Below are 57,501 nucleotides of genomic sequence, written 5' to 3'. Positions count from 1 at the left end.
CGGCCCCGCACTCCTGGACCAGCATCCCGTCCTGCCGGGGAATGCCGCCGGCTTCAAGCCAGGCATGCGCCGAGCCGAGGGTGGGGTGCCCGGCGAAGGGAAACTCTTCGCTGCCGGTGAAGATCCGCACCCGGTAGTCCGCCCCGGGATCGCCGGGAGGCAGCAGGAAGGTGGTCTCCGAGAGGTTGGTCCAGTTGGCGAACCGCTGCATCACGTCCTTTGAGAGTCCGCCGGCGTCGACGACAACAGCCAGCGGGTTGCCCCGGTATGGCTCGGCCGAGAAGACATCCACCTGGCGAAGGGACGGAGGCGGGGCGCGGGTGCAGTAGTCGAGGTCACCGCCGCAGGCTATCACCGGCAACGGTGCGGCTGACAAGACTGCCGCGGTCTGCGAGACTTCCCGCATGTCTGTGAACAAGACCCACAACGAATCCCAAAACAAGACCACGGCAACCGGTGCGTCCGTCGAGGAGTTCCTCGCCGCCGTCGAGCATCCCGTCCGGCACCGGGACGGGCTCCGGCTGCTGGAGCTGATGGCCGAGATCACCGGGCAGCCGGCGGAGATGTGGGGCCCGACGATTGTCGGCTTCGGCCGCTACCACTACAAGTACGCGACCGGCCGGGAGGGAGACGCACCCGCCGTCGGCTTCTCGCCACGGAAGGCCAGCCTGTCCCTTTACGGGCTGAGCTACGGCCCGGAGTCAGCAGCAGCTCTGCTGGCGCGGCTGGGGAAGCACAAGACCGGCGCCGGGTGCCTCTACGTCAACAAGCTCGACGACGTCGACGAGGCGGTGCTGACCGAGCTGATCCGCAACGGCTCCCGGCACGTGACCACGGTCCTGCACCACGACTAGGCCCGTTGAAGTTAAAGCAGAAGGCCCCCGCGTCCGGTTCCGAAGAGGAATCCGAAGGCGGGGGCCTTCCAGCAGTTCAGGACTGCAGAGCCGGTGAGGGCTACTTGCCTGCGACTACGTCGAGTTCGATCACAGCGGCAACGTCGTTGTGCAGACGAACGTTGGCCTGGTAGGAACCAACCGACTTGATGTGAGCCGGCAGTTCAACCTTGCGCTTGTCGATGCGGCCAAGGCCAGCGGCCTCAACAGCGTCGGCAACGTCGCCCTGCTTGACGGTGCCGAACAGTCGTCCGGTCTCGCCTGCCTTGACAACGAGCTTGACCGGCTTGGCGGAGAGTGCAGCTGCCTGCCTCTGAGCGTCTTCCAGGGAAGCGTGCTCGCGGGCGGCACGGGCAGTCTTGATGGACTCAACCTGCTTCTCGCCACCCTTGGACCAGGTCAGAGCGAAGTTGCGGGGCAGCAGGTAGTTACGTGCGTAACCATCCTTGACCTCGACAACATCGCCTGCAGCACCGAGACCGGTTACTTCGTGGGTCAGAATGAGCTTTGCCATGTTAGTTAATCCCTTCCTTAGCCGCGGCCAGCGCCGGAGTAAGGCAGCAGAGCAACTTCGCGGGCGTTCTTAATTGCCTGGGCGATCTTGCGCTGTTCCTGCACCGTGACGCCAGTGACGCGACGGGCGCGGATCTTTCCGCGGTCGGAGATGAACTTGCGCAGCAATGCTACGTCCTTGTAGTCGATGACAGTGATGTCAGCGGCCTTCAAGGGGTTGGACTTTGGTTTGGGCTTACGGAGTTCAGCCTTAGCCATCGTGGAGCTCCTATTCGATGGAGCCCGTGGATATTGATCCACGGGATGGTGGTGATCCGACGCCGGTCAGCACCCGTCCGCCTTGCGGCGTTCCGGCGGGTTCCGTCGTCGAACCTTAGATGTTGTTTAGAAGGGAGGTTCGGAATCCGGGCCGTTGCCCCAGCCGCCGCCTGCATTGCTGACACCGGGCGTGGCCCAGGGGTCATCCTGCTGTGCGGGCTGGTTGCCGCCCCAGGTTCCGCCCGAGTTGCCGCCCTGGTTTCCACCAGAGCCGCCGCCGAAGCCGCCACCGCTATTGCCGCCGCCGCCGCCGAAGCCGCCCTGGGCACCGTTACCGGTACCCCCACCGCCGGAGCGCTGGGTGCGGTTGACCTTGGCGTTGGCGTAGCGCAGGCTGGGGCCGATTTCGTCGACCTCCAGCTCGATAACGGTGCGCTTCTCGCCTTCTTTGGTTTCGTAGGAACGGCTCTTCAGCCGGCCGGAAACGATCACGCGCATGCCCTTGGTCAGGGACTCGGCGACGTTTTCGGCAGCTTCGCGCCATACCGATGCGCGGAGGAACAGGGTTTCCCCGTCCTTCCACTCATTGGACTGGCGGTCGAAGGTACGAGGAGTAGAAGCGATGGTGAAATTCGCTACTGCCGAGCCTGACGGTGTGAACCTCAGTTCGGGGTCACTGGTGAGATTACCGATGACCGTAATAGTGGTTTCGCCTGCCATCTACTGCCTCCTTGTTCGTTCCTGCGGGGTGAAGCGTGAAAATCGGGAGCTGATATTACTCAGCAACAACCTTCTGTACTTCGGGGCGGGTGATCTTGGTGCGCATGATGGTCTCATTGAGGCTCAGCTGGCGATCAAGTTCCTTGGCGGTAGCCGGCTCAGCGGTGAAGTTCACCACGGCGTAGATACCTTCAGACTTCTTCTGGATTTCGTAAGCCAGGCGACGACGGCCCCAGATGTCAACCTTTTCGATGGTTCCACCATCGGTCGTGATGACGTTCAGGAACTTCTGAAGCGTTGGCTCAACGGTACGCTCTTCGACCTCGGGGTCGATGATTACCATCAATTCGTAAGGACGCATATGTGAACCCACCTCCTTTGGGCTAAGCGGTTACGGCATTTCCGTAACAGGAGGTTCATTTGCGGTGCCATGTGCCCGCATCACCCCCAGGAACGGGGGCAGGGCGCAGCACAGACTTCAATAGCTTAGTGCATCAGGGCCGGATTCCGCGATTCCATGCCTGCCCAGTGTAGGCGCGCCCGGCATAGTCCGGGAAGCAACGCCTGACTCCATGTGGACAACCCTGGGCCACGTGCCCGGGATGGCGGGCAGCGCCTCGTTGTTCGAAGAGACGTACGACGGCACGGCCGGCGGCCGGAAGGCTATTCGCATCGAAAGCAAGTACTGGGCCCGATAATTACTCGACTTCCGTCGATGATCTACTCGACTCTCCATGCGGCCTAGGCCCGCCGCAGACCCGCGACTATATTTGCAACAGCACCGCCAATGAGTGGGGGTAACGCTTCAACTCCGGCACTGACCGGGCACTTTTCCATGGCAGTACCCATTGGCGTGCGGCAATGAATACGTCGGTTCGGGATCCACACATTCCCTGAAAGGCTGTGGAAACTGGCTGAGTGGTCTCTTGGGTATGAATGGTGGCGCCCGTGGTTGTTTTCGATCGAAAATTAGCGTCAGCACTGGGACAGCAATGAAACCGCCCCTCCGGAGTCGTCCAAACGGCGCCTCGAATGCATTTGCATGGGGCCTGCTGAATACGGTCATCTCCCGCCTCGGGACGCTCGGCATAGGAATAGTCCTCGCACGCGTGTTAGGCCCCGAATCCTTCGGCACTTTTGCCGTCGCCATGGTCGCCCTCATGGCAGTACTGAGCTTCAACGAACTTGGTGTCTCCCTCGCAATTGTCCGATGGCCCGAAGACCCGGCAAAGATTGTTCCCACGGTCAACACAATTTCCGTCGTCGGGAGCACACTTTTCTGCACCGCCGCAATTTTCGCCGCGCCGGCCTTCACCGCAGCAATGGGAGATCCGGACGCCACTGATGTGGTGAGGATCCTGATTCTAAGTGTCTTCGTCAATGGGATTGTTGCCTCGCCCGCGGCCCTGCTGCAGCGCAATTTCAGGGAGAAGGAACGGCTTGGAATCGACCAGGCCAACGTCTGGATCGGCGCCGTCCTGTCCGTGGTCCTGGCCCTCACGGGCATGGGTGCCATGGCGCTGGCGGTCGGCAGGCTGGTTGGCAGTTTGGTTTCCGGTGTGATGTTTCTGGTGGCCTCGCCATTGCCGTACCGCTTTGGACTGGACCGCTCGCAACTGGGGCCCCTGCTGAGATTCGGGCTGCCATTGGCGGGTACCAGCGTCATATTCTTCGCGGTCGGATATGCGGACCAGCTCACGGCCGGCACGGTCCTGGGTTCAACGGTCCTGGCGTTCTACGTGTTGGCCTTCAACCTCTCGAACTGGCCGGTGAGTATTTTGGCCCAACCGCTCCGCAGGGTTGCGCCTGCTGCGTTCTCGTCATTGCAGGGTAATCGAGGCGCCATGAATTCAGCCATGGAATCGATAGTCGTGGTGTTGGCGGCGGCAACATTCCCGATCATTCTCTTCCTGGCCGGCAGCGCGGTGCCCTTCGTGGAATTTGTCTATGGTGAGGCCTGGGTGGCGGCCGCGGCGGCCCTTTCCTGGCTGGTTATTGCCGCGATGTGCAAGGTATTTTGTGATCTTTCCTATGACTACCTCGTGGTTCTTGGCAGGTCCGGGACGGTCTTCACAGTCCAGGCGGGGAGTTTGCTGGTGTTGGTTCCTGCTCTGGTGGCCGGGGCATCCTGGGGAGGGCTGGCCGGACTCGCGGCCGCACAGGCGGCCGTGACGGGATGCGTGGTTCTTCCGCTTTACCTGTGGAAGCTGAGAAAACATGGGCTGGCCCTCAGTGGGATAGGGAGAAAGCTGCGTCTACCCGTCGCAGCGGGACTGGCAACCGGTGCGGCAGCACGCATCCTGGCTCTCACCGTGTCCGATCACTTCGTGGCACTTTGCGCTGCCGGGTCACTTGCGGTGCTGGTGACAGCAGGATTGTTGTACCTGCAGCGGGACCACATTCGGGAACTTCGGTCCATCGGAAAGCCAGACACAGTGGAGGCTCCAGTATGAGGATTCTTGTCTACCCGCACGATCTGGGGATCGGCGGCAGCCAGCTGAACGCCATTGAGCTTGCATCTGCCGTGCAGCGGTTGGGTCACGACGTCGTCGTCTACGGACGGCCGGGGCCGCTAAACCGGCGCATCGAGGAGTTGGGACTCGACTTCATTCCGTCCCCGGAACCGCACCGCAGGCCTACGCCGTCGGTAGTGAAGGCTCTGGTCCAACTGGGCCGGGAACGCAAGATCGACATCATGCACGGCTATGAATGGCCGCCGGCGCTGGAAAGCCTCCTTGCGTCCCGGCGGTCGCCGGGCACTGCCGCCGTGGCAACGGTGATGTCAATGTCGGTGGCTCCTTTCATTCCAAAGTCAATGCCGCTTCTGGTCGGCACCCAGGAGATCCTGAAGACGGAGCAGGAGTTTGGTCGGACATTGGCTGCGCTCCTGGAGCCGCCAGTGGACCTTGAAGCAAACAATCCGTCGTGGGACTTCGCCGAGCAGACCTTCTCTAGATCGTGGGGCCTCGATCCGGCCGCCTATACCGTGGTTCTCGTGTCCCGGCTGGCAACGGAGCTAAAACTTGAGGGCATCCTGGCCGCGATCGACGGTGTGGGGCTGCTGTCGAAAGAATTCCGCGTCCAACTTGTCGTCGCCGGCGACGGCCCGGCACGGCACCTCGTGGAAGGCCACGCCCGGACGGTCAACGCCGCAAGGGGTCGGCAGGTTATCGTGCTCACCGGGGAGCTTGGGGACCCTAGGGCGGCCTATGCAGCTGCTGATGTCGCCCTAGGAATGGGCGGGTCGGCGCTGCGGGCACTGGCGTTTGCGAAGCCACTGATCGTTCAGGGCGAAAGAGGGTTTTGGGAACTTTTAACTCCGGATAGCCTTCCACTTTTCCTTGAGCAGGGCTGGTACGGAGTCGGACCCGGAACCCAGGGCGGGGCAGAGCGGCTGGCGCAACTGCTGCGCGGCCTGCTTGTCGACGAGTCCCGCCGCAAGACGCTTGGCAGTTTCGGGCTATCCACAGTTCGGGAAAGGTTCTCTTTGACGCGGGCGGCCGGCGTCCTGGAGGACTTCTACTCACAGGCCATCGAATCGTCCGGGGAAGTCAGCATCGGGCGGGACGTGGGTGCACTCGCCAGGTTTGTCGAATACCAGCTCACGACGCGGCTCCGCCGGGTCCTGGGGCCGACTCCTGCTGATGATTTCAATTCCCGTCCCGTGGCGGGGCGCGGACAGGCAGGTCGCGCAGTGGATGCACCCGCATCACGGCAGGCATCCCCCTGAAGATGAAGCTCAGTCCGGTGACGATCACCGAATCCCCAATCGTGTGACGGCACCGTCACGGTCCGCACCGCCGACCGCGGCAGGCCATCTCCTGACTCCTTGACCGGCCGTAGGATCGCGAGGACCATAACAAGGAAGTAAGGGTCTCACCCTCTGCGAAGTTACGGGATGACTATGAGGCAAAGCGCGTCGCGGGTAGAAATCACGTCCAGAGCAAAGGGCATTGGCGTTCTCGGTGCGTCAGTCCTTCTTGCGCTCGGAACCGCGATCACCTGGGTGCAATTTGGCTCCAGTGATCCTCAGACTTCAGTGGAAGTCACTGAGTCACCAACCATCCGGAATGTTGATGGCGGTTCCGATTACTTCAACAAGTTTCCCAACACATTGCCAATTGATCCCACTTATTTTCCGATCGGCGTCTGGAAAGAAAGCCTGACTGACCCCGCCGATGCTCCAAAAGACAGGGCAGTCCTCATAAACACTTATGTCGAGTTGACCGGCAACTCAGACATAGGGTTTGCGACCAATGTGGGGTCGTTTGCCTTGACCGAGGAACCCCTCCAAGGAGCAATGGGCAGGGTGCTTTCCGACGAGGTCGACATGTGGGCCCGCGGAGGCAGTGGGGAGTGGACAGGATTGTGGCCCGGCCAAGGCGAAATCTGCAGGCCGGCGAACCTAGGCTGCGGCTTCACCGTCCAGCGCGAATTGCTCAAGGCGCTTCCCCAACAGACCCTGCTTTACAGCAACTACGGAAAGGGCGTTACTTTCTGGGAAGGGGCCGCAAACGCCGCGACATTCCTGAACGACTTTCAGGATGTCGTCTCTGCCGACAATTACTGGTTTACGGACCCCTACATCTGCGGACCGAGCGAGGGCGGCGCTGTTTTCGCAGACGGACAGGAGTTGGAACCCGGAAAGTGCAGACTCGCAGCCAACTATGGCTGGACGGTCAGCAAGCTGCGTTCCCTAATTACGCCGGCGTTGAGTAAACCCGTGTGGGCGTTTGTGGAAGTCGGACACCCGTTCACCCAGGACCAAGCTCCCACGATTACCGGTCCGGAGATCCGCGCTGCTGTGTGGAGCAGTTTGATCCACGGGGCACGCGGGATTATCTACTTCAATCACAGCTTCGGGGGCGACTGCCAGACGCAGCACATCCTGCGGGACGCCTGCGGTGAGGAGATCAGGCCCTGGGTGACCGCCGTCAACAGGCAAATTACCGATCTCGCCCCGGTCCTCAACGCGCCGTTCCTCGACGGAGCGCTGGCCCACGGCGCGGGCGTTGACGCGGCGGTGAAAATACACGGGGGCGATCTCTACGTTTTCGCCGGCTCGGCGCAGGCGGACCCGCAGACAGCCGAATTCACTCTGGGGTGCCTTCGGGGCGCGGCCGCGACCGCAACGGTCCTGGATGAGGACCGTACGGTGGCGATCAGCAACGGCAACTTCAGGGACACGTTCGAGGACGGCAATGCGGTCCATCTCTACAGGATCAACGGGGCCGCCGCGGCCTGCACGCCCTAGCCCGCGCGGCGCCGACCTTTGAGCGCCTAAGCCGCCGTGCGGAAGAACAGCTCCGTCACCTTCGCAAGCCGGTAGGGGTCCTCGACGCCGCAGAGTTCACGGGCCGAGTGCATCGAAAGCAGGGGCACGCCGACGTCGACCGTCCGGATGCCAAGGCGGGTGGCGGTCAGGGGACCGATGGTGGAGCCGCAGGGCATAACGTTGTTCGAGACGAACTCCTGGTACGGGATGCGGGCGTCCGAGCACAGCCGCGCCCAGAGGGCGGCGCCGGCGGCGTCTGTGGCGTAGCGCTGGTTGGCGTTGATCTTCAGCAGCGGCCCGCCGTTCAGGGCCGGCCGGTTGGCCGGATCGTGGCGTTCGGCGTAGTTGGGGTGGACAGCATGACCGGCGTCGGCGGACACACAGAAGGACGCCGCGAGGGCCTGCCGCCGCTGGCTCGCCGAGGCCCCCAGGCCGTCGGAAATGCGCACCAGCACGTCCTCGAGGATGGGCCCGCTCGCGCCGGAACGGGAGGCCGAGCCGATCTCCTCATGGTCGAACGCGGCCAGCACCGCAATCGGCGCCCCGGCCGGCAGCGGCGAGGCGGCGTGCCCGATCAGCGCCGTGAGTCCGGCATGGGTTGCCGACAGGTTATCCAGCCGGCCGGACGCGAAGAACTCACCCTTTGCGCCGAACACGGCCGGGGCCTGGGTGTCGGCGATGACCACGTCGTAGCCGCCGATCAGGGCAGCGTCCACGTCCGCGCCGGCAACCCGGCCCGCCAGCAGGCCCAGCAGGTCCTCGCCCGCCGGGTCGCCAAGCCCGTAGACCGGGTTCATGTGCTGCTGCTTGTCCAGGGCCAGCCCCTCGTTCACGGCGCGGTCCAGGTGGATGGCCAGCTGCGGGAACCGCAGCAGCGGGCCGGTGGCGGTGAGGTGCTGGGTCCCGTCCCGCATCACCAGGCGCCCAGCAAGCTGCAGTTCCCGATCCAGCCAGGAGTTGAGCAGCGGGCCGCCATAAACCTCGACGCCGGCCTGCAACCAGCCGAACTTGCCCGTGGTGGGCCTGGGCTTGAGCTTGAACGACGGCGAATCGGTGTGTGCGCCCAGGATGTTGAAGCCCGTGGTGGGACCGGCCGTCTCCGGCGTCACCCAGGCGATGATCGCACCGTCGCGGAGCACGTAGAACTTTCCGGTCGCGGCGGCTCCGTCCCAAGGCTTCAGCTCGTCGAGGGCGGTGAATCCCGCCCCGTTCAACCGGCGGGCGGCTTCGTGGACGGCATGGAAGCTCGACGGCGACGCGGTGACGTACGCGCCGAGGTCCTGGATGTGGGCTGCGGCGTTGGACTCTGAAGGCATGGCTCCGAGTCTAGCGCCGTGCCGTTGGCCCAACGGCCCTACACGGTGACGTTGAGTCCGGCCGTGTACCCACCCGACACCGACCCGGACATGGTGGCCAGCTGGTAGATGCCGCCGTCGTCGCCGAAGACATTGTCCGATGTCAGCGTGGTCCGGGGGAAATTGCGGGCACTGGATTCGTAGCCGGCGGAGGCGAAGACCTCCTTGCAGGCGGCGTCCGTCAGTGCGATCTGGGACACCGCGAGAACCTGCCCGGCCGCCGTCGCATTGTCCATGGACTCGAAGACTTCGAAGTGAATGTGCGGCCAGCGGCCGCTGTAGGCGCCGGGGAAGATGGTCTGGAAGGTGACCTGACCGTTGGCGTCGGCCTGCTGGACGCCGCGGAGATAGTTCTCGTTCTTGAGCCCGGCGTCGTACATGGAGTACTTGCCGTCCTGGTCACAGTGCCAGGCGTAGACGGCGGCCCCGGCCAGGGGCGTGCAGCCGTTGGCGTTGTCCAGCAGGGTGAGCGTGACGGCGAGCGGCACCCCGTCGGCCCTGGTGGAGGAGGTGCCGAAGCTGGAGGTGATGTCCTGCCGGACCACGCCCGAGGAGGCCAGGACGTTGGGGCCGTTGGAGCCGTCGCCGGGATAGGGGCCCGCGGTTTCCGCCGGGATTTCGACGCCGCATTCAGCGATCGCCCGGGTCAGCGTGGGCGAGGCGGAGGCCGACGGCGTGCCGGTGGCCGCGGCGGTTCCGGAGGATGCCGGCGTCGACCCGGCCGAGGCGGACGCGGCCCCCGGGGCGGAGCCGCCCGGCGTGCAGGCTGCCAGGGCGGCAGCCGTGCCGGCACCGAGGAACATGCCCAGTGACCGGCGGCTCAAGAGGGTGGAGAGGTCGAATTCCAGGCCGCGGTCGTGGTTGGGGTGCGGTTCGTGCGGTGGCTGCGGAGACGTGGTCATGCGTCCATGGAACCCCGGGGCACTATGCCCTGGCTAGGACCCTTCTGTGAACCCGCTGTGGCCTGCGCAGGCTCATCGGGCGGGCTGGGCCGCGGGACATGCCCTCCCCTGGCACCCACGACTGGGCATGTCCCGAACCTGACCCGCGGGACATGCCCTCCCCGTCGGCGCAGGACTGGGCATGCCCCACCCGGGCCGCGGGACATGCCCTTCCCTGGCCGCGCCGGGTGGACATAATGCCACTATGTCCACTGCAGCGCGGCAAGGCTGGGCATGTCCCGTGGTGCTGGGGGCCCCGAGGGCGGAGCTGGTGCGGGGGCGGGGCGGGAGCTAGGACGCCTGGCCGGCTCCCACGATGGCGTCTTCGGCAGGTGCCCCGGTCTCGGCCTTGCCGGCGCCGGTCTCGCCGTTGCCCGGCTCCGGGGTCTTCCCGCCGTTCTTGCGGTAGCGCCAGAGGCCGATACCGACCACGACGGCGGCGAGGGCCAGGGAGAGCAGCAGCGATTCGCGGGTGGTGTCCAGGACCACCATGCCGATGAGCAGTGCAACGATGCTGATGATGGCGACCCAGGTCAGGTAGGGGAACAGCCACATCTTCAACTGGAGGTCCTTGGCCGCGGCGCCCATCCGGCGGCGCAGAATCAGCTGCGAGCCGGCGATCACGAGCCAGACGAACAGGGCGATGGCTCCCGAGGTGTTGACCAGGAACAGGAACACGGTGTCGGGAGCGATGTAGTTCAGGCCGACGGTGATGAACCCGACCACGGTGGAAGCCAGGACGGCGGCGGCAGGGACGCCGCGCTTGGAGATCCGCATCCAGGACCGCGGCGCATCGCCGCGGCGGGAGAGTGAGAACAGCATCCGGCTGGCCGTGTACAGGCCGGAGTTAAGGCAGGAGAGCACGGAGGTGAGTACCACGATGTCCATGATGGTGCCGGCGCCGGGGATGCCGTAGAGCTCGATCACGGCTACGTACGGGCTCTTGGCCACAGAGGCGGAGTTCCAGGGCAGGAGGGTGACGACGATCGCAATGGAGCCGATGTAGAAGACGAGGATGCGCCAGACGGTGGACTTCACGGCCTTCTTGACCGCATCGACGGGGTTTTCGGATTCACCGGCGGCGATGGTGGCGATTTCAGCGCCGAAGAAGGAGAAGACGACCACGAGGATACCGGCCAGCACGGCGCCTGGTCCGTTGGGCATAAAGCCGCCGTTTTCCAGCAGGTTGCTCACTCCGGGGGCCGGGACGCCCGGGATGAGGCCCAGAATCGCCACGACGCCGAAGAGCAGGAACAGCACGATCGCCGCGACCTTGATGGAGGCGAACCAGAACTCGAACTCGCCGAAGGACTTCACCGACCCCAGGTTGGTCAGGGTCAGGACCACCATCAGCAGCAGCGCCCAGATCCACTGGTCGATCCCGGGCACCCAACGGTGCATGATCGCCGCACCCGCCGTGGCCTCGATACCCAGCACAATGATCCAGAACCAGGCGTACAGCCAGCCGATGCTGAATCCTGCCCACCGGCCAAGGGCCTTGTCCGCATAGGTCGAGAACGAACCGGTTTCCGGATTGGCCGCCGCCATTTCACCGAGCATCCGCATGACCAGGATGACAACGAGGCCTGCCGCCGTGTAGGCGACCAGGATGCCGGGACCCGCCTGCTGAATCGCGGCGCCGGAGCCGACAAAGAGCCCGGCACCGATCACCCCAGCGATCGCGATCATGGACAGATGCCTGGGTTTCAGGGATTTGGAGAGTTGCTGGTCAGCCTGCATGAAGCGCCGTCCTTCGTGGATTATTCGGTCCGCGGGTGGATCGTGAAAACTTGTGTGGCGGACCACATTGACGTTTCACCCTAGACCGGGCACGGAAGCGTCTGGTCTGTGCAATCCCACAAATGACGGAGGGCTGAGCCGGGCACAACTCCAGCAATAAGGCCCATGAAGCAAGGGAAGTTGCCTCCCGGGCAATTTTGAAATGTGCCTGAAACCACTGCTTCGGACTCCCTGGGCCGTGCAGCCCGTCTCCGGTGCTCAGTAGTCCGGGTTGCTGGGCACCACCAGACCGGTCTCGTAGGCGTACACCACGGCCTGCACGCGGTCGCGCAGATGAAGCTTGTTGAGGATCCGGCGCACGTGTGTCTTGACCGTGGCTTCGGAGAGGAAGTACCGGTGCGCAATCTCGGCATTGGAGAGCCCCTCGGCCATGGCCCCGAGCATCTCGGTTTCGCGCGGGGTGAGGTCCTCCAGCAGCGGATCCCTGGCCGGCCTGACCCCGGCGGGGACTCCGCCGGTGGCCGGATCGGCCCCGTTGCCCCGGACGTACGTTTCCAGCAGCCGCCGGGTAATGCGCGGGGCCACGACCGCGTCACCGCTCGCCACCACCCGGACGGCAATGACCAGTTCGGCGGGCGCCACGTCCTTGAGCAGGAAGGCCGAGGCCCCGGCCTGGAGCCCGGCGAACGCGTATTCGTCGAGGTCGAAGGTGGTGAGGATGATGATCCTCGCGTGGGCCCCGGAAGCGGTGATGGCCCGCGTGGCCCCGATCCCGTCCAGCACCGGCATCCGCACGTCCATCAGCACAACGTCGGGCGCGAGCTCGCGGACCTGGCGGATCGCGTCGGCGCCGTCGGAGGCTTCGCCCACAATCGCCAGATCATCCTCGCCCTCCAAAATCAGGCGGAATCCCATCCTCAGGAGCGGCTGGTCATCCACCAGCAGGATGCGGATCGGTCCGGTTTCGCTCATCGGTTCCCCTTGACTCATGTGTTCTTGCTTCCGTTGTCGCCGTTCCGGTGCAGGACGGCGTGCACTCGCCAGCCGTGATCAGGGCTCGGGCCTGCCTCCACGGTCCCCGCATAGATTCGTGCCCGTTCCCCCATTCCGGCCAGACCCTGCCCGGTCCCCACGGATCCGGGGGATTTCCGCGCCGCCGCCGCAACCAGGCCACCGGCTTCGATGGTGCCCTTGCCGTCGTCGACGACGTCGATGGTGACCGTGGGGCCGTTCCGGGCAATGGCCACGTCCACCCGGCCCAGCGAGCGGCCGTAGCGCAGCACGTTCGTGAGCGACTCCTGCACGATCCGGTAGACCGTCAGCTGGAACGCGGCGTCGTCAGGCAGCGAGGGGCCGGTGTGAGTGTAGTGGAGCGGGAGCCCCGCGGTGCGGAAGCCCTCGAGGAGCTTGCGCAGATTGTCCCCGGCCACGAGCGGTTCGCGGGGAGCCTCCCCGGGGGCCGAATCGTCGCGCAGCACACCGAGGACGCGCCGCATGTCCGCCAGTGCGGTCCGGCCGGTGCGGGAGAGTTCCCCGAGGACCTCCGCTGCCCTGGCCGGGTCCTTTTTGACGACGACGGCGGCCCCGTCCGCCAGGCTGACCATCACCGTGAGCGAGTGTGCCACGACGTCGTGCATTTCGCGGGCAATGCGGTTGCGTTCGGTGACCGACCCGAGTTGTGCGGCCCTCGCGGCCCAGGCCGCAATCTCGTGCTCGTGCTCGCGCCGCTGCCGGACCGAGACCCCGAGCCCGGTGGCAATGACGTTGGAGAGGGTGATGCTGATGGCGGAGGCGATGCTGGTGATGAGCTGGAAGTTTTCCGGTGTGTTCACTCCCATGTCCGGCAGCCGGCCATCCAGCGGACCAACTGCCAGCAGGAAGTACACAATCACCAGCGGCACAGTGGCCGACGCCAGGCACACCAGCGCGAACCGGCGGCTGCGCGTCGCCGCGACGGAGTAGAGCGCAAACCACAGGCCGGCGGAGACGTTGGAACCCCACGGGTGGAGCAGGGTCACGCCCAATTCCAGCAGCGCCACGACGGCCACCACTCGCACCGGATGGCTCCGCCGGAACCACAGCGCCGCCGCGGTCGCTGCGAGCAGCGCGGCGACCGGCCAAACGCCGTCGCGCACCGCTTCCGCCGCGGCGGGGGTCACCAGCAGCAGGTAGCAGGCCACGACCACGGCGTCCATCGCCCGCGGATGCTGGAACAGGTAGCGCCGGATCCGCCCCCGGCGCCGGGCGGTGATTTCAGCGAAGGACGCGTCAGCCTGGCCGGCTGGCGCGTCCTTTACGGGAACTGCATCGATCATGCTCTGAGCCTAGACGGTGAGTCCGGGGCCTAGACGTCCCGCTTTTTCAGCAACACCGCGGCCAGGACCACCGGCACGACGACCCAGGCGCCCAGCACCATCGCGGCCTGCCAGGCCTCCAGAGTGTCCGGGACATGCTGCACGGCTGTCATGGTTTCGACCGTGTTGCCGGGCAGGTACTTGCGGGCCTCGACGAAGAAGTCGCCCGGGATCAGCTGGAAGGCGATCGGTGCCACGAAGAACAATCCGACCAGGCTCATGATGCCGCCGGCGGAATTACGGATCAGCGAGCCCAGGGCCATGCCGATGGCGGCGACGGCGGCGACGTAGAGGCTATTGACGAGCAGCAGCTTCATCGACTGCGAGCTGGCGAGGTCCAGTTTGAGGTTGTAGTTGTCCAGAATCGGCAGCGACACCAGGCTGGCCAGGAACACGGAGGCCGCGGTGAGGACGAACGCCGTCACCATGACCACGAGGAGCTTGGCGGCGTACGCCGGGATTCGTTTCGGGACGGCCGCAAAGGTGGAGCGGGCCATGCCCGTGGTGAACTCGGAACTCATCAGCAGCACCCCGAGTGAGCCCAGGATCAACTGGGCGAACGCGATGCCGGACGTGGGGACGCCGACGGCGAGGTCCCCGCCCTGGGAGGCGAAGGCGGCGGCGGCATCCGGGTCCGTGGCTGCGGCCTCGGCGAACTGCCCCGTGCCCCAGGCGGAGAGGGCACCGAAGCCCACCATGACCAGAACGGTGCAGCCCAGCAGGATCAGCGTGGACAGGAGCGTACGGAACTTGATGAATTCGGAGTTCAGCACCCGGAAGAAGCTGGGGCCCGGGCCGGTGCTGGTGCCGAAGATCCCGCCGGCCGGGGCGTCGCCGGCGGGCGCGCCGCGGCGGGAGGGGTCGAGGGTGGTTGAGCTCATGGCTTAGTTGCCTCCGGTCGGGACGGGGGCGGCAGCGCCCGTGGTGATCAGTGAGTGGTATTCGACCTCATCCTTGGTCAGTTCCATGTAGGCCTCCTCGAGGCTGGCCTGAAGCGGGGTGAGTTCGTAGATCATGACGCGGCTGTCGAGGGCCGCGCGGGCGATCTGGCGCGGATCCAGGCCCGTGACTTCAAGCAGTTCGTTCTCCTGCAGTTCCACGGAAATTCCGTCGCCGGCGAGCAGGTGCATCAGCAGGTCCGGCTGGTCGGTGCGGACGCGTGTGCGGATCTGCCCCTTTCCGGTGATGATGTCCTGAATCGGCGCATCGGCGATGATCCGGCCGCGGCCGATCACGATCAGATGGTCGGCGGTGACGGCCATCTCGCTCATCAGGTGGCTGGAGAGGAAGACTGTGCGTCCCTCGGAGGCGAGGTACTTGACCAGATTGCGGACCCAGATGACGCCCTCCGGGTCCAGTCCGTTGACCGGCTCATCCAGGATGACGGTCTGCGGGTCGCCGAGCAGTGCCGCGGCGATCCCGAGCCGCTGCCCCATGCCGAGCGAGAATCCGCCGACCTTTTTCTTGGCCACATCGGCCAGCCCCGTCATCTCGATGACGTCGTGCACGCGTTTTTTGGGGATGCTGTGCGTGGCGGCCATCGCGAGCAGGTGGTTGTAGGCGGAGCGGCTGGTGTGGACGGCCTTGGCGTCGAGCAGCGCTCCGACGTCGCGCAGCGGCGCGGCGTGCCGGGCGAACGGCGTGCCGTTGACGGTGACGGTGCCCGACGTCGGCCGGTCCAGGCCCATGATCATGCGCATGGTCGTGGATTTGCCGGCTCCGTTCGGGCCCAGGAAGCCGGTGACCCGGCCAGCTTCGACGGTGAAGTTGACTCCGGCGACGGCGGTTTTTTCGCCGTAAACCTTGGTCAGGCCTCGTGCTTCGATCATGGAAGCGTTCCTTTGGCTAGCAGTGGGGTGGTGTACACACCACGCTACCGAGACGGAGGGCCGGATTCGCCGGTCTCAGGGATGATTCAGGGTCGAATCAGGGTAGTCCGGGAGGATGACAGTGCGGCCGTCAGGATGCCGGCGAGTAGTACGTCAGGGCGCCGGGCGTCACCGAGAATTCGACCCCGCGCACCCCGGGCATTACTTCCCCGTCTACCGCCAGGACCATGGTGGTGTCCCCGGGTTCCACCCGGATCCTGCTGGATTCGCTGAGGTGGGTGATCCGGGAGGTGGCGACGGTTCCGGTCAGCACTGACCACAGCAGCCGGAGCCGGGCAAAGGATTCGTCTGCGGTGATCATTCGGAGGTCGAAGACGCCGTCGTCGAGGACCGGGCGAATCAGCGGGGCGTGGTCGCGGGGGTAATACCGTCCGCGGCCGATGTAAAGGATCCACAGTTTGTGCCGCACCCCGTCGACGATCAGCGTGGTGGGCGACCCGGCGGCAAACGTCCGCAGCATCGCGACGACGCCGGCCAGGGGTTTCCCAAGGGCTGGCTGGAGCAGTTCGCGCCGGCGGACGAGGTTCGGGTAGAGGCCGATGCTCGCGGTGTTGAGCATCGTCAGGTGCAGCCGTTCGGGGCTGGCGGGTAGTCCGCGCTCCACGGACACCAGGCCGACGTCCGCCCGGGCCGCTTCACCGCGGGACGCGGCCTCGACTGCGGCCGTGAGGTTGGGGGTGCCGGCGTCCCGGGCGAAGTGGTTGAGGGTTCCGCCCGGCAGGACCAGGAGCGGGAGGGAATGCTCGACGGCGGTCGCGGCCGCAGTGCCGACCGTGCCGTCACCGCCCCAGACGCCCAGGGCCACCACCCCGGGCTGGCTGGCTACCCGGGCGATCTCCGCCGTGAGGTCCTCGTCCTGGGCAACCTCCTTTATATACGCTTTGGGGAATACCTTTTTCAGCGCCGCAACTGTCTCCTCCGCGTACGAGCCGCCCAGCGTATTCACCGCGATGCCCAGACCCTCACCGTCCGGAAGCCCCGCGGCTTTCACGGCAGTCCGCCGGAGCTCGGGGATGGGCGGCCGAACCGGCCACCATTTCCGCGTGACGAGGGCAGCCCCCGCACCGATCGCCGATCCGAAAAACACATCCGAGGGCCAGTGGGCCCCGGTGTGCACCCGGGAGTAAGCGACGCCCGCCGCGAGGGGGGCCAGCGCGGTGCCGAGAGCCGGCCGCACAAGACCGGCGCCAAGGGCAAACGCCACGGCCGAGGCGGAGTGGCCCGAGGGCATGGAGGAACTTGTGGGTTGGGGATGGACAAACCTGAAGGCCGGAAGGTGCTCCGGCAGCGGGCGGGCCCGCGGCAGCAGGGTCTTGAACCCGAGATTTGTGACCGCGGAAGCGACGGCCTGCGCCAGCACGCCGTGGAGCGCGGCCCGTCGCGTCCTGCCGGGGAAGAATGCCATCACGGCGGCGATGCCGAACCAGAGCTTGCCCTTGTTCGCCGCGGCGGACAGCCGCCGGAAGAAGTCGTCATGATTGCCCCCGGGGAGGCCGGACACAGCGCGTACGAGCTTCCGGTCGAGTTTCCCCAGCCGGCTCGGCGCTCTCCTCAGCATGCTGCGCATTCGACCACCATACTGCCGGTTACGGGCCGCACGCCGTCAGAAGGGAAGGGACGGCCGAATGTCCTGCGGCAGCAGCGCCAGCCCGCCCGGGCGGTCGGTTGGCTAGGATGAGGCGATGATCCGAGTGCTGGACCCTCAGCGGCTGCCCCCCGGCCGCGTGCTGGCCGCGAGTACCGCCCTGCTGACGCTGGGCGGAGTCCTCGCTGGTCCCCTGATGGCGGACGTGAGGCTGCCCCCGTTCCAGGGTCTGGACGAAAGCTGGGCCGGCTGAATCACGTCGCTGCACAGTCCGTTCTGGGACGGCCTTAATGTTTTCCTGAATCTGGCCGGCTACCGGGGCGTGCTGGTGCTCCACGGGTTGCTCGTCGCGGCCCTGCTGCTGAAGAGACGCCCGCAGGCGGCCCTCTTCGCCGCTGCGGCCGGCATCGCCGTCCTGATCTTCACGCAGATCCTCAAGGCGGGCATTTTCCGTGACCGGCCGGAGAACACCGTTGTCCTGACCGACACGGGCTCCTTCCCGTCTGGTCACGTGGCGAGCACTGCGGCGTTCCTGATGGTGCTGGCCCTGCTGGTGGGCCGCGCCTGGGCGGGGGTGCTCGCGGGGTTCGGGGTGCTGGCAATGATGGTCAGCCGCACGTATCTGTCCGCCCACTGGCTCGTGGACACCGTAGGCAGCGTGTGTTTGACCGTACCGGTGGTGCTCCTGCTTTGGTTGTTCTTCCAGGACATATGCATTCAGGAGAATGGAGACGCCCGCCGCCTTCTTAGCTGGCGCGCAAGGGCTTCGCGGCGCCGGCGAGCAGAAGCGCACCCAGGATCGGGATCATGATGGCCAGCAGGGCCAGCCGGATTCCGATCAGGTCACCGAGGTAGCCCAGCAGCGGCGGGCCGGCCAGGAACGCGACGTACCCGATCGTGGAGACCACTGACACGCGGGCGGCCGCGTGTTTCGGATCGTCGGCCGCGGCCGACATCCCCATCGGGAACGCGAGGGCAGCCCCCGCCCCCCAGAGCACCGCGCCGGCCGTAGCCATCCAGATGTCACCGGCCAGGACGAAGAGCCCGAGCCCTGCGGCGGCGGCAGCCATGCTGGCACGGAGCACCGGCACCCGGCCGTAGGCGTCGATCGCCCGGCCGCCGAAGAAGCGCACCGCGGTCATGGCAAGGACAAACGCCGCGAACAGCAGTGCCCCGGTCGATTCCGTGGCGTCCAGGCCGTCCACGGCGGCTTTTGCGATCCAGTCGTTGCCGGCGCCTTCGGTGAGCGTCGCGCCCAGCACCACGACGCCGATCAGCAGCGTCCGTCCGTCCCGCCAGGCCGAGCTGCCCTTGGGTTCCCCGGTTTCCCCGGCCACCGGCACGGGGGCCGGGATGTGCGGCAGGAAGTAGCGCGGCGCGGCCAGGGTCACGACGGCCACGATGGCGGCGATCACCAGCAGGTGCGCCGGGAGCCCGATGCCGAGGCCCGCCAGGCCGGCGCCGATCAGGGCGCCCAGGAACGCACCCCCGCTGAAGGCGGCGTGGAACTGCGGCATGATGGTGCGCCCGAGCTGGTGTTCGACGTCGGCGCCCTCGATGTTCTGGGACACGTCCCAGAGTCCGATGCCCATGCCGAAGAAGAACAGCGCGACGGCGGTCCCGGGGATGGACTCGGCCAGCAATGCCAGGGCCACACCGACGCCGGCCCCGGCAGCGACAAGCCCGGCGGCCCGCACCGCATTGGCCGTCCCGATCCGGCCCACGACGTGGCCGGCCGTGGGCAGCGCGATCATGGAGCCCGCCGCCACGCACAGCAGCAGGGTTCCCATCTGCCCCGAGGAGATGTCCAGGATGTCCGTCACCGCGGGGATGCGGGCGGCCCAGCTGGCGAACACGAGTCCGTTGATGCCGAAAATCAGGAAGGTCGCCGCGGCTGCGGCGTTGAGCTGCGGGCGGGTTGCCGTCTTGGTCATACGATCACTACTTCCACCGAGTGTTGGGTGAGCTGGGCAAGTTCTTCGGTACTGAGCTGTTTGTCCGTGACCAGGACATCCACGGCATCCAGGGGCGCGACGAGAGCGACTGCGCTGGCGTTCCATTTGCTGCCGGAGCAGGCGACGATCACCCTGCCCGCGGATTCCAGCCCGGCGCGTTTCACCGCCGCATCCTCCAGGTCATGGGCCAGGAGCCCGTCCCCGAGGTTCAGCGCGCAGGGCGTGAGTACGGCCGTGTCAAAGCGCAGCGAACGGATGTTGGATTCCGTCATGGGTCCGCGGAAGGACAGTTCACCGGCGATCAGGCTGCCGCCGGGCAGCAGCAGTTCGGGATGACGGCCCGCAGCCGGGCCGCCGTCGGTCAGCGCGTTGACGGCCCGCAACGACATCGGCATCAGGGTCATGTCCCGGTGCCGCAACTGCCGGGCCACCTCTGTGGCCGTGGTGCCGCTGTCCAGCCAGACGTGCCGGCGGTCCTGAAGCAGGGCGGCGACGCCGGCCGCGATCCGGATCTTGGCGGCGTGGTCCTCGATTTCGCGTTGCCCGTATTCGGGGTTCTCGCCGCCGAGGACCAGGCTCCGGGCCCCGCCGTGGACCCGGCGGAGAACCCCGTGGAGGGCCAGGACGTCCAGGTCACGCCGGATCGTCGCGCCCGAGGCGCCACATTCGGCCATGAGCTCGTCCACCGACACATGCTCCCGGTGGCGCAGGAGTTCGCCGATGCGGCGGTGGCGCTCCTCAGTGGTCATGAACAAATGCTAACGGAGGGTGATCATTTAATCATTTCTTGCGCGAATGTAGTCTGACGTCATGGCTGAAGAACTTTTCCAGGACGGCAAGGTCTCGGGCGCCGGGGAGTACCTCGACGGTGAACGCCACGGACGCTGGGTCTTCTACTTCCGGAACGGCCAGCTCAAGGCCGAGGCGGGGTACCGGAACGGACAGCTCGACGGCGACTGTGCCTGGTACCGGGAAGGCGGCGGGCTGCTGCAGAAGGGCGCGTTCCGGGACGGGCAGCAGGACGGTTTCTGGCAGCGGTGGCACAGCACCGGCGAGCTGATGGACGAGGGGGTGTTCGACGTCGGGCGGAAGACCGGCGAATGGATCACGTACGCCCCGGACGGCACCGAAACGAAGCGCAAGACCTTCAAATAGCTAGCGGGTGACTTCCTCCAGCAGCTCCAGCACATGGCGGTACTGGGCGCCCGTGGCCCGGGTCATTCCCAGTTCGCACGTCCGGTTGCACGAGGCGTGCGCGGCAGCGCCCATGTCGGCCACCTCGGCGGCCTGTTTCGCGGTTGCCGACGCCGTCAGTTCGGGGTGCAGCATGCCCCGGTCGCCGGCGAACGCGCAGCAGCCCCAGTTTTCCGGAACCTCGACCCGCTCGGCCACGGCCCCGGCGACCGCACCGAGGGCGTCGTTGAGGCCCATCCGGGTGGAGGAGCAGGTGGGGTGGAGGGCCAGTGACTCCAGCTTCCCGTGGTCTGGAAGCCGGGGCAGGATCCGCTCCGCGGCGAAGTCCACGGCGTCCACCATGCGCAGAGCACGCTGCCCGGCCGCGGGTACCTCCGACTCCACGGCCTGGCGCAGGCCCTCGGTGCAGGAGGAGGCGTCGCAGATGATGGGAAGCTCGCCGTCCCGGGTGGCCACCCGGAGAGCGGCCAGGGTCTTCGTCCGCATCGTTTCCTGGCCGGCGGCCATGCCCTTGGAGGACCAGGGGGTGCCGCAGCACAGGCCGTCGATGCCGTCCGGAACGAGAAGGGTGAGCCCGGCCCTGGCACAGAGCTGTTCGAAGCTGAACTGGACCCCGTGTCCCTCGTTGCCCTCGCCGGCCCCGGCGGGTCCGAACATGGTTCCGACGCAGGCCGGGAAGTAGACAGCGTCGACCTCGCCCGCCGGCGTCGGACGCTTCCGCACGGAACCGCCGCCCGGCAGCTCGGCGGAATACAGCGGCACGGTGTCTGTACCGAGCACCGCCCGCGCGGCCTTGTTGGGCGGGGCGATGGCGGCGGCCGGGAGCTTGTCGACGACCGTCAGCGCCAGCGAAGCCCCCCGGGTGACGCCTTCCCAGTGCTTGGCGGCGGCGTTCCATGCACCGTTGGCGAGCGGACCGGCGTCGGCCTTCCGCAGGCGTTTCACGAGCGATCCGGTGTTGATGTCCACCGGGCAGGCGGTCTGGCACATCCCGTCCACGGCGCAGGTGTCCACGGACTCGTATTCGTAGTCCTTTTCCAGTTCCTTGACCAGCGCCGCGTCCCCGGCCAGCCGGGCCGATTCGATGGCGCGCAGCGTGACGATCCGCTGCCGCGGAGTGAGCGTGATGTCCTTGCTGGGGCACACCGGCTCGCAGTAGCCACAGGAGACGCAGCGGTCCACTTCCTCGGCGACAGGCGGCGCCGTCTTGATGTGCCGCAGATGCGCCAGCGGATCCTCGTCCATCAGGACGCCCGGGTTGAGCATCGCCGCAGGGTCGAAGAGCCGTTTGATGCTGCGCATAACGTCGTAGAGCTCATCGCCGTATTGCCGGCGGACGTACGGGGCCATAACGCGCCCGGTCCCGTGCTCGGCCTTCAGGGATCCGCCCTCGGCCAGGACCAGGTCCACCATGTCTTCGGTGAAGGCGCCGTAGCGGTCCAGTTCGGCCGCGGTGGCGAAGCCGTCGGTGAGCATGAAGTGGACGTTGCCATCCTTCGCATGGCCGAAGATCACGCTGTTGCTGTAGCTGTATTTGTCGAAGAGCCGGATCAGTTCCCGGCAGGTGCGGCCCAGCACCGGGACCGGAACCACAATGTCTTCCAGCAGCGCGGTGGTGCCCTGGGGACGCGCCCCAGCCACTGAGGCGTAGAGGCCCTTGCGCAACTGCCAGAGCTGCCCGCGCTCCCGGGCGTCGCCGGTGAACCGGGCGGGGGCGGCCAGCCCGAGGCCCGGGAGGATGCCCTCCCCGTGGGCCTGGAGTTCCGCCAGCTGCCCGGAACTGCCGGCGGAATACTCCACGAGCAGGGCCGCATGGTCCCGGACCATCAGGTCCTGTACGACGGCGGGTGTTCCCTTGAGTGCCTGGCCCACCTTGAGCGACAAGGCATCCATCAGCTCAACAGTGGCGGCTCCTGTTTCCACGAGGGCGGGCAGGGCCGCGTTGGCGGCCTCAAGGTCCGGGAACACCAGCAGGCCCGCGGCCGCGTGCTGAAGCCGCGGGATGGTGCGGAAAACCGCCTCGGCCACGAAACCCAGGGTGCCCTCGCTGCCGACGATCAGGTGGGCCATGATGTCCACCGGGCTCTGGAAATCCAACAGGGAGTTCAGCCCGTAGCCCATGGTGTTTTTCATCGCGAACTGCTGCCGGATCCTGTGCACGGAGTCCGCGTTGTTCCGTACCCGATCGGCCAGCCGGGCCAGTCCTTCGTAGAGTTCCGGCTCGAGGGCACGGAGTTTCTGGTCGGCATCCGGCGCCCCGGTGTCGATGACCGTGCCGGAGGGCAGCACCACGGTCAGCGACTCCAGGGTGCGGTAAGTGTTGTCCACGGTGCCGCAGTTCATGCCGGAGGAGTTGTTGGCAACGACGCCGCCGACCGTGCACGCCGCCTCACTCGCCGGATCGGGGCCGAATTTCCGGCCGTAGCGGGCTAGTCTCGCATTGAGTGCCCGCACGGTGACGCCGGGCTGGACACGGACCCGCGCGCCGTCGTCGAGCACCTCGATGTCCCTGAAGTTGCGGCGGACATCCACCAGCACACCGTCGGTGACCGCCTGGCCGCTCAGACTGGTCCCGCCGGATCGGAAGGTCAGCGGGACGCCCTGGGCGGCGCTGGCGCGCAGCAGCCCGCCGACCTCGGCAGCGCTCCCGGCCGTGACGACAGCCTGCGGGATCAGCAGGAAATGCGAGGCATCATGGGCGTTTGCGTGCAGGTCGATGGCTCGGGTCTTCACCTGGGCGGGGTCGTGCACCGCCGAGCGGAGGGCTGCCAGGTCCAGGGGAGCCATCAGGGGACCATCCAGCCCAGTACCGGGGTGGACTGCAGGAAGATCAGCACGGTGATGAGCGCCAGCAGGCCCAGGCTCCAGCCGATCAGCTTGCGGAACAGGGTCCCCTCCGCGCCGTCAAGGCCCACGGCAGCGGCGGCAACGGCCAGGTTCTGCAGGGACAGCATCTTGCCCATCACACCGGCGGAGGAGTTGGAGGCGGCCATCAGCACCGGAGACAGGCCCGTCTGCTCCGCCGCGGTGGCCTGCATCTGGCCGAACAGGGAGTTGGAGGACGTGTCGGAGCCGGTAAGGGCGACGCCGATCCATCCGATCAGTGGCGAGAGGATCGCGAAGAAGCCGCCCGCGGAGGCCAGCGCGAATCCCAGGGTGGTGGTCTGGCCGGAGAGGTTCATCACGAACGACAGGCCCAGGACGGCGGTGACGGTGACGATCGTCCAGCGCAGCTGGACCAGGGTGTCCCGGTAGACGCGCAGGCCCTGCGAGGCGGTGACCTTGTAGAGCACCATGGTGAGCAGCCCGGAGAACAGCAGCAGGGTGCCGGTCGCCTTGAGGTGGTCGAGCTTGAACTTGGTGGCCGCGACCGGCTTGCCGGCCGAATCGGTGATGTCCAGGCCGGGCCAGGCGAACGTCACGCTGCCGACCTGGCTCAGCCAGGTCTTGACGAACGGGAGCTGTGCCACCGAGAACACCGCGATGATGATCAGGTAGGGAGCGATCGCCATCCAGATCTGCCGGGGTTCGGGCCGGGAGTTGTCGGTCGGCACCGTGGTTCCCGCGCCGGGCACGGCTGCGGCGGATCCGGCGCCGGTCGTAGCGGATCCGGCGCCGGCGCCGGATCCGCCATCACGGGAGCCGGTCGCCACGGCGACAGTGGCGTGGGCAGCTTCCGGGGCGCCCTCGACAGCACCTTCGACCCCCACGATTTCCTTCGGCTGCCAGACCTTCAGCATCAGCAGCACGGCGGCCACTGTCACAACGGCGGCGACAACATCGGTGAGTTCGACGGCGAAGTAGTTGGAGGTGACAAACTGGGCCACGCCGAAGGCGACGCCGGCCACCAGGGCCACGGGCCAGGTCTGCTTCACGCCGCGCCGGCCGTCGACGATGAACACCAGCAGCAGCGGAACGATCAGGGCGATGAACGGCGTCTGGCGTCCGGCCATGGAGGACAGATCCTGCAGCGGCAGGCCCGTGACACCGTTCAGGGCGATGATGGGTGCGGCCATCGCGCCGAATGCCACGGGAGCGGTATTGGCCAGCAGCGAGACCACCGCGGATTTGAGCGGTTTCATGCCGGCAGCCATCAGCATGGCGGCGGAAATCGCCACCGGGGCGCCGAAGCCGGCCAGCGACTCCAGCAGGGCACCGAAACAGAAGGCGATCAGGATGGACAGGATTCTCAGGTCGTTCGAGATGGACCGGATGGTGCGTCCCAGCACTTCGAACCACGCGGTGGCCACGGTGAGCCGGTAGATCCACAGCGCGTTGACCAGAATCCACAGAATCGGGAACAGGCCGTAGAACATACCGGCCGCGGTGGCGCTCAACGCCTGGTTCACCGGCATCTGCCAGCCCACGATGGCCAGCACGAGCGACAGGGCCAGGCCGGCCAGGGCAGCCACGGGGGCCTTGACCTTGAAGACGCCCAGCAGCACGAAGAGCAGGACTAGGGGCAACGCCGCGCAAAGGGCGGAAATGACTAGGGACCCGGCTATGGGGTCGAGGATCTGCTGAAACATGTGTCTCCAGATTGTGTTAGGCGTCACAACACCGTGGCGCCCTTCGATTGTCTTACAAGTACACATGATCGTCAAGAGATACTTGTTGTCTTGTCTGGCAAGATTGGGTGTGGATCAAGAAATTCTTGGCAGGATGGGAGCTCCGGTGGCCGGGCGCATAGCAGCAGTCTCGATCGTGGACGCGGTCGCCTCGGACCTGCGGAGCCGGATCTTCGCCGGTGAGCTTGGCTCCGGGGATGCCCTGACGGAGTCAGAGGTGGCGTCCTCCTACGACGTGGCGCGGCCCACGGCGAAGGCCGCGATCGAGAAACTCGTGGCGGAGGGGCTTCTGGACCGGGGGACCCACAAAACCGCCCGGGTGGTCGAACTCGGGCCTGACTCGGTGCGGGACATTTACCTGGCCCGCGCGTACCTGGAAAGCGAAGTGCTCCGCCGGCTCGCCCGCACCAGGGACGTGCCGGCAGCGGCGGTGCAGGCCAACCGCGACATCGCGGCGGTGCAGAGCGGCGCTCCGCTCGACGTCGTCGAACCGGACATGCGGTTCCACACCAGCCTGATCGATGCCGTGGGCAATGAACGTATCTCCAGGATGTACCGCTCGCTGGTGGGCGAGGTGCGGCTCTGCATGGTCCGGATCCAGTCCCTGCATCTGCTGGACACCGCGCTGATCCAGGCCGAACACCAGAAAATCCTCGAACTGATCGAGGCCGGCCAGGGCGAGGCCGCGGCCGAAGTGCTCGACGAACACCTGGGACGTGCCCGGGAACGGCTGGTCGCCGCCATGGGAGGAACCCCCGGCCCGGAGGCCAAGCAGCCTTCCGGGCTGCTGCCGGAGTAACGGGCGAACGCGCACAGCAGCGCGGGGTCACTTGGCGGCCATAAATCCCTCGGGAATGGGCGCCAGGTGACCCAGCGTTGTTGTTGGCCGGCGGTGCGGGTCAGCGGGCGCGCTCGACGCGCTTTTCGTCCCAGACGGGCTCGGCCGATTCGTAGACCCTGCCGTCGGAGCCGAAAATCAGGAACCGGTCGAAGGTCCGGGCGAACCAGCGGTCGTGGGTGACGGCCAGGACCGTTCCCTCGAAGTGGTCAATGGCCCGTTCCAGCGCCTCGGCCGAGTGCAGGTCCAGGTTGTCCGTGGGCTCGTCGAGCAGCAGCAGGGTGGCGCCGGAGAGCTGCAGCAGCAGGATCTGGAACCGGGCCTGCTGCCCGCCGGAGAGCGATTCGTACTTCTGCTCCGACTGCGACGCCAGGCCGTACCCGTCGAGCGCGCCGGCGGCGGCCTCGCGGCCCAGCCCCGAGCGGTGTTCGTCGCCGCGGTGCAGGATTTCCAGCAGCGTTTTGCCCAGCAGATCGGGCCGGACATGGGTCTGGGCAAAGAAACCGGGCCGGATGCGGGCCCCGAGTTTCACGGTGCCCTCGTGCGGGACTTCGGCGATGTCGACGTCGGACACCGGAAGGTGCTCCCGTTCCGGGTCGGTGCCCCCCGTGGCGAGCAGGCGCAGGAAGTGGCTTTTGCCGGAGCCGTTGGAGCCGAGCACGCCGACGCGGTCGCCGAACCAGACCTCGGTGGAGAAGGGCTTCATCAGTCCGGTGAGTTCCAGCTTTTCGGCCACGATGGCGCGCTTGGCGGTGCGGCCGCCCTTGAGCCGCATCTGCACGTTCTGCTCGATCGGCAGCGCCTCGGGCGGGCCGGCTTCGAGGAACTTCGCGAGGCGGGTCTGCGCGGCGTGGTACCGGTTGGCCATGTCGGAGCGGAACGCGGCTTTGTTCTTGTACATGTTGACGAGTTCCTTGAGCTTCACGTGCTCCTCGTCCCAGCGCTTCCGGAGCTCCTCGAAGCGGGCGTTCCGGTCCGCGCGGGCCTCCACGTAGGAGCCGAAGCCGCCGCCGTGGATCCAGGCCCCGGCGCCGTTGATGCCCGGTTCGAGGGTAACGATGCGGCCCGCGGCATTGTTCAGCAGTTCGCGGTCGTGGCTGATGAAGAACACGGTCTTTTTCGACTCGTTGAGTTTGGCCTCAAGCCAGCGCTTGCCCGGGACGTCGAGGTAGTTGTCCGGCTCGTCCAGAAGCAGCAGCTCATCGGGGCCGGCGAAGAGCGCCTCGAGCACCAGCCGCTTCTGTTCCCCTCCGGAGAGGCTCGACGCCGGACGGTGCTGCGCGCGGTCAAACGGCAGGCCGAGCGCGGCCATGCAGACTTCGTCCCAGACGGTCTCGACGTCGTACCCGCCGGCGTCGCCCCAGTCCACGATGGCCTGGGCGTAGGCCATCTGGGTGGGCTCGTCGTCGTGCTCCACCATGGCCAGTTCCGCTTCGTCCACGGCGCGGGCGGCGGCGGCGAGGGCCGGCGGTGCCGCGGAGACGAGGAGGTCACGGACGGTGGATTCGTCCCGGACCTGGCCGACAAACTGGCGCATGATGCCCATGTTGCCGGACCGCCCGATCACGCCTTCGTCGGCGACGAGGTCGCCGGAGATGATCCGGAACAGCGTCGTCTTGCCGGCTCCGTTGGGTCCGATCAGCGCCGTTTTGGTCCCGTCCGGGACCTTAAAGGTCACGCCGTTGAGCAGCTGGGTGCCGTCGGAGAGGAAGTAATCGATGTTGGAAACGTCAATATGAGCCACACTTCCATCCTCCCACGGCCGCAGTTGCCGCCCGCCGGCGGCAGCTATCAGCCCGCGGCGGTGAGGAACTCCTTCAGCAGCGGGCCGGAGACGGTGGCGCCGAGGCCGCCCTCCTCAACGAACACGGCCACCGCCAGGTCCCCGTGCACGGCCACGATCCACGCGTGGGTCTTGGGCGGGTCGTCGCTGCCGAACTCGGCAGTTCCGGTCTTCGCCGCCACCGGGGCACCCGGGACGGAGGCGAGGAAGCCGGTGTGCCCGGAGGTGACCACAGCGCGCATCATGTCCGCCAGGGCGGCGGCCTCTGCTGCGGTGACCGGGGTGCCCGAGGTCTTTGCCGGGGCCGGGGCGGACGACGCCGGACCGGAACCGGACGCCGTGGCACCGGCCGACGGGGACGCTGCTGCGCCGGGCGCTGCCGCCGCCTCGGCGCCGGGGTTCAGCACGAGCTGCGGCGACACGGGCTCACCCTTGGCGACCGAGCCCGCCATGATGGCCGCGGCCAGCGGGGATACGAGCACTTTGCCCTGGCCGATCATCGAGGCGGCATGTTCGGTGCCGGTGGCCTCGCCCGGAACCGAGCCCAGGAACGCGCCGGCCCCCAGGGTCGGCGCTTCCACGGCGACGCCGAGCGAGGTGGCCGCGGCTTCCAGCTGGGCCTGGCTGACGGTGTCGCGGGCGTTGATGAACGCGGTGTTGCACGAGTGCGCGAAGGCGTCGCGCAGGGTCACGGATCCCAGCGAGGAAGCCGGGTAGCCCTCGGCGTTCTTGAAGGTCCGGCCGTCGACGGTCAGGGTGGCGGGGCACTCCACAGTGGACTCCGGGGTCATGCCGTTGCGGATCATGGCCAGGGAGTCCACGATCTTGAAGATGGATCCGGGGGCGTACTGGCCCAGCAGCGCGGTGTCGTAGCCGTTGCTGCCCGGGCCGGAGGCGGCGGCCAGGACGGCACCGCTGGAGGGCCGGAGCGCCACGATGGCCGACGCCGGGCCCACCTTCCCCAGGATGTCCTCGGCCAGCTGCTGGAGGGCCGGGTCCAGGGTTGTTTTCAGCGGGGTCCCGGGCTCCATCGGCACGGTGAACAGGACGCGGCGGCCGCCGTTGGGCAGGCCTTGCCGTTGTTCCGCGGTGAGACCTGCCGTCTGGGCGAAGACCTGGGTGCCGCTGGTGCCGCGCAGTTGGGCGTCGTACTGCTGCTGCAGACCGCCGGTGCCCGTGGTGTCCCCGGCCCGGAGGGCTCCGTCCGACTTTTCGATCTGCTCGGCGCTGGCCTCGCCGACGGTGCCCAGCACGGCGCGGGCAAAACCGCGGGTGGGAGCGAGCGGAACAGAGTCCGCGATGGCCCGGGCCCCTGGAATCGCGGCGATTTGATCGTCGGTAATGGTCCGGCCGTCCTCGCGCAGCGTAATGGCGGTGACGAAGGCCTCGGGACCGGCCGCCTGGACCTGTTGGGTGTAGGCCGCGGGGTCCACGCCCACCAGCTGGGCGAGTTGGGTGGCTGACGCCGCCGGATCGGCGGAGGCCAGCAGGGGTTTGTCGATGCCGACGTTCACTACCGGCCGGTAGGTGACCAGCTGGGCGTCACCGGCGCCCAGGATGTCGGCCCGCTGCGGGGAATCGGAGGAGGTGCCGAGAATCTCACCCTCGGCCAGCCCGGGGACCAGGGTGGCCGGGTTCCAGACGGCCAGCCATTTATCGCCGGACTTCTTCAGCTCGGCGGAGGTGGTGTACTTCCACTCACCGGAGCCGATCTTCCAGCTGTAGCTCAGCGGGACCGCGGCGGTGTCCTTGTCGAGCGTCAGCTCGCCGCTTTCCACCGCGGGTTTGACCGGGTCCAGCGCCTTGAACACCTCGTTGAGCTGCTCATTGGCCTCGCCGGAATCCTTGCCCTCAAAGGCGACGGAGCCGACGTCGAGCGCAGCGACAGCGGACGCAAGCTGCTCCGCCGCGTCCTGTGCGCCGGCTCTGCCGTCGTCGCAGGACACCAGCGAGGCGCCGAGAATGAGACCAACAAGGACAGCTGAAAGTTTTGATATTTTCCCCACCGCGCCATTATGCCCCGGGCCGCAGACAAATTCCTTGTCACGGGAGGGACTCCAACCGGGAAGGGACCGCGACGGCGCCGTCCGGGCTCAGAAGCGCCGGATGATCCTGCGCTGCGCGGCCACGGAGATCGCGGCCGTGCGGTTGTCCACCCCGAGCTTGCCGTAGATGTGCACGAGGTGGGTTTTGACCGTTGCCTCGGAGATGAACAGCTGTTTGGCGATGGCCCGGTTGCCCAGGCCGGTGGCAAGCAGCTCCAGCAGCTGGATTTCGCGCGTGGACAGGACGGGTTCGGGATTGCGGATCCGCCCCATCAGCCGTGCGGCCACCTCGGGAGCCAGCGCGGTCTGGCCGGCGGCGGCGGAGAGCACCGCCTGGCGGATCTGTTCCGGCGGGGCGTCCTTGAGCATGTAGCCGCTCGCTCCGGCTTCCACCGCCGCAAGGATATCGGCGTCGGAGTCATAGGTGGTGAGGATGAGCACGGGCGGGGCCGGCTGGCCGGCCTCGCCCGCTTTGATCCTGCCGGTCGCCGTGACACCGTCCATGCCGGTCCCCATCTGCAGATCCATCAGGACGACGTCGGCCGGCTCGCCGAGGATGTGGAGCCGGGAGAGCTCTGCGAGGGCCGCGCCGCCGTCGGCCGCTTCGGCGACGACGGTGATGCCCTCGAAATCGCTCAGCATGGCCCTCAGGCCGGCCCGGACCACCGGGTGGTCGTCGACCAGCAGGACGCGGATATCCTTCACGACTCACTCCCCGCCCGGGGGTCCCCTAGCGGGAGCCGGATGGCCACCACCGTGCCTTCGCCGGGGGCGGACTCGATGTCCAGGCTGCCGGCCAGGGCCGAGACCCGGTCCTGGAGCGATCTCAGCCCGTAGCCCGAGCCGTCGGGGCGCCCTGCGGGGTCCGTGACCGCGGAGGGGTCGAAGCCCGCGCCGTCGTCATAGATATCCATCGCCACTTCGCTGCCCAGGAAGGACAGGGTCACGACGGCGGTGTCCGCCTTGGCGTGCACCCACACGTTCGCGAGGCTTGCCTGCGCGGCCCGCAGCAGGGTGGTGCGGTACGGATTGGGCAGGTCCAACGGGGTGCCCTCAAGGTCGAAGCGGCAGCGCAGCTTGGTGCCGCGGGCGGCTGCCTCGGTTTCAGTCTTTTCGCAGAGCCGGCGCAGGCTGTTCACCAGCGGATCCTCCGGCGGGCTCCCCGCCGGATTCTCCGCCAGGACGGGAGGCTGCAGGCCGCGGACGAAGCTGCGGGCCTCGGCAAGATTGGCCGAGGCAGTCTCCTGGACCGTCCGGAGCCGGTCCCGGGCCGTGGCGGTGTCCCCGTCATCGAGGGACTTTTCCGCCGAACGGCCCATCAGCACGATGCTGGAGAAGCCCTGGGCCAGGGTGTCGTGGATTTCGCGGGCCAGCCGTGCCCGTTCGGCCAGCGTGCCGGCGTCGTGCTGGCTGCGGGCAAGTTCGGCACGGGTGCGGCGCAGCTCCTCGGCGGCGAGCCGCTGTTTTTCGGCCTCCAGATACAGCGCCCGGTACGCCAGCCCGGTGACCACCGCAAAGGCAGCCCCGAACGCCGGTCCCAGCACCATCGGCAACTGCAGGGCGCCGCCGCCCGCGCCAGTGTTGTGGAACCAGAGCGCCACGATAACCAGCACGGTGCTCAGCGCGATCGCCGGCAGCGCCAGCCGCAGCGGCAACACGTGCAGCTGCAGGAAGAAGAGCGGGAACGCCAGCCACACGAAGTCGGCGCTGGCCCAGATCAACAGCAGCCAGAGCAGGCAGACGGTCCCCAGCCACAGCTGCGAATACGGCCGGGGATCGAACCGGGACGGATCCGTGGCGTGGCGTTTCTCCAGGACGGTGCCCAGCACGTAGACGGCGGCGAGAACCAGCGCGAGGCCCAGGATGAGCCAGTTGGTGCCCTGCAGCCCCGTGCCGAGCAGCCGGACCAGGGCGACGAGCAGCAGGACGGCGAAGCCAGTGTGCAGGCACACCCGCAGGACACGCAGGATCACCGCGGCATCCGGCGTGTCGGCTGTGGTGGTCTCTGCCGGGCCGCTGCGGGCCTTGTCATCCATGACTTCAGCGTAATGCCGTGCCGGTCCGGTTCCGGTGGAAATGGCCGCCGCCGGGCCACTATCAACCTTTTGGTTGACCCGCGGGTCAACCACTCCGGCCCGCAGCCTCAACCACGCAGGCGATGCCGGCGGCGCTTCGCAGCGGAAGGCTTGGAACAAGGCCACAACCCCTCGAAAAGGACTCCCATGTATCTCGCTCTCCGCGACCTCCGCTTCGCCAAAGGACGCTTTGTTCTGATGGGCGGAGTCGTCGCGCTCATCACCCTGCTGCTCGTGCTGCTGTCCGGACTCACCGCGGGGCTGGGCAACCAGTCGACGTCGGCCCTCGCTGCACTGCCCGCGGACCAGATTGTCTTCGGGGCTCCCGCCGGAGACAGTGCCAAGGCGTCGTTCACCGAGTCCGAGGTCACCCGCGGGCAATGGTCGGCGTGGGCTGCCCGGGAGGGCGTGGCGCACGCCGAACTGCTGGGCATCAGCCAGAGCCGGTTCCAGGCGGTTGGCCCCGCGGGCAGCCCGACCGGCACGGCCAGCGTGGCAGTGTTCGGGACCGACGGCACCGGCCTGGCTCCAGCCCCTGTGGCCGAGGGAACGGTCGTGGTCGGCAGCAGCCTGGCCGAGGAACTCGATCTGCGGGCCGGCAGCCCCGCCACGGTGGGCGGAACCGAACTCACTGTCTCCGCCGTCGTCCCGGACCAGTGGTACTCCCACACCGGAGTCGTCTGGACCACCCTCGCCGACTGGCGGACGCTGGCCCGCATCGCTGGCACTGAAGCCGCAGCGACCGTCATCGCCGTCACCTCCGAGGACGGGCAGACGCTCGACGCCGATGCCGCCAACGCAGCGGCCGGGACCGTGAGCACCACCCGGGACGGATCGTTCCAGGCCCTGGGATCCTACAAAAGCGAAAATGGCTCCCTGCTGCTCATGCAGGCCTTCCTGTACGGCATCTCGGCCCTGGTCATCGTGGCATTCCTGACGGTGTGGACGGTGCAGCGCACCCGGGATATCGCGGTCCTCAAGGCCCTCGGCGGATCCTCCGGCTACGTCCTCAAGGACGCCATGGTCCAGGCGGCGATCGTACTACTCGCCGGGGCTGCGACCGGGGGTGCCGCCGGTGTGGCCGGCGGAGTCCTCGCCGCCGGGGCTGCCCCGGTCCTGCTGACCCCGCAGACCATCGTGCTTCCGGTAGCGGGCATCGTGGTGCTCGGACTGGCCGGCGCAGCCCTGGCGGTCCGCAGCATCACCCGGGTGGATCCGCTCCTGGCCCTCGGCGGCAATTAACCCTGCACTGCACCCGGACCTAGAACATTCCTTGAAAGGCATACACCGTGAATACCGCCCTGAACCTCGTCAACGTCACCCTGGAATACCCCGACGGCGACGGCACCCTCAAAGCGCTCGACAACGTCAACCTCAAGGTCGCCGCGGGGGAATTCCTGTCCCTGGTGGGACCCTCCGGGTCGGGTAAGTCGTCCCTGCTGGCCGTCGCCGCCACCCTCGTGAGGCCCACCGCAGGTCTCGTCGTCATCGGCGGAATCGACGCCGGTGGACTGTCCGAGGCGGAGCGCACATCACTACGCCGGGACCGGATCGGCATCATCTTCCAGCAGCCGAACCTGCTGCCATCCCTGACCGCTCTGGAGCAGTTGGTGATCAGGGACCACCTGCGCGGCAAGCCGGCGAGGGAGGCCACGCACCGCGCCGCCGCACTCCTGGACCTCGTTGGCCTGGGCCCGGCAGCCGGGAAACGGCCACACCAGCTCTCCGGAGGCCAGAGGCAGCGGGTCAACATTGCCCGTGCCCTGATGGGGGACCCCGCCGTGCTCCTGGTGGATGAACCAACAGCCGCCCTGGACCATGAACGCAGCGAGGCGATTGTACGGCTGCTGCGCCAGGTCACGGACGAGTTCGGGGTGGCGAGCGTGATGGTCACCCATGACACCGGTTTCGTCCCGCTGACGGACACGGTCGCGAGCATGCGCGACGGCTTGCTCTCCGCCCTGCAGCCGGTCAGTCCTGCCCTGGCCTGAGGCTCTGGCCCGGGGCGCTGGACGCCCTAAAGCCGGAGGGATGGCACCGCGAGGCCAAATATGTCCTTCAGGGCATATTTGGCGGCGTGGAATCCCGGCATTCCGGTCACTCCCGGCCCCGGCGGCGTGGAGGAGGAACAGAGGTACACGCCGCGCATCGGGGTGCGCCAGGGGACCGGGCCCAGGACGGGCCGCCGGATGAGCCCGCGGAGGTCCATCAGACCAGCGCTGAAGTCCCCGCCGACGTAGTTCTCGTTGTACACGCCCAGCTCGGCCGCCGTCGTGACGTGATGGCCGAGGACAAGGTCGCGGAATCCGGGCGCGAAGCGCTCCAGCTGGGCCGTCACGGCCTCAGCCATGTCCACGCTGGAACCGGCCGGCACGTGGCAGTAGCTCCACAGAATATGCCGGCCCGCGGGTGCTCGTCCGGCGTCGAAGCCCGAAGGCTGGGAGGCCAGGACATAGGGCCGTTCCGGATGCCGCCCCGCCGCGACGAGGTTTTCCGCCTCGGCCATCTCCGCACGGGTGCCGCCCACGTGGACCGTTCCGGCGTCGGCCAGTCCGGGCGCCGCCCACGGGACCGGCCCGGAAAGGATGAAATCGACCTTGCAGGCCGCGTTTCCGAACCGGTACGCCTCCAGGGCACGGCGGTACCGCTCCGGGAGCCTGCCTTCCGCCAGTCGCAGCAATCCGGGCGGCGCCACGTCCAGCAGTGTGGCGCGGACCGGGGGCAGCTCCGCCAGGGATCCGATCCGTGCCCCGGTTTCCACCGCCCCGCCGTGCGCTTCAATGTCAGCCACCATGGCCTGCGCGATTGCCGCGGAGCCGCCCATCGGAACCGGCCAACCGACCGTGTGCGCCAGGGTCCCCAGCATGAGGCCCGCCCCGGCGGGAGCGGGGGAAGGGAGTCGCCCCACCGCGTGCGCGGCGACCCCGGTCAGCAGCGCCGGCGCCAGCTCCTCCCGGAACCTCAGCCCCCACAGCGGCGAGCCCTGCTCCAGGACCCTTGCACCGAACAGGGCGGCCGCCACCGGGTCGCGCGGGATCCGCAGGAGCTGGTTCAGCGTCAGGTCCGTGATGCCTTCGGCGCGCTGCACGAGCGGGGCCATCAGCTTTCCAAAGGCGGCGCCATCGCGCCCCAGGCCGGCAACCGTGCGCTCGAGTGAGCGGTACGCCAGCGCCGCCCGGCCGCCATCGAGCGGTGTGCCGTAGGAGACCTCGGGAACCTCAAGCCGGATCCGCCGGGACAGCTCGAACTGCCGGAAGAACGGCGAGGCAAGGGCCATCGGGTGCACGGCCGAGCAGACATCGTGAAAGTGGCCGGGTTCCATGAGTTCCGCGGTGCGCAGCCCGCCGCCCGGGGTGGGCGCCGCCTCGTAGACGTGCACCTTCAGTCCGGCGCGGGCGAGGGTCACCGCCGCGGCGAGCCCGTTCGGTCCTGATCCGACGACGGCGACATCAGGCATCCGCGGGCACCTTCCGCCAGGGCAGCACTGACGCCGCGGGGCGCAGCAGGTCCACCCGCAGCCGGTCCGGGACGCCTTCGAACGGACCGCCTTGCGGATCATCCATCCCGTACCGGCGGATCACGTCATGGCTGGGGTCCCAGATTTCCCAGGCCACCCGCATCATCAGGTAACCGGTGGCGATCATGTGGAAGACCACGGCGAGGACGTAGTAGGGCATATCAATATTGTGCTGGGAGACGCCGCCGCTCGTCACCTGCCCCAGGTACATCCAGACGGCCGCCCAATGCAGAGCCTCGAAGGTCTGCCAGATCAGGAAGTCGCGCCAGCGCGGCCGTGCCAGGGCAAGCAGCGGGATAAGCCAGATGACGAACTGGGGTGAGTAGACCTTGTTGGTCAGGATGAACGCGGCCACGATCAGGAAGACGAGCTGCGCGAGCCGGGGCCGCCGGGGCGCGGCCAGTGCCAGCGCCCCGATCAGCACACAGGCCAGCACAAAGAGGTTCAAGGCGAGGGTGTTGATGGACTCGGGCTGCAGGGGGAGCCAGCCCAGCCGGCCGGCCACGAGGTTGTAGGCAAACCAGGGCGAGCTGTAGCCGGCGGGCCGGTCCTCGGTGAACTGGTAAAAGTATTTCCAGCCTTCGGGGTTGACGGCGGCGACCGGGACGTTGACGGCCAGCCACGCGGCGGCGGCGGCGGCAGCGGTAACCAGGATCGCCCGGATCCTCCCGGTGCGCAGGGCCAGGAGCAAAACCGCGCCAAGGATCAGGACCGGGTAGAGCTTGGTTGCGGTGCCCAGCCCGATGAAGATCCCGGCGAGCACGAGTTTGTTCCGGGAGAAGCAGTACATGCCAAGGGCCAGCAGCCCAACCGCCCACATGTCCCAGTTGATGGTGCCGGCCAGGATGATGCCGGGGGCCACTGCCACCATGGCGGCGTCCCACGGCCGGCGGCGGGCCATCCGTGCTGTGGCGAGTACCGTGACGATCCAGACGGCCAGGATCAGGGCGGCATTGATGTCGAAGTAGGCCAGGATGCGGCCGGCCGAGACGCCCTCGCCGGGGACTAGCAGGGCCGTGGCGCCGGCGATGAAGCCCATAAGCACGGGGTATTCGAAGAACGTCCCCTGCGTGATGAAGGGGAAGGCACCGTCGCCGAGGCCGCGGTTCTTGAACAGTTCCGAAAAGTCCGAATAGCAGGTCGCATAGAACTGCCCCGGGGTTTCCCAGCCGGTGTTGCGGCAGTAAGACTTGAGCAGGATGCCGATCACGGCAGCCAGCACGGTGAGCAGGATCAGGACGCGTTCCACGGTGAAAAATCCGGGGGAGACGACGCCGGGGGCAGAGCGGCGGCCCATGGGTCCACCGATCAGTTCCGTGAAGTTCCTCAGCAGGGGGTCGCTGCGGCTCGGGATGACCAGTCGGACACGTCTGCGGTGTTCCGGCGGCTTTGTCTCCTGCATGTCCCCGAGCTTACCGGGGCGGCTGCGGGTGCCCGTGCTGCGCCGGGCCTGTCGTTAGAGAGTGCTCAAAACAGGAGCTTAAAAGGAAGAGCCCACGCGTCGCCGCGTGGGCTCCCTGCGGATCAGTTCCGAGGTCAGTCATCAGTTCCTCCTTCGATGGCCTGGCCCTGCCTCAGCGGATGAGGCCCATCTGGTGCATAACGACGTAGACGTCTTCACGCTTCTGGTCGAGGAGTTGTCCGTTGAACAGCGTCGTGTGCCTTGGGGCCGGTTTGAGGGCCCGGCGCAGGATTTTCTGGAGTTTCTGCTTCATGGTAGTCACCTCCCGCCGCCGGCTCGTGCTGCGTGGTCGGGCTGTGGTGCTGACAATTGTCACGATGGACCTTTCATTGGTGCAGCTGGAAATGGTGGTGTAATTGGGCATGCCAATTAGGGCCTCTGTGAATTGAGGAAGAAAAGGCCGAATTTGGGCATGCGAATACCCGGCGCTAATTAGAAAGTTTTGCGAAAGCGACCGGAGGCCCCTGGACGCGGAATGCCGCAACCCCAACAAGAAGCTGGGTTCCGAACTTTGGGGATGCTGCGTAACCGCGTGGGTCCGCCTGGGTCAGTCCGCTGTCACGGTGCACCCCGGAAAGGGAGCCCCGGTATCGCCTAGGCTCCGGGTCCTAGGTCAGAAACCAGGGCACGGGCGGAAGGGTCAGGAGGCAGTGGGGCCGAAATTTGGGCGCGGTTCAGCGACAGAGGCCGGGGTGGCGGTGATGGAGTACATCCATCCGCTAGTCAAAGTAATCATTTCTCCCAACCTCCTTTTCTGTTATGCCGTGGCTCCGGCTGACTGGCCGGGCGACGCGCGCCTCGACCCCGGCAGGACGCTCTGGGGTCAGAAATAAAAATACACTATGAATGCAGCACTTGACTACCGCATTCATAAACTTCTTTGAAGTTATTTAATAAACCGTATTTATAGGCCCCAGCGGACCACTGCCGGGGTCTTCTTGTCCCAGCCGAGCGTGCAGACTTTCGCGGTTCCCAGGATGAAGTGCCGGCCCTCATGGGGATCGAGTCCCAGCCACCGGGCGGTGAGGATCCGGGAAAAGTGTCCATGGGCCACGACCAGCACGTTGTCCAGGCCGGATTCCAGCACCCGTGCCACGATCTTGTCCGCGCGAGCGGCGACGTCGTCTAAGGCTTCGCCGTTCGGCACGCCGTGGGTCCAGATCAGGTATTCCGGGTTGTCCTTGCGGATGAGGTCTGAGCTGATGCCCTCGTAGTCGCCGTAGTCCCACTCGACCGCGAGCGGCTCCAGCTGGGCGTCGGGGAAGCCGGCGAGTTCCGCGGTGCGGCGGGCCCGCCGCAACGGAGACGTCAGCACCAGGTCAAAGTCGACGGTGTCGAGCACCTTGCGTGCCTCCACGGACTGCTGTTCACCCTCCACGGTGAGCGGGAGGTCGGTGAGGCCGGTGTACTGGCCGCTCTTGGACCACTCCGTTTCGCCGTGCCGCAGGATCCACAGCTGCGGGCGGGGGCCGTTGGAAGGTGCAATCACTTAGGACTCCTCAGTTGAGAGTGCGACGGCGGACTCGGGCTGGGCAGCCCACCATTCGTGCAGTTTGGCCTCGGCGACGGCGGGATCCAGTGGGCCGTGCTCCATTCGTTCCTCCAGCAGGAATTTGTAGGCGCGCCCGACGACCGGGCCGGGCTTGAGTCCCAGGAGTTCCATGATCCGACCACCGTCGAGGTCAGGGCGGACGGCCTCCAGCGATTCCTGTTCCCGCAGGGCCGCGATCCGGGCCTCGAGATCGTCGTAGGCGAAGGCCAGCCGCTCGGCCTTGCGCTGGTTGCGGGTGGTCACGTCCGAGCGGGTCAGCCGGTGCAGCCGCTCGAGCAGCGGACCGGCATCGGTGACATAGCGGCGGACAGCCGAATCGCTCCAGCCGGCATCGCCGTAGCCGTAGAAGCGCATGTGCAGTTCCACCAGCTTCGCCACGGCCTTGATCGTGTCGTTGTCGAAGCGCAGTGCCTTCATCCGTTTTGCGGTCAGTTTCGACCCGACCATGTCGTGGTGCCGGAAGCTCACCGCGCCGCCCGGTTCGAATCGGCGCGTGGCCGGCTTCCCGACGTCGTGCATCAAGGCTGCGAACCGCAGCACAAAGTCCGGACCGGGCACGGCGCCGTCCGCACCCGATTCGAGCGCGGCGGCCTGCTCCAGGACCTGGAGCGAGTGCTGGTAAACGTCCTTGTGCCGGTGGTGCTCATCGGACTCCAGCCGCAGGGCGGAGACCTCGGGCAGCACAAAGTCAGCGAGGCCCGTGTCCACGAGCAGGTCCACCCCGGCCCGGGGGTGTGCCGCGCAGATGAGCTTGACCAGCTCCTCGCGGACACGTTCCGCCGAGATCATGGTGATCCGTTCCGCCATCCGGGACATCGCGGCGCGGACGTCCTCGTGCACCGTGATCCCCAGCTGGGCGGCGAAGCGGGCGGCGCGCATCATGCGCAGTGGATCATCGGAGAAGGAGGATTCCGGGGCGCCCGGGGTGGCGAGGATGGAAGCGTGGAGGTCGCGGACTCCTCCGAAAGGATCCACTAGTTCCAGCCCGGGCAGGCGCAGCGCCATGGCGTTGATCGTGAAGTCCCGGCGCAGCAGGTCATCCGTCAGCGACTTGCCGAACGCGACCACGGGTTTCCGGGAGTCGGGATCGTAGGCCTCGGCGCGGTACGTGGTGATTTCGATTTGGAAGCCGGCCTTGCGCATCCCGATGGTGCCGAAGGCGCGCCCGATTTCCCAGTAGTTGTCAGCCCACTTCCTGATCAGGGCGACCGTCTGGTCCGGGGTGGCGTCGGTGGTGAAGTCCAGGTCGGGGGACACCCGGCCCAGGAACAGGTCGCGCACGGGTCCGCCCACCAGGGAGAGTTCGTGGCCGGCGTCGACAAACCGCTGCCCGAGCTCCAGAACAACAGGGTCTACCTGGAAATCAACGGTGTGCGAGTCAGTCTTGTGATGTGCGTGCGCCATAGTTTCTTAAGCTTGTCAGAAATCCCGGCCAGCACCACACCGAATGCTCCCCAAGTCCGGCCGCTGGCACCGAAACCGCGGACGGAACGGGCGATCCACTTTCCCGGCCGTCCACTTTCCTGCCATGTTTAGGTCATCAAGTACGGACAAGAGTCGTTAGAGTGGACTTCATGGCCCATCCCGTACCGAGCGCTCCAGGCAGGAGGACAAACGCACCGTTGCCGTCGGCAATCGGTGCCAATGTCGCGCCGGTGCAGCACTCCGGACAGGCCTCCCTCCCCACCGTGGAGGAAATCTCCGCCGGCGGCGTTGTGGTGGATACTTCCGACGCCGAACTCCGGGTTGCGATTATTGCCCGCCTTAATCGCGGCGGGCGGCTGGAATGGTGCCTGCCCAAGGGCCATCCGGAGGGCAAGGAAAGCAACGAGGAAGCCGCCGTGCGTGAGATCGCGGAGGAAACCGGCATCGAGGGCAAGATCCTCGCGCCGCTGGGGAGCATCGACTACTGGTTCACGGTCAGCGGGCACCGCGTCCACAAGACCGTTCACCACTACCTGCTGCAGGCCACGGGCGGGGAACTGACGATCGAGAATGATCCGGACAAGGAGGCGGTGGACGTCGCCTGGGTTCCCATCCATGAGCTGGCCCGGAAGCTTTCCTTCCCGAATGAGCGCCGCATCGCCGACCTCGCCAAGGAAGTTCTGCCGGAACACCGTTAGTGCCAGAGAATCCCCTTTATCGGTCGCGGATAGCGCCTAAAGCCCTGCCCGGGTGAGACGATGAAGACGATGTCATCAGCCAAACCCACCCCCGCGCACTCCGGCCCCGCCGATTCCGCAGCCGTCCAATCCGGAGAAGTCCGTTCCAGCGCCATCATGGCCGCCGGAACGCTGGTCTCGCGTTTCCTGGGCTTCGCCAAGACCTGGATGCTGGCGGCCGCCCTCGGTCTGGGCTCCACGGTCAACGACACGTTCATCAACGCGAACAACCTGCCGAACCTGATCTTCCTGCTGGTGGCGGGCGGCGTCTTCAATGCCGTGCTGGTGCCCCAGATCATTAAGGCCAGCAAGGCTCCGGACAAGGGTGCGGACTACATCAGCCGGCTGCTGACGCTGGCTGTGCTGGTGCTGCTGGCTCTCACGCTGGCAGTGACGCTGCTGGCACCGTGGGTCATCCAACTGACGACGCAGGGCTATTCACCGGAGCAGAAGGCCCTCGCGGTGTCCTTCGCGTTCTGGTGCCTTCCCCAGATCTTCTTCTACGGCCTGTACGCCCTGCTGACCCAGGTGCTCAACGCCCACGGCGCGTTCGGGCCCGCGATGTGGGCTCCGATCCTGAACAACATTGTCGCAATCGCGGGCCTCGGCATGTTCATCTGGACCTTCGGCGCCAATGTGGCCAACCCCCACACCTTGGACACCTGGGACTCCACCCAGACGCTCCTGGTCGCCGGATTCTCCACCATCGGCGTGATTGCCCAGACCGCCATCCTGCTGGTCCCGGTGTTCCGGCTCCGGCTCGGGCTGCGGCCGCGTTTCGGCTGGCGCGGGGTCGGACTGGGCCAGGCCGCCAAGCTGAGCGTCTGGACCCTGGCGACGGCCGCCGTCGGCCAGCTGGCGTTCCTCTATGTCATGCGCATCGCCACGATCCCGGGCGCGGAACGGCTGCGGCTGGAACAGGCAGGGGACCCGGCCGCCGACACGCTCCCGGGCAACGCCGTGCTGGAAGTGGCGAGCCAGCTGTACCTGCTCCCGCACTCGATCATTGCGCTGTCGCTGGCCACCGTGCTGTTCAACCGGATGACCCGGGCCTCGCAGGATGGGGACCACGCCGCGCTGCGCAACGCGCTTTCCCACGGACTCCGCACCATGGCCGTGGCCACGGTGTTCGGTGCCCTGGCCCTGTTCGCGCTGGCCGGACCGCTGGGCATGTTCTTCTCCGGCGGGGTGCCCCAGGACGGCGTCATGCTCGCGCAGACGCTGACCATCCTGGCCCTCAGCACACCGTTCATGAGCGCCAACTTCATGATGTCCCGCGTGTTCTACGCCAATGAGGACGCCCGGACACCGTTCTTCATCCAGCTGGTGCTGGCCCTCGTGAACGTGGTTGCCGCCTTCTCGATCCAGTTCCTGCCGTTCGATCAGATCATCTTCGCCATCGCCGTCCTCTACACCGGCGGCAATATCCTGTCCGTGATCGTCAGCGCGATCTTCCTGCGCCGGCTGCTGGGACATTTGGACGGCCCGCGGATCGCCAACGCCTATATCCGGATGGGCTACGCCGCGCTGGGTTCCGCGCTGGCCGGCGCCGTGGCTCTGTGGCTGCTGGGCAGCTACAGCCGGGATGGCTTCGCCTGGAGCACCCCTGCCGCCGCGCTGGTGACGATCGTCGTCGTCGGGCCCGTTATGCTCGCGGCCTACCTGCTGCTGCTGAAGCTCTTCCGGGTGACCGAGCTGAGCGACCTGCTGCAGCCGCTGCTGGGGCGCCTGCGCCGCCGGTCGGCTGCGGAGCCCAGCGGAGACCTGCCCGACGGCGCCGCGGCAGCGCGGACGAGGCCGGAACGTGCCACTGTCTCGGTGGATACCGGACTCATTCCAAGGATCTCCGGGGAATTCGATGCCGCGTCCTTCCGCGCGGGTCCTGACCTGGACGAACAGGACGAACGGGCCGGACGCGCCGGGCCGGAAGGCGGCTACCTGCCCGCCGAGGACCTGCCCAGCACCGCGGAGGGCGGCCTGGACGGCGATGTCCCACTGCCTGGGCGCAGGACCTACCAGGGCCCCGCCGGGCGAAACCCCAATTTTCCGTTCGGCGGCAAGAAGAAAAAATAGTAACCGGCGGGGTTCGCGGGGCCGTGCTTCCGTGGCCGGGACCGTGCATCGGCTAGGATCGAAGACTAACAAGGGGAGTTGCAGACCAGGGGTCCACCGGCTTTACCGGACGGCCTGCGGTCACTGATGAAGTGATCAGCTCGGCAGCTCCCGGACAGTCTAGGAGGAGCCCGTGTCCCACCCGATCGATGTCGGATCAGTACTAGGTGGCCGTTATAAGGTCACTGCCACTGTACTGACCTCACATGACCAGGATCTGGTGCTGGACGGCGTGGACCAGGTGCTTAACCGTGCCGTGAGCATCCTTGTGGCCGGCCCCGGCAATGCCGAGCAGGTGGCACAGAGTGCCCGGGAAGTCGCCACGGGGGAGCGCCCCGGCACCGTGCAGATCCTCGATCTGGGTGTCAGCGACGACACGACTTACCTCATCACCAACCACACCTCGGCCGCTGACCTGCTGGACCTGGTGGTCTCGTCCAACCCGCCCTACATCGAGCCGTTCTTCACGGACACGCTGGGCAGCGAAATCTTCGGTCAGCCTCGCTCCCACGAGCCCGAAACCTATGACGGCCTCTACGACGAAGAAGAAGTCGACGCGGGGTACATCAACTACGGGCAGAAGCAGCAGCCAGCCGCCCCGGCGCAAAAGGCCAAGCCGGTAGTACCGCCGGTTTCCCCGGCCCGCCCGCCTTTGCGTCCGGCCACCTCGCCCGCAGCCGGCGCTGGGGCTGCTGGCGCCGTCGGCGCCGCGGGACTTGCCAGCGGCGCCGCAGGTGCAGCGGCGGCATCCTCCAAGGAGAAGTCTCCCGAAACCGCCCCCCAGGAGGCCGCCCCTCACGTAACGGCACCCCAGCCGGTTCAGGGTGGCTCCCCGGCATCCAGTGCACGTGACTCCACGCCGCCGGCGCCTGCCGAAACACCCAAGGTCTCGCTGTGGTCAGACGACGACTACGAGCGCCCCGCCCCCGACAGCGGACGAACTTCCCAGCAGGGTAAAGCACCGGCGTTGGCCGCCGCGGCCGGAGGTGCCTCCGCCGACCGTGCCCCCGGGTTCTTCCCGGGCTCCGCCCGGAACAGCGACTCCGCGGCAGACGACGAGTACGAAGGCACGGACGAAAAACCTCAGCGCGAGCCCCGCTCCATGCGGTGGCTGGTTGGCGGACTGCTGGCCGCGGTTCTCGTAGTCGGTTTAGTTCTTGCTGTCACCAATCTTGGCAGTCTCTTCAAGTCCACTCCGGAGACCGTCGCAGGGGACCCTTCGTCCACCAGTACGCCCGGTACAACCGCGTCGGCAGCGCCCTCCGGCACTGCCAGCCCCGCGCCAGCCGCCGGTCCGCCCGTCATTGAGGACGTCACGCGGCTGGGCAACTTCGATTTTGCCGGTACCTATGACGGTGACCTGGTCAAGACCTTCGACGGCAATGCCGCCAGCTACTGGTCGGACATGGAATTCGCCACGGACAACTGGGGTGGCCTGGCCGCCGAGGTTCCGCTCGTCGTCAAGCTTGAGAGCCCTGCTAAGGTCTCCTCAGTGACGCTGAGCCAACTAGGGGCCTCCGGCGGCAGCATCAGCGTCTACACCAACGACCGTCCGTCCCTCGAGGGCGCCAAGCAGGTTGGCAGCAACAGCTTCACCTCCCCGGATCTGACGATGTCCCTGCAGGAGCCCACCACCGCGCAGTATGTCATCGTCTCCATCAAGAACCTGCCCAAGCTGGCCGCGCCGAAAACCCGCTACGGGTTTGGCCTTCGCCTGGCGGAGATCAAGGTCCAGTAGCGGTCCGAAACCATGGCAGGAGTGGGCTTGCCTCGGTGCCCGGACGGTATCCCAAGCCTCGTTGTCCTCCCGTGACGCCCAGTCCCGCCGGAATATTCAGCACCAAGTGGCAGTTGTGCCATGTGGCCGGCCATCCAGGCGGGCGCATCGACAAAGGAAGAGGTTCACCGTTCAGTGAGCAACGCAGAAAACACCGCGTCCGACGTACGTGATGTCATCATCGTAGGCTCCGGCCCCGCGGGCTACACCGCCGCGGTGTACACGGCCCGCGCCAACCTGAAGCCGCTGCTCCTTGCCGGATCAGTCACCGCCGGCGGCGAGCTGATGAACACGACCGACGTCGAGAACTACCCGGGTTTCCCGGACGGCATCATGGGTCCGGACCTGATGGAAAACTTCGAGAAGCAGGCTGCCCGATTCGGCACTGAAATCCAGTTTGAGGACGTTACCGAACTGGATCTCGACGGCGACATCAAGACCGTGACCATCGGCTCCGGAGAGACTTTCCAGGCCCGATCCATCATTCTGTCCACTGGTTCGGCCTACCGTGAGCTCGGCCTGCCGAACGAGAAGCGCCTCTCCGGTCACGGCGTCAGCTGGTGCGCAACCTGCGACGGTTTCTTCTTCAAGGACCAGGCCATTGCAGTGATTGGCGGTGGTGACTCCGCTATGGAAGAGGCACTGTTCCTGACCAAATTCGCTAAGTCAGTCACCGTGGTCCACCGCCGCGACACCCTGCGAGCCTCCAAGATCATGGCCGACCGTGCCTTGGCCCACGAGAAAATCAACTTTGTCTGGAACACCGGCGTCGAGGATGTTCTCGGCCAGGACAAGGTCACTGGACTTCGATTGAAGAACCTCGTGGACGGCACCGAGACAGAGCTCGCCGTTACGGGCGTCTTCGTGGCAATTGGCAACGATCCGCGTACCGATCTCGTCAAGGGCAAGCTCGACCTGACCCCTGAGGGCACCATTGCCGTCGAAGGCCGCACGTCGAAGACCAGCATCAAGGGTGTCTTCGCCGCCGGAGACGTCATTGATCCGACTTACCGCCAGGCCATCACGGCCTCGGGATCCGGCTGCGTAGCCGCTCTCGACGTCGAGCACTACATCGCCGACTTCCACGCCTAATCGGCGCGCACCAACCAACCGAAGAGAGACAGGGAATATGAGCAACGCAAAAGACGTAACGGACGCTAGTTTCAGCACCGATGTACTGGCTTCTTCCAAACCGGTCATCGTGGACTTCTGGGCCGAGTGGTGCGGGCCGTGCCGCAAGCTCGGGCCGATCCTCGACGAGATCTCCGTGGAGTACAGCGAGAAGGTGGACGTCGTCAAGGTAAACGTAGATGACAACCCGGCAATCGCAGCGCAGTACGGCATCACGTCCATTCCCGCCGTCTACCTGTTCCAGGACGGGGAAGTGAAGGGTACCGTCATCGGCGCCCGCCCCAAGCAGTTCTTCGAAAAGGAATTCGCGGACGTTCTGTCCTAGCTCCGGCATAGTCTGCGCCCCGCGCAGACCACACGCCCAAGTGGCCTCACTTCCGTTCCCGGATGTGAGGCCACTTTTTTGTACAGCGGAGTGTGGGTGGCCGCGCCGCGTACAGATCGTTAAGCGGGACTGCGACGAAGTGTGAGGCTGTCAGATAGACAACCAAAAGGGGTTGAACCCATTCTCTTGATTCTGCAGTTCGGGTGTATTTGCATCACATAATACTGGGCCCTCACGCGGTAGGGGGATTCCTGCAGCCAGATGCCGATCGGCCGCCATGCCCAACCAGCAGTCCGGGTTTCACGTGAAACAAGCTGCGGCGCCGCGAATCAATCAACTTGGGAAACCTCGCGCTGCCGGATTGGGTGAGAGGCGCTTAGTCCTTGGACTTCTCACATGGGAAGGCCGGAGACTTTCGGGGGGCGGTATTCGTGCCTTGCTCTCACTCAACCACACCAGAACTGCATCAGCGCCAGGCTCCCTGCAGGGAAATTCTCAAAATGACACTTTCAGCGGCCGATAGAGAAGGTCGGTCCACGTTAGGTGACGGCTCTGACCATACCCGGATAGGGGGTACGGCCACAGCCTCTTCTGCGGCAATCACGGCCGACCTCCGATTCCGGTAGCCCCTCGCCACGTGGCCATGGAAGATTCGATGAAAGAAATACCGTGGTTGGCTGACTGCCTGCCGGCGCTGCTCATGCGACGAATGGTCGAAGATAGATTCTTGGCGCGACAGATCACCAACACGGTGCAGAGGCTCGGGGCCGGTCAAAGATGCGCCGCAGGCCGTTGGGTTGCAGCTATTGATCTTGTTTCACGTGAAACATCGACGATCCCGCCCACGGATATGTCGTGGGTAAGCGGGCCAGGGGGCCGAAGGGCCTTCTCTTTGTGCGGAACTGTCGCCTGGTCACATGTAAACAGCTGTTTCGAGTGAAACAGAAGTTCCATCCCCATGCTCTCGCCCGCATTCATCCGCCCGCATTCATCTGGACCAACGCGACGACCCCCACAGCTGACCAGCGGAGACATTGAGGCGGTCTTGTTTCACGTGAAACATGTCCCGAACCCACCAAGGACGCGGGTTGGCCGTCCGAATTCACTGCGCGGTCGGTAAGGATGGGTACGTGGCGACGTGCAGCGGGTGAGGGATAGTGAAGTGTAGATTTGATATTTCACTCTCGCCTACCGTTGGGCTCGGGCGACTGGGCAATAGCGGTGGCTAGCTCAATCGGCGGTTTCTGTTGTAGCTGTAATGAAGCGCTCGAACCGAATGCTTATTCCGAGTCTCCTAATGCTGAGGCGCGGACCTACGGCTGCAGCGGATTGCAGGGGAGCGGATCTATGGCTATATCCCGACCGCTACGCACTAGACGGCCACCGGGACTGCGGAGGCAATATCATTGCACCCCCGTGGGTGTTTCACGTGAACATGGTCGAGGAAACTGCACATTACCTCAGGTGTTTCACGTGAAACAGTATTAGTACTGCCGCACGGGGGCGCCGCACGTGCGCTCGTTACCCCAGGCGGAGCACCGGGGCCTTATAGCGCCCCAACGCTTCCTGGAGGGAGCACGCATCCGGCTACCGGCCTACGTGGCATCGGCGGCCCCCTCCACCGATCGCACCGGTATCGCAATAGGGGCTACGGCAGCGTCAACCCTGAGGCATCTTGGCTTGGTTCCGCTCGCGAATATCCGGGCTCTGGATAGGTATTGGCCAATAGGTAGTAAATCCAGCTACCAGTATCAAATATCCTGCTGACTCAGGTAGCCACGCCCTTCATGAACCACCACAGTTGATGTGCCACCCGCCGGATAGCCAAAGCGCTGACATCGGGCCACAGCCACCGGAGACCATGGCCCGCGATTCCACTCAGCCCATCCCGGCAAGCACACTCCGGAGACTCCAAACACCGTGCAAGGGCGGTGAGAGCAGCTCGGCAGAAAAGTTACGCACACTCAGATGAATCATATTTCTCGAGCCCGGGCACAAGAACATGGCTGCCTCGGAGTTGGGTATCCTCGTGGTCTTGATGAAATGCAGCGTGGCAAAGACCGCCGTACGTCCAGACCTTCCGTCGCTGGTCAACGCGGCAGGCCCTGAGAGGGTCAAGCCGGACGCCAGAGCCCTCAGCACGGGGGTGTGCACATGACAAGTGCAGCCCTCTTCCCACCCATCAGCGAGCAACGCGCGCTCTGTCTTCTCGGTCGGGCTCTGAGCGAGCAAATCTGCGCCCCTCTCCCTCGGGCGCAGGTGAGGGCCCAAGATTCCGTCAGCGGCCGTCGGCGCTTTCAGATACACGAATTGGAAAGCCCCCTGGTCGGCCTGACACGGGCATAAGACGTCTGCGAAGGCGTGCCCCAGCAACGGGGCTTTGTGTCGCCCCCGGGCAACTTGATAGGCAGGGCAAGCATACGTGGAAGACGGGTCGGCGACGTTGCCCTCCCATGGCCTTGCGTAGTGGTGCGGAGCCGGCCAGTTGGCCACTGGTGCTACCCCGCGAAAAGGTGCCGGATGTCCGCCCTCATCATCTTCTCGGGGTCAGAGGAACGGATACCCACAAGTTTCTCCACAGATGTTATGCACATAGTTATCCACAGGACGCCGGGCTTTTGTCACAGCGTTTTACGGCGGTTCATCGCGGCGGTGGACGGGCCTGGTCGTTCCCCCCTTCCGGACGCTCGTTCCGATACGATACGGGCCGTCGGCAGAGCGTCCCGCACATCATTGATCCGCCACTAAGCAGCCGATAAATATCGCTTAAGATCATGAAAAATTAACCAACAGCGGGCGATTTAGGAAGCACAGCCAGGCGTGAATCAGATCACGGCTCAGGCGCCGGAATTGTTTCACGTGAAACGGTGCAGTCCTCGATGGCCGACAGAGCCGCTATCACGTCCACATGGCCTCCCCCTGCCCGCTTATGGGCATCGAGCTGTGATTTGCGATGCAGATAATCCACAAAGTTATCCACAGCGATATCCACCGAACTATCCACTGCTTACAACAGAGGTTCAGGCCGTTCCTCCATAGCCGGCAGGGTGCCCTGGGTTACCACCTCTGCAATCACCTCCTCCCTCGGGGCAGCGACTGAGTACCGTCCCGCAACCCACACCACGTCGTCGGCATCCCCGGCGCGAACGAGTCCGGCAGTAATACCAACCCCCGCAAACCCCGTACGTCCAGGGAGATGACCGGAAATCCAATGGAGCCGACCCAGGGTGGCCGCGAAATCCGCCAGCCGGTTCGGAATGTTCTCCGGGGGAGGAGCGGCGGTGCGGGCGCCCAGTGCATAACCAGTGACTGCCCCTTGTCGAGAGCTGTCCTCCCAATCAGAATCCCATCTCTCCGGTGACCCCGCCCCGCTAGGGCCGATGCAGAGTCTCATATGATTCCGGTGCGACACCCTCAGTACGACTTTGTGCCAGGAGGCCTTACGGGGGCCGGGTAGCACTTAGCCATCACAGCCTGGGCGGGCGACGGTCTGTGACACCTCTACGGGCATGCTGATGTTGTCTGTGGCAGTACCCGACGGGAGGGGTCCCCGTCCATACCAAAGGACTATAGCGCTGCGGTGCCGGCCGGTGGCCCCCTGGGGAACACCGACGGCTTTGGAACGCCCAGACCAGCGAGACGTCGACCAGTTGGTTGATCCACCACGCCCGCTGGACTCGCAGCACAGCCGGCCAGCGTCCTTGTCCTGCCTTTGCCCGCCCTGGCCTGCTCGGGGAAGGTCTCAGTCTCCTAAGACGGCCCAAAGGCTCAGAGGTGCCCACAGCGGCGCTGGCAGCCACTGGGGGAGCCTCGGTCCTCTCGTGCCCTCGAAAGGCTCGAAAGCGCGCCATAGCGGTGCCGGAGGCCTCTCGAGGTGCGTCGCCGCTGCTGCGCCACGTGGGCCCTACTCAAGGCCCCTTTGATCCTCCCGAGCCTTCCAGTCCGCTAAGCAGAGTCCACCAGGCCGTCCGACGCGCCCCGTAATCCACAGTCACCACCGTCGATGTTTCACGTGAAACCTCCCCACGCGCCCGCAAGGCACTCTGGAAGGTGCTTCACTGCGAACGTGGGGTGGCGATCGCGGCGCATGACGTGTACACATACCTACCGGAGAACTCCATGTTTCACGTGAAACGTCGGGTGTCCTGGTCCTCCTCTGCCCACATAAGGTGCCGGTAAAAGCTGCATTGCGGAACTTTGCCGAGCCGAGAAGTTCGTTGGTGGGGTTCCGCGGTCAGTTCGGAGTGCTCCTGCCCCCATTTTCGCTACGGTCACGGGGGATTGGATGGACCGCCAGTGGGTTCCCATATGCATTGTTCTGAAGTGCGTACACGCAGCGCTTCCGGCATTGACCCCTTGGAAAGCTGCACCGTGTCGGCTCCACCTGCATTGCCTGGTTTGCCTCAAGGTCTGCTTCTGTTGCCTCCACCTGTTCTGCTTGTCCGATCACGGCTTGCGGTTGGGTATCAGACAAACCCAACATCACCATTAACAGTTCCGGTACAGCTACCGTGCGGGCAATTCCAGGGGTGACTGCGGGGTCGGGTCCGTGCCGTACACGCCTTTGAGATCTCTTCGGGGGTTACCTCAGCGGCTAAAGCCTGAATCCTTTAGGGGGAACCACCTTCCCGCCCGGAAGACACTGGGCCCACTGCGTTGCCGGGCACTTTCCCGGCCCACTTGCCTCAGGCCCAGGCGTACCGAATAACACACCCACGGCTGGCGAGAAGTTACCGAAAACAAAAAAGGGACCTGTTTCACGTGAAACAGGTCCCTTTAATGAGACTGTGTGGGCTAGCCGGAAGCCCCGGGTGACAGGACATCCATGATTCGGTTAAGGTCCTCGACACTTGCGAATTCGATACTGACGCGTCCCTTGCGTGCACCAAGGGAAATCTTGACGTTGGTATCTAGCCGGTCCGAGAGCGAAGAAGCCAGGTAGTCCAAGCGCTCGTGCCTCGCACCCGGACGGGGAATGTTGTTTTTCGGTGCCGCCGACGGGTTCTGGTAGAGCGTGACGGCCTCTTCGGTCGCACGTACGGACATTCCCTCCGCGACGATCTTCTGGGCCAGGCGTTCCATCGCGGCGGCATCCGGAAGAGCCAGGAGTGCCCGGGCGTGTCCGGCAGAGATGACGCTGGCCGCGACGCGGCGCTGAACCAACGGCGGCAGCTTGAGCAGCCGGAGCGTATTCGATACCTGGGGGCGCGAACGTCCAATACGGTCGGCCAGTTGTTCATGGGTAGTGCCGAAGTCCTCCAGCAGCTGCTGGTATGCGGCGGCCTCTTCGAGGGGATTCAGCTGGCTCCGGTGCAGGTTTTCCAGCAGGGCGTCGCGGAGCAGGTCGTCATCCGTAGTATCCCGGACGATGGCGGGGATGGTTTCAAGGCCCGCGGCCTGTACTGCCCTCCAACGACGCTCACCCATGACGAGCTCGTAGGGTTCTCCACCTTCTTCAGTTGAAGTGCGGACAACAATTGGCTGGAGGACACCAATTTCTCGAACTGAGTGAACCAGCTCCGCCATGTCGTCCTCATCGAAGACAGAGCGCGGTTGCTTGCGGTTGGGGTGAATGTCGGTGACCAGGATTTCCGCGAAACGGACACCAGGTACCTCGACTAGTTCCACACCCTGATCCTCAGCCGACGGAAGTGAAGTTTCGACGGTCGATTTCTCGGCGGCAGGGGTAACTGCTGCGGCCGGTACCTCACCCTTGGCTGCAGGTGTCTTCCGCGCCGGGGCCTTCTTGGTCTCGGGGGCGGTCCCCGCATCCGCCACGTCAGAGGGACCAGCCGCAGCTGGCGCCGTGGTGTGCGTCTGCGGTGTGGCAGCGGTTTCCTTTTCGGAGGCTGCGGTGTTCTCCTCCGTAGCTGCTACCTCGGTAGAGGGTGTCCGCTTGCCGGCCTCAGGAAAGAACAGATCCACAGGCCGGGAGGGCGCTGAACCGTTGCCGGCAGCCGCAGCGGAACTTGGAATGAGTGCCCCAAGTCCACGGCCGAGGCCGCGTCGCTTATCGCTCATGGATAAATCCCTCCATTGGAAGAGCCGGGCATCACCGGGCTCTAGTTAGTGCAATTCTTGAAAAGATTCTAACGTTCCGCGATTTCGGCTGCGGCTTCCAGATAGGACAAAGCACCGCTGGATGAGGGATCGTAAGTCATCACGGTTTGCTGGTAGCTGGGTGCTTCAGAAATGCGGACCGAGCGGGGGACCACGGCGCCGAGGACCTGCTCCGGGAAGTGTTCGCGTACCTCGGCTGCCACCTGGGCAGCGAGGTTCGTTCGGCCGTCGTACATGGTCAGGAGGATGGTGGAGACAACCAGATCGGCATTCAGGTGCTTCTGGATCATCTCGATGTTCTTAAGCAGCTGGCTCAGTCCCTCAAGCGCGTAGTACTCGCACTGGATCGGAATGAGAACCTCGCTGGCTGCACAGAACGCGTTGACGGTCAGGAGCCCCAGGCTCGGCGGGCAGTCGATGAAGATGTAGTCCAGCCGCTCCTCACCGTTCTTCGCACGTTCCTTGGCATACACGTCAATGGCACGGCGAAGGCGCTGCTCACGGGCAACGAGGCTGACCAATTCAATCTCGGCGCCGGCCAGGTGGATGGTGGCAGGCGCGCAGATGAGCTTGGCGATGTCCGGGCAGGGCGCCACCACGTCCTGCAACGGGATGTCGTTGATGAGGACGTCATAGATGCTGTCAACGTCGGCGTGGTGTTCAATTCCGAGGGCAGTCGACGCGTTGCCCTGCGGATCGATATCTATGACGAGCACGTTCAGGCCCGCAGCAGCCAGGGCGGCGGCGATGTTGACCGTGGTGGTCGTTTTGCCCACTCCGCCCTTCTGGTTGGAAACGGTGAAGATACGGGTCTTCTCCGGCTTCGGAAGTTCGCGGCCCAGGAGACGTTCCCGGCGTTTGTTCTCATGGGCGAGCTCACGGGCAATGGGGCTGGAGTCATCGATGGAGTCCAGCACGTTCCCGGTGGCGGCAACCGATGTTTCACGTGAAACACGCGGCTTCCCAGTGGTCTTCGCAACCGATGCAGTGCGCTTTACGGAGTAATCATGAGCGACTGCAGGCGCACTGAAGGCCCGTGCGGACCCCAGGGACACAAACGGTGGGATCCGTTGTGTGGAGGCTTCGCTACTGGTCACTGTGACACACTCACTCTCGTTCGGCTTTTTCTGCCGGTTACTAGCCTAACCTCTTACCCTCGGAGTCCGGGGGCACCGGGCTGATGCTAGGAAATCTTTTGAGGCTTATTCACAACGATTCGGACAACGGTTGTGGGTTCTTCGAGGAGGTCCTCGCCCACCAGGACAACGGAGGTCTGGGTACCGCCAAGCTTCCGAATCACCTTGGCGGCTTTTTCGATTTCCTCGCCGGCGCTACGTCCCTTGATCGCCACTACTTCACCTTTACCCGCCAGCAGCGGGATGGTCAGACCGGCGAGGTTGGAGAGTGCGGACACAGCGCGGGCCGTGACTACGTCGGCGTCCACCATGCCGACGGCAAGCTCCGCCCGGGTGCGCATGATCGTAACGTTGTCGAGACCGAGATCGTCCACAACTTCCTGCAGCCAGATAACTCGGCGTTCGAGGGGTTCGATCAGGGTCAGTTCCAGATCCGGCCGGGCGATGGCCAGGCATAGGCCGGGCAGGCCGGCACCGCTCCCGACGTCGGCCACGTGGCTTCCCTCGGCAATCTGGCTCTCGATGACAGCACAGTTCAGCACGTGCCGGCTCCACAGCCGGGGCACCTCGCGGGGACCAATCAGACCCCGTTCCGTCCCGGACGTGGCCAGGTGCTCCACATAGCGCTTGGCCAGGTCCAGCCGGTCCCCAAAGATCTTCTCGGCTGCCTGCAGTTCGGCCGCGGTAATTTCAACCATTAAGCTATCCGGCGGCTTCAGTCTGCGGAAACGACGATGTGGCGGTCAGCGCCTTCGCCCTCGGACTCGCTGATGAGCCCGAGGTCAGCAACGGCGTCGTGCACGATCTTCCGCTCGTAGGCGCTCATCGGCGCCAGAGCCACGGTCGCGCCGGACTCCTTGACGGAAGCGACGGCGTCTTCCGCGATCTTCTGCAGATCCCCGGCACGCTCCGAGCGGTAGCCGTTGATGTCCAGCACCAGCCGGGAACGGTTTTCCGTCGCGGACAGCACCGCGAGCCGGGTCAGTTCCTGCAGGGCTTCGAGGACTTCGCCGTCCTTGCCTACGAGGCTCTCCAGGCCGGCTGCTTCTTCCTCAGCGACGATCGAGATGTAGGTGCGGCCGTTGCGTACTTCAATGTCGATGTCGCCGTCGATGTCGGCTATGTCCAGCAGTTCCTCGAGGTAGTCCGCTGCGACGTCGCCTTCCTCTTCCAGGCGGCTGGCGGAGGTGCCCTTGTCCTCGGAGCCCTCAGATTCTTCGGCGCCAGCGTCTGAGTCAACGTCCTGTTCGGCATCCTGAACTGGGCTCAAGGCGTTGTCCTGCTCGTCAATCGCTTCAGCGGAAATAGCGTGTTCGGTGCTTTCGGCAGACATTACTTCCTCTTCCTGTTCTTACGTTGTGGCTGGACACGCTGGCTCTTGGCTACCAGGGCCGCAGCGGCCGCAGCTTCAGCGGCCTCGGCTTCGGCTTTCTTGGCGCCCGTCAGGGGCAGGGCCGGCAGGCCCTTGGCAGCCCGTCGCTCGGCAAGGGCCTTGGCTGCGGGGGAACCCGGCGTCGGCATGCGGCGGATCACGAAGAACTGCTGCGCCATGGTCCAGAGGTTGGTGGTGGTCCAGTAGATCAGGACACCGATGGGGAAGTTGATGCCACCCACGCCAAAGACGATCGGCAGGACGTAGAGCATCATCTTCTGCTGCTTCATGAACGGGCTGGCCATGGCCTCTTCGGACATGTTCTTGGCCATGATCTGCTTCTGCGTAATGAACTGGGAGGCCGTCATGGCCAGGATCATCACGATCGAGAGAATCCACACCGCGACCACGTTGCCGCCCTCGGGCGTGCCGTGAAGCAGGGTGGCAGAAAGCGGGGCACCGAAGATGCTGGACTCGTCGAACTGCACCACTTGCTCGTGGCTCATTGCTCCGATGCCCTTACCGCTGTTCGCCGCCGTCGTAATGCCTGACAGCACGGTGAAGAGGGCAAAGAAGAACGGCATCTGAATCAGCATGGGAAGGCAGGCCGAGAACGGATTGGTGCCGTGCTTCTTGTACATGGCCATCTGTTCCTGGGCCATGGCCTGGCGGGACAGCTGGTCGGTCTTGCCCTTGTACTTGTCCTGTAGCTTCTTCAGGTCCGGCTGCAGCAACTGCATGCCGCGCTGGGCTTTGATCTGCTTGACGAACACGGGAATCAGGGCGGCGCGGATCACCAGCACCAGCCCGATGATGGACAGGGTCCACGTCCAGCCGTTGGCGGCGGGCATGCCGATGGCGCTCAGGCCATCGTGGAAGACCACCATGATGGCGGACACAAGCCACTTGAACGGAAACATGATTGTTTCAAAGAAATCCATACGATATCCCTATTCGTTAGGCCGCAGAGCGGCCTTCTCCATCAGTCTGAGCAGCCAGGTACTTGTCCGGATTGTTCAGCACAACAATTGTGGGGGTTCGGTCTGCGGGCCACTCGCATTTACCGGCGGGGACATGGTCCACACCGCCGGCATTCCAGGGATGGCAGCGCACCAGACGCTTGGCCGCGAGCCAGCTTCCCTTGACCGCGCCATGGACCGTGATCGCCTCAAGGGCATAGGCCGAGCAGCTGGGGAAGAAGCGGCAAACCTGGCCGTACAGCGGTGAGATCACCTTGCGGTACGCCAGGAGCAACAGGATGAGGATATTGCGGGGCAAGTTCCAGACTGCCCGGCCCAACCATTCTGCTGCGGATTTTGTAGGAGGGACGACGGCGGCAGTTAAGTTACGCACGCGGGGTCCCTTCCTGTGTTGTCTCGTTAGAAACCGAAGAAGCAGCCTTCGGAAGGCGGCTGCCCAGCCGTTTCATGTTGCTTTCCAAGGCGGCGTCATAGTCTGATCGCAACTGGTCGAAGCTGGCACCCGCCGCGGCGGGCAGGGCCCGCACCACGATCGTGAACCCGCTGCCGTACTGCTGCAATGACAAGGCACCGACTTCTCTCAGTCTCCTCTTAACGAGGTTCCTGACAACAGCGTTCCCAACACTCTTGGAAACGATGAATCCGATCCGGCTTGGTTCATCGGCAGCGAGGGCTGCCGTATATAACACTACGTTCCGGCGTCCATTGCGGACACCGGAACGTACAGTTGTTGAAAAATCGGTTGATGTCCTCAGACGGTTGCGGGTGGCCAGCACCTTTAAACTCGCACAGGGATGTGGACCGACGAGTCAGTTATTTAGGCCGACAGCTCGGTGCGACCCTTGCCACGACGGGCTGCCAGGATGGCACGGCCGGCACGGGTACGCATACGAAGGCGGAAGCCGTGCTTCTTGGCTCGACGGCGGTTATTCGGCTGAAAAGTCCGCTTGCTCACGTTAGTTACTCCAGTGGGATCAAAGGTGCGCCCACCCGATCAAGGGGAAGAACTGGTCGACGCTAAGTTTTGTATGTGCCGCTTCCCTCGACTCGCAAGACGCTGGGCGTCGGGAGAGATTCAAATGAGGCGAAAAGCGTACACATGGGACTTCACAACGTTAGGGCTTGCCGCCCTCCCGAGTCAAACCGGGGGTCGCGCAACGGGCTTTCCACAGTTGTGGCTAACTCCCGCTCCAGCCTGTGGATGAAGTGGGTCACGCACCCCGATTTAGAACTACAACGGTGTGATTATCCACAGGACACAACCCAGCTATCTTCTGGCGTTTTCATCCCCTAGAGTGTCTCAGTAGCCGATTATCCACGGGCTGTGCATAACCCTGTGGATTAAGCCGGGGCCAGCGCACTGGTTCGGGACTTGTGGCTGCAGGTAATGCAGGCAAGCAAGTTTGAGGAACTGATTGATGACAGTAGACGAAGCCAACCAAGCCAACACTGTCGGAAGTTCCTGGCGCCGGGTCGTGAGCCTGCTGGAGAACGATCACCGTGTTTCACCCCGGCAGCGTGGCTTCGTCATCCTCGCCCAGGCCCAGGGCCTGATCGGATCCACCCTGCTGGTGGCCGTACCGAATGAGCTCACCCGCGAGGTACTCCAGACGCAGGTGAAGGAAGCCCTCGACGACGCCCTCCGGAGCGTGTTCTCCGACGAAATCCGTTGCGCGATCGACGTCGATACCGATCTGGTGCCGCTCCACACGGAACCGGAAGCCGCCGTCGAGCTGTCCCTGGCGGCCGATCCGTCAGTGGAACTGAAGCCGCAGCCGATGCTGCCAAGCACCTCCCACGAATTCGGCCGGCTCAATCCGAAGTATGTCTTCGACACCTTCGTGATCGGTTCCTCCAACCGCTTCGCCCATGCCGCGGCTGTCGCCGTGGCCGAAGCGCCGGCCAAGGCCTACAACCCGCTGTTCATCTACGGT

At 65.7% G+C, this 57,501-nt stretch carries 51 protein-coding genes and 1 pseudogene (2 of these 52 running past the window's edge); 17 read left to right on the top strand and 35 right to left on the bottom strand.

What is annotated here, in order from left to right; translation table 11 throughout:
• Positions 1–339, bottom strand: a pseudogene (locus AC50YC_RS07460) (PhzF family phenazine biosynthesis protein); it reaches 520 nt to the left of the window's first position.
• Positions 340–404: 65 nt separating this feature from the next.
• On the opposite strand from AC50YC_RS07460, the gene AC50YC_RS07455 reads away from it, so the two are divergent.
• The gene (locus AC50YC_RS07455) at positions 405–854 is read left to right on the top strand and encodes a DUF1801 domain-containing protein (protein ID WP_494952918.1); all 450 of its coding nucleotides are present in this window, start codon (positions 405–407) and stop codon (positions 852–854) included.
• Positions 855–954: 100 nt separating this feature from the next.
• On the opposite strand, the gene rplI is transcribed toward AC50YC_RS07455, so the two are convergent.
• From rplI to rpsF, 4 genes are all read right to left on the bottom strand, one after another.
• The gene (gene rplI, locus AC50YC_RS07450) at positions 955–1,407 is read right to left on the bottom strand and encodes a 50S ribosomal protein L9 (protein ID WP_494952917.1); all 453 of its coding nucleotides are present in this window, start codon (positions 1,405–1,407) and stop codon (positions 955–957) included.
• A gap of 17 nt (positions 1,408–1,424) precedes the next feature.
• Positions 1,425–1,664, bottom strand: coding sequence for a 30S ribosomal protein S18 (rpsR, locus tag AC50YC_RS07445; RefSeq protein ID WP_003800144.1), 240 nt, complete (start codon positions 1,662–1,664; stop codon positions 1,425–1,427).
• Between the two features lie 126 nt (positions 1,665–1,790).
• Entirely contained in the window at positions 1,791–2,384 is a 594-nt protein-coding gene (locus AC50YC_RS07440) for a single-stranded DNA-binding protein (protein ID WP_494952916.1), read from the bottom strand.
• Between the two features lie 55 nt (positions 2,385–2,439).
• The gene (rpsF, locus tag AC50YC_RS07435) at positions 2,440–2,745 is read right to left on the bottom strand and encodes a 30S ribosomal protein S6 (RefSeq protein ID WP_024366241.1); all 306 of its coding nucleotides are present in this window, start codon (positions 2,743–2,745) and stop codon (positions 2,440–2,442) included.
• A gap of 211 nt (positions 2,746–2,956) precedes the next feature.
• On the opposite strand from rpsF, the gene AC50YC_RS07430 reads away from it, so the two are divergent.
• The 4 genes from AC50YC_RS07430 (at position 2,957) to AC50YC_RS07415 (ending at position 7,638) form a co-directional block, all read left to right on the top strand.
• The gene (locus AC50YC_RS07430; RefSeq protein ID WP_494952915.1) at positions 2,957–3,082 is read left to right on the top strand and encodes a hypothetical protein; all 126 of its coding nucleotides are present in this window, start codon (positions 2,957–2,959) and stop codon (positions 3,080–3,082) included.
• A gap of 150 nt (positions 3,083–3,232) precedes the next feature.
• Positions 3,233–4,837, top strand: a complete 1,605-nt coding sequence (locus tag AC50YC_RS07425; protein WP_494952914.1) for an oligosaccharide flippase family protein — start codon at positions 3,233–3,235, stop codon at positions 4,835–4,837.
• A complete protein-coding gene (locus AC50YC_RS07420; protein ID WP_494952913.1) occupies positions 4,834–6,114 on the top strand; it encodes a glycosyltransferase in 1,281 nt (426 codons plus the stop codon). Before AC50YC_RS07425 ends, AC50YC_RS07420 begins: the two co-directional genes overlap by 4 nt.
• A 309-nt stretch (positions 6,115–6,423) precedes the next feature.
• On the top strand, positions 6,424–7,638 hold the full coding sequence (locus AC50YC_RS07415) for a hypothetical protein (RefSeq protein WP_494952912.1): 1,215 nt from the start codon (positions 6,424–6,426) through the stop codon (positions 7,636–7,638).
• 26 nt (positions 7,639–7,664) lie between these two features.
• Here the strand turns inward: AC50YC_RS07415 and AC50YC_RS07410 are convergent, their stop codons facing one another.
• The 8 genes from AC50YC_RS07410 to AC50YC_RS07375 all read right to left on the bottom strand — a co-directional run bounded on the left by AC50YC_RS07410 (position 7,665) and on the right by AC50YC_RS07375 (position 17,505).
• Entirely contained in the window at positions 7,665–8,975 is a 1,311-nt protein-coding gene (locus AC50YC_RS07410) for a M18 family aminopeptidase (protein WP_494952911.1), read from the bottom strand.
• Positions 8,976–9,013: 38 nt separating this feature from the next.
• Positions 9,014–9,916, bottom strand: a complete 903-nt coding sequence (locus AC50YC_RS07405) for an intradiol ring-cleavage dioxygenase (protein ID WP_494952910.1) — start codon at positions 9,914–9,916, stop codon at positions 9,014–9,016.
• 330 nt (positions 9,917–10,246) lie between these two features.
• The gene (locus AC50YC_RS07400) at positions 10,247–11,695 is read right to left on the bottom strand and encodes an amino acid permease (RefSeq protein WP_494952909.1); all 1,449 of its coding nucleotides are present in this window, start codon (positions 11,693–11,695) and stop codon (positions 10,247–10,249) included.
• 258 nt (positions 11,696–11,953) lie between these two features.
• Positions 11,954–12,667 (bottom strand): response regulator, encoded by a 714-nt coding sequence (locus AC50YC_RS07395; protein WP_494952908.1) that lies wholly within the window; start codon positions 12,665–12,667, stop codon positions 11,954–11,956.
• Positions 12,668–12,681: 14 nt separating this feature from the next.
• On the bottom strand, positions 12,682–14,010 hold the full coding sequence (locus AC50YC_RS07390) for a sensor histidine kinase (RefSeq protein ID WP_494952907.1): 1,329 nt from the start codon (positions 14,008–14,010) through the stop codon (positions 12,682–12,684).
• Between the two features lie 29 nt (positions 14,011–14,039).
• On the bottom strand, positions 14,040–14,930 hold the full coding sequence (locus AC50YC_RS07385; RefSeq protein ID WP_494952906.1) for an ABC transporter permease: 891 nt from the start codon (positions 14,928–14,930) through the stop codon (positions 14,040–14,042).
• 3 nt (positions 14,931–14,933) lie between these two features.
• Positions 14,934–15,878: an ABC transporter ATP-binding protein gene (locus AC50YC_RS07380; protein ID WP_494952905.1), complete on the bottom strand. Its 945-nt coding sequence runs from the start codon at positions 15,876–15,878 to the stop codon at positions 14,934–14,936.
• A 130-nt stretch (positions 15,879–16,008) separates the two neighbouring features.
• Positions 16,009–17,505, bottom strand: coding sequence for a bifunctional phosphatase PAP2/diacylglycerol kinase family protein (locus tag AC50YC_RS07375; RefSeq protein ID WP_494952904.1), 1,497 nt, complete (start codon positions 17,503–17,505; stop codon positions 16,009–16,011).
• Positions 17,506–17,620: 115 nt separating this feature from the next.
• Between AC50YC_RS07375 and AC50YC_RS07370 the strand changes: the two genes are divergently transcribed.
• On the top strand, positions 17,621–17,776 hold the full coding sequence (locus AC50YC_RS07370) for a hypothetical protein (RefSeq protein ID WP_494952903.1): 156 nt from the start codon (positions 17,621–17,623) through the stop codon (positions 17,774–17,776).
• A gap of 75 nt (positions 17,777–17,851) precedes the next feature.
• Complete coding sequence (locus AC50YC_RS07365) at positions 17,852–18,334, top strand: phosphatase PAP2 family protein (protein ID WP_494952902.1); 483 nt, start codon at positions 17,852–17,854, stop codon at positions 18,332–18,334.
• Here the strand turns inward: AC50YC_RS07365 and AC50YC_RS07360 are convergent.
• Both AC50YC_RS07360 and AC50YC_RS07355 read right to left on the bottom strand, forming a co-directional pair.
• Positions 18,270–19,457 (bottom strand): MFS transporter, encoded by a 1,188-nt coding sequence (locus AC50YC_RS07360; RefSeq protein ID WP_494952901.1) that lies wholly within the window; start codon positions 19,455–19,457, stop codon positions 18,270–18,272. The genes AC50YC_RS07365 and AC50YC_RS07360 overlap by 65 nt on opposite strands.
• Complete coding sequence (locus AC50YC_RS07355) at positions 19,454–20,227, bottom strand: DeoR/GlpR family DNA-binding transcription regulator (protein ID WP_494952900.1); 774 nt, start codon at positions 20,225–20,227, stop codon at positions 19,454–19,456. Before AC50YC_RS07355 ends, AC50YC_RS07360 begins: the two co-directional genes overlap by 4 nt.
• Before the next feature lie 61 nt (positions 20,228–20,288).
• On the opposite strand from AC50YC_RS07355, the gene AC50YC_RS07350 reads away from it, so the two are divergent.
• Positions 20,289–20,633, top strand: coding sequence for a toxin-antitoxin system YwqK family antitoxin (locus AC50YC_RS07350; RefSeq protein WP_494952899.1), 345 nt, complete (start codon positions 20,289–20,291; stop codon positions 20,631–20,633).
• Here AC50YC_RS07350 and AC50YC_RS07345 read toward each other — a convergent pair whose 3' ends face one another.
• The gene (locus AC50YC_RS07345) at positions 20,634–23,459 is read right to left on the bottom strand and encodes an FAD-binding and (Fe-S)-binding domain-containing protein (protein ID WP_494952898.1); all 2,826 of its coding nucleotides are present in this window, start codon (positions 23,457–23,459) and stop codon (positions 20,634–20,636) included. It abuts the gene before it with no gap.
• Positions 23,459–25,201, bottom strand: coding sequence for an L-lactate permease (locus AC50YC_RS07340; protein ID WP_494952897.1), 1,743 nt, complete (start codon positions 25,199–25,201; stop codon positions 23,459–23,461). The genes AC50YC_RS07345 and AC50YC_RS07340 overlap by 1 nt, the downstream gene beginning before the upstream one ends.
• Before the next feature lie 133 nt (positions 25,202–25,334).
• Between AC50YC_RS07340 and AC50YC_RS07335 the strand changes: the two genes are divergently transcribed.
• Positions 25,335–26,039 carry a GntR family transcriptional regulator gene (locus AC50YC_RS07335; RefSeq protein WP_494952896.1) on the top strand — a complete coding sequence of 235 codons (705 nt, stop codon included), beginning with the start codon at positions 25,335–25,337 and terminating at the stop codon, positions 26,037–26,039.
• A gap of 100 nt (positions 26,040–26,139) precedes the next feature.
• Here AC50YC_RS07335 and AC50YC_RS07330 read toward each other — a convergent pair whose 3' ends face one another.
• The 4 genes from AC50YC_RS07330 to AC50YC_RS07315 form a co-directional block, all read right to left on the bottom strand.
• Positions 26,140–27,822 (bottom strand): ABC-F family ATP-binding cassette domain-containing protein, encoded by a 1,683-nt coding sequence (locus tag AC50YC_RS07330; protein WP_494952895.1) that lies wholly within the window; start codon positions 27,820–27,822, stop codon positions 26,140–26,142.
• Between the two features lie 47 nt (positions 27,823–27,869).
• A complete protein-coding gene (locus tag AC50YC_RS07325) occupies positions 27,870–29,867 on the bottom strand; it encodes a penicillin-binding transpeptidase domain-containing protein (protein ID WP_494952894.1) in 1,998 nt (665 codons plus the stop codon).
• 87 nt (positions 29,868–29,954) lie between these two features.
• Positions 29,955–30,611, bottom strand: coding sequence for a response regulator (locus AC50YC_RS07320; protein ID WP_494952893.1), 657 nt, complete (start codon positions 30,609–30,611; stop codon positions 29,955–29,957).
• Complete coding sequence (locus AC50YC_RS07315; protein WP_494952892.1) at positions 30,608–31,942, bottom strand: sensor histidine kinase; 1,335 nt, start codon at positions 31,940–31,942, stop codon at positions 30,608–30,610. Before AC50YC_RS07315 ends, AC50YC_RS07320 begins: the two co-directional genes overlap by 4 nt.
• Before the next feature lie 186 nt (positions 31,943–32,128).
• Here AC50YC_RS07315 and AC50YC_RS07310 point away from each other — a divergent pair, with 186 nt between their 5' ends.
• Positions 32,129–33,223 carry an ABC transporter permease gene (locus tag AC50YC_RS07310; RefSeq protein WP_494952891.1) on the top strand — a complete coding sequence of 365 codons (1,095 nt, stop codon included), beginning with the start codon at positions 32,129–32,131 and terminating at the stop codon, positions 33,221–33,223.
• A gap of 47 nt (positions 33,224–33,270) precedes the next feature.
• Entirely contained in the window at positions 33,271–33,972 is a 702-nt protein-coding gene (locus AC50YC_RS07305; protein WP_494952890.1) for an ABC transporter ATP-binding protein, read from the top strand.
• A 26-nt stretch (positions 33,973–33,998) separates the two neighbouring features.
• Here AC50YC_RS07305 and AC50YC_RS07300 read toward each other — a convergent pair whose 3' ends face one another.
• From AC50YC_RS07300 to AC50YC_RS07280, 5 genes are all read right to left on the bottom strand, one after another.
• Positions 33,999–35,438, bottom strand: a complete 1,440-nt coding sequence (locus AC50YC_RS07300; RefSeq protein ID WP_494952889.1) for a phytoene desaturase family protein — start codon at positions 35,436–35,438, stop codon at positions 33,999–34,001.
• Positions 35,431–36,900 (bottom strand): glycosyltransferase family 87 protein, encoded by a 1,470-nt coding sequence (locus AC50YC_RS07295; protein WP_494952888.1) that lies wholly within the window; start codon positions 36,898–36,900, stop codon positions 35,431–35,433. Before AC50YC_RS07295 ends, AC50YC_RS07300 begins: the two co-directional genes overlap by 8 nt.
• A 172-nt stretch (positions 36,901–37,072) precedes the next feature.
• The gene (locus AC50YC_RS07290) at positions 37,073–37,213 is read right to left on the bottom strand and encodes a hypothetical protein (RefSeq protein WP_494952887.1); all 141 of its coding nucleotides are present in this window, start codon (positions 37,211–37,213) and stop codon (positions 37,073–37,075) included.
• Positions 37,214–37,864: 651 nt separating this feature from the next.
• Entirely contained in the window at positions 37,865–38,449 is a 585-nt protein-coding gene (locus AC50YC_RS07285; RefSeq protein WP_494952886.1) for a histidine phosphatase family protein, read from the bottom strand.
• Positions 38,450–39,916 carry a CCA tRNA nucleotidyltransferase gene (locus AC50YC_RS07280; RefSeq protein WP_494952885.1) on the bottom strand — a complete coding sequence of 489 codons (1,467 nt, stop codon included), beginning with the start codon at positions 39,914–39,916 and terminating at the stop codon, positions 38,450–38,452. It abuts the gene before it with no gap.
• A gap of 170 nt (positions 39,917–40,086) precedes the next feature.
• On the opposite strand from AC50YC_RS07280, the gene AC50YC_RS07275 reads away from it, so the two are divergent.
• The 5 genes from AC50YC_RS07275 to trxA all read left to right on the top strand — a co-directional run bounded on the left by AC50YC_RS07275 (position 40,087) and on the right by trxA (position 46,019).
• Complete coding sequence (locus tag AC50YC_RS07275) at positions 40,087–40,635, top strand: NUDIX hydrolase (RefSeq protein ID WP_442784527.1); 549 nt, start codon at positions 40,087–40,089, stop codon at positions 40,633–40,635.
• A gap of 69 nt (positions 40,636–40,704) precedes the next feature.
• Entirely contained in the window at positions 40,705–42,747 is a 2,043-nt protein-coding gene (murJ, locus tag AC50YC_RS07270) for a murein biosynthesis integral membrane protein MurJ (protein ID WP_494952884.1), read from the top strand.
• Between the two features lie 172 nt (positions 42,748–42,919).
• The gene (locus tag AC50YC_RS07265) at positions 42,920–44,524 is read left to right on the top strand and encodes an ABC transporter substrate-binding protein (RefSeq protein ID WP_494952883.1); all 1,605 of its coding nucleotides are present in this window, start codon (positions 42,920–42,922) and stop codon (positions 44,522–44,524) included.
• 174 nt (positions 44,525–44,698) lie between these two features.
• Positions 44,699–45,655, top strand: a complete 957-nt coding sequence (trxB, locus tag AC50YC_RS07260; protein ID WP_494952882.1) for a thioredoxin-disulfide reductase — start codon at positions 44,699–44,701, stop codon at positions 45,653–45,655.
• Positions 45,656–45,692: 37 nt separating this feature from the next.
• Positions 45,693–46,019, top strand: coding sequence for a thioredoxin (gene trxA, locus AC50YC_RS07255; protein ID WP_354171441.1), 327 nt, complete (start codon positions 45,693–45,695; stop codon positions 46,017–46,019).
• 2,830 nt (positions 46,020–48,849) lie between these two features.
• Here the strand turns inward: trxA and AC50YC_RS07250 are convergent.
• The 9 genes from AC50YC_RS07250 to rpmH form a co-directional block, all read right to left on the bottom strand.
• Positions 48,850–49,011 carry a hypothetical protein gene (locus AC50YC_RS07250; protein ID WP_494952881.1) on the bottom strand — a complete coding sequence of 54 codons (162 nt, stop codon included), beginning with the start codon at positions 49,009–49,011 and terminating at the stop codon, positions 48,850–48,852.
• A gap of 1,802 nt (positions 49,012–50,813) precedes the next feature.
• Positions 50,814–52,040, bottom strand: coding sequence for a ParB/RepB/Spo0J family partition protein (locus AC50YC_RS07245; protein ID WP_494952880.1), 1,227 nt, complete (start codon positions 52,038–52,040; stop codon positions 50,814–50,816).
• Between the two features lie 68 nt (positions 52,041–52,108).
• Positions 52,109–53,176, bottom strand: a complete 1,068-nt coding sequence (locus AC50YC_RS07240) for a ParA family protein (protein ID WP_494952879.1) — start codon at positions 53,174–53,176, stop codon at positions 52,109–52,111.
• A gap of 86 nt (positions 53,177–53,262) precedes the next feature.
• Positions 53,263–53,913, bottom strand: coding sequence for a 16S rRNA (guanine(527)-N(7))-methyltransferase RsmG (rsmG, locus tag AC50YC_RS07235; RefSeq protein ID WP_494952878.1), 651 nt, complete (start codon positions 53,911–53,913; stop codon positions 53,263–53,265).
• A gap of 17 nt (positions 53,914–53,930) precedes the next feature.
• A complete protein-coding gene (locus AC50YC_RS07230) occupies positions 53,931–54,548 on the bottom strand; it encodes a Jag family protein (protein ID WP_494952877.1) in 618 nt (205 codons plus the stop codon).
• Complete coding sequence (gene yidC, locus AC50YC_RS07225) at positions 54,548–55,528, bottom strand: membrane protein insertase YidC (RefSeq protein ID WP_354171449.1); 981 nt, start codon at positions 55,526–55,528, stop codon at positions 54,548–54,550. Before yidC ends, AC50YC_RS07230 begins: the two co-directional genes overlap by 1 nt.
• A gap of 16 nt (positions 55,529–55,544) precedes the next feature.
• On the bottom strand, positions 55,545–55,940 hold the full coding sequence (yidD, locus tag AC50YC_RS07220) for a membrane protein insertion efficiency factor YidD (protein WP_494952876.1): 396 nt from the start codon (positions 55,938–55,940) through the stop codon (positions 55,545–55,547).
• Positions 55,933–56,343 carry a ribonuclease P protein component gene (rnpA, locus tag AC50YC_RS07215; protein ID WP_494952875.1) on the bottom strand — a complete coding sequence of 137 codons (411 nt, stop codon included), beginning with the start codon at positions 56,341–56,343 and terminating at the stop codon, positions 55,933–55,935. The genes yidD and rnpA overlap by 8 nt, the downstream gene beginning before the upstream one ends.
• 41 nt (positions 56,344–56,384) lie before the next feature.
• Positions 56,385–56,522, bottom strand: coding sequence for a 50S ribosomal protein L34 (gene rpmH / locus AC50YC_RS07210; RefSeq protein WP_003800212.1), 138 nt, complete (start codon positions 56,520–56,522; stop codon positions 56,385–56,387).
• 463 nt (positions 56,523–56,985) lie between these two features.
• Between rpmH and dnaA the strand changes: the two genes are divergently transcribed.
• Positions 56,986–57,501, top strand: the 5' end (the start) of a protein-coding gene (dnaA, locus tag AC50YC_RS07205; protein WP_494952874.1) for a chromosomal replication initiator protein DnaA. Its footprint extends 906 nt past the window's final position; 516 of the gene's 1,422 nt are visible here — the first part of the coding sequence; its start codon is at positions 56,986–56,988; its stop codon lies beyond the right edge, outside the window.

The organism is Pseudarthrobacter sp. MDT1-56, assembly GCF_059383555.1.
The sequence above is the reverse complement of the archived record's forward strand: the minus strand, read 5'-3'. Positions and strand labels throughout refer to the sequence as shown.

Excerpts from the sequence above, each read along its gene's own strand:
- AC50YC_RS07455 (WP_494952918.1), top strand. The coding sequence starts at position 405 with ATGTCTGTGAACAAGACCCACAACGAATCCCAAAACAAGACCACGGCA.
- rplI (WP_494952917.1), bottom strand. The coding sequence starts at position 1,407 with ATGGCAAAGCTCATTCTGACCCACGAAGTAACCGGTCTCGGTGCTGCA.
- rpsR (WP_003800144.1), bottom strand. The coding sequence starts at position 1,664 with ATGGCTAAGGCTGAACTCCGTAAGCCCAAACCAAAGTCCAACCCCTTG.
- AC50YC_RS07440 (WP_494952916.1), bottom strand. The coding sequence starts at position 2,384 with ATGGCAGGCGAAACCACTATTACGGTCATCGGTAATCTCACCAGTGAC.
- rpsF (WP_024366241.1), bottom strand. The coding sequence starts at position 2,745 with ATGCGTCCTTACGAATTGATGGTAATCATCGACCCCGAGGTCGAAGAG.
- AC50YC_RS07430 (WP_494952915.1), top strand. The coding sequence starts at position 2,957 with ATGTGGACAACCCTGGGCCACGTGCCCGGGATGGCGGGCAGCGCCTCG.
- AC50YC_RS07420 (WP_494952913.1), top strand. The coding sequence starts at position 4,834 with ATGAGGATTCTTGTCTACCCGCACGATCTGGGGATCGGCGGCAGCCAG.
- AC50YC_RS07410 (WP_494952911.1), bottom strand. The coding sequence starts at position 8,975 with ATGCCTTCAGAGTCCAACGCCGCAGCCCACATCCAGGACCTCGGCGCG.
- AC50YC_RS07405 (WP_494952910.1), bottom strand. The coding sequence starts at position 9,916 with ATGACCACGTCTCCGCAGCCACCGCACGAACCGCACCCCAACCACGAC.
- AC50YC_RS07400 (WP_494952909.1), bottom strand. The coding sequence starts at position 11,695 with ATGCAGGCTGACCAGCAACTCTCCAAATCCCTGAAACCCAGGCATCTG.
- AC50YC_RS07395 (WP_494952908.1), bottom strand. The coding sequence starts at position 12,667 with ATGAGCGAAACCGGACCGATCCGCATCCTGCTGGTGGATGACCAGCCG.
- AC50YC_RS07390 (WP_494952907.1), bottom strand. The coding sequence starts at position 14,010 with ATGATCGATGCAGTTCCCGTAAAGGACGCGCCAGCCGGCCAGGCTGAC.
- AC50YC_RS07385 (WP_494952906.1), bottom strand. The coding sequence starts at position 14,930 with ATGAGCTCAACCACCCTCGACCCCTCCCGCCGCGGCGCGCCCGCCGGC.
- AC50YC_RS07380 (WP_494952905.1), bottom strand. The coding sequence starts at position 15,878 with ATGATCGAAGCACGAGGCCTGACCAAGGTTTACGGCGAAAAAACCGCC.
- AC50YC_RS07375 (WP_494952904.1), bottom strand. The coding sequence starts at position 17,505 with ATGCGCAGCATGCTGAGGAGAGCGCCGAGCCGGCTGGGGAAACTCGAC.
- AC50YC_RS07370 (WP_494952903.1), top strand. The coding sequence starts at position 17,621 with ATGATCCGAGTGCTGGACCCTCAGCGGCTGCCCCCCGGCCGCGTGCTG.
- AC50YC_RS07360 (WP_494952901.1), bottom strand. The coding sequence starts at position 19,457 with ATGACCAAGACGGCAACCCGCCCGCAGCTCAACGCCGCAGCCGCGGCG.
- AC50YC_RS07355 (WP_494952900.1), bottom strand. The coding sequence starts at position 20,227 with ATGACCACTGAGGAGCGCCACCGCCGCATCGGCGAACTCCTGCGCCAC.
- AC50YC_RS07350 (WP_494952899.1), top strand. The coding sequence starts at position 20,289 with ATGGCTGAAGAACTTTTCCAGGACGGCAAGGTCTCGGGCGCCGGGGAG.
- AC50YC_RS07345 (WP_494952898.1), bottom strand. The coding sequence starts at position 23,459 with ATGGCTCCCCTGGACCTGGCAGCCCTCCGCTCGGCGGTGCACGACCCC.
- AC50YC_RS07340 (WP_494952897.1), bottom strand. The coding sequence starts at position 25,201 with ATGTTTCAGCAGATCCTCGACCCCATAGCCGGGTCCCTAGTCATTTCC.
- AC50YC_RS07335 (WP_494952896.1), top strand. The coding sequence starts at position 25,335 with ATGGGAGCTCCGGTGGCCGGGCGCATAGCAGCAGTCTCGATCGTGGAC.
- AC50YC_RS07315 (WP_494952892.1), bottom strand. The coding sequence starts at position 31,942 with ATGGATGACAAGGCCCGCAGCGGCCCGGCAGAGACCACCACAGCCGAC.
- AC50YC_RS07310 (WP_494952891.1), top strand. The coding sequence starts at position 32,129 with ATGTATCTCGCTCTCCGCGACCTCCGCTTCGCCAAAGGACGCTTTGTT.
- AC50YC_RS07300 (WP_494952889.1), bottom strand. The coding sequence starts at position 35,438 with ATGCCTGATGTCGCCGTCGTCGGATCAGGACCGAACGGGCTCGCCGCG.
- AC50YC_RS07295 (WP_494952888.1), bottom strand. The coding sequence starts at position 36,900 with ATGCAGGAGACAAAGCCGCCGGAACACCGCAGACGTGTCCGACTGGTC.
- AC50YC_RS07290 (WP_494952887.1), bottom strand. The coding sequence starts at position 37,213 with ATGAAGCAGAAACTCCAGAAAATCCTGCGCCGGGCCCTCAAACCGGCC.
- AC50YC_RS07280 (WP_494952885.1), bottom strand. The coding sequence starts at position 39,916 with ATGGCGCACGCACATCACAAGACTGACTCGCACACCGTTGATTTCCAG.
- AC50YC_RS07275 (WP_442784527.1), top strand. The coding sequence starts at position 40,087 with ATGGCCCATCCCGTACCGAGCGCTCCAGGCAGGAGGACAAACGCACCG.
- murJ (WP_494952884.1), top strand. The coding sequence starts at position 40,705 with ATGTCATCAGCCAAACCCACCCCCGCGCACTCCGGCCCCGCCGATTCC.
- trxA (WP_354171441.1), top strand. The coding sequence starts at position 45,693 with ATGAGCAACGCAAAAGACGTAACGGACGCTAGTTTCAGCACCGATGTA.
- AC50YC_RS07245 (WP_494952880.1), bottom strand. The coding sequence starts at position 52,040 with ATGAGCGATAAGCGACGCGGCCTCGGCCGTGGACTTGGGGCACTCATT.
- rsmG (WP_494952878.1), bottom strand. The coding sequence starts at position 53,913 with ATGGTTGAAATTACCGCGGCCGAACTGCAGGCAGCCGAGAAGATCTTT.
- AC50YC_RS07230 (WP_494952877.1), bottom strand. The coding sequence starts at position 54,548 with ATGTCTGCCGAAAGCACCGAACACGCTATTTCCGCTGAAGCGATTGAC.
- yidC (WP_354171449.1), bottom strand. The coding sequence starts at position 55,528 with ATGGATTTCTTTGAAACAATCATGTTTCCGTTCAAGTGGCTTGTGTCC.